The organism is Streptomyces sp. NPDC006711, from assembly GCF_042869775.1.
Taxonomy (GTDB): domain Bacteria; phylum Actinomycetota; class Actinomycetes; order Streptomycetales; family Streptomycetaceae; genus Streptomyces.
Genome location: NZ_JBIAGO010000007.1, coordinates 282,350 through 340,020, shown reverse-complemented (window position 1 = coordinate 340,020; position 57,671 = coordinate 282,350). Strand labels below are relative to the sequence as shown.

Annotated in this window: 49 protein-coding genes (2 of these 49 running past the window's edge); 30 read left to right on the top strand and 19 right to left on the bottom strand. The window is 71.8% G+C overall.

Annotated elements, in window-relative coordinates:
• The 5 genes from ACFYM2_RS17805 to ACFYM2_RS17785 form a co-directional block, all read right to left on the bottom strand.
• Positions 1 to 807 carry the 5' portion of a phytoene desaturase family protein gene (locus tag ACFYM2_RS17805; RefSeq protein WP_388837124.1) on the bottom strand. It extends 705 nt beyond the left edge of the window, so 807 of the gene's 1,512 nt are visible here — the first part of the coding sequence; it begins with the start codon at positions 805 to 807; its stop codon lies off the left edge, out of view.
• 31 nt (positions 808 to 838) lie between these two features.
• Complete coding sequence (locus ACFYM2_RS17800) at positions 839 to 1,456, bottom strand: DUF4126 domain-containing protein (protein WP_388457165.1); 618 nt, start codon at positions 1,454 to 1,456, stop codon at positions 839 to 841.
• A gap of 307 nt (positions 1,457 to 1,763) precedes the next feature.
• A complete protein-coding gene (locus ACFYM2_RS17795; RefSeq protein ID WP_350229831.1) occupies positions 1,764 to 2,372 on the bottom strand; it encodes a TetR/AcrR family transcriptional regulator in 609 nt (202 codons plus the stop codon).
• An 11-nt stretch (positions 2,373 to 2,383) separates the two neighbouring features.
• Positions 2,384 to 4,468, bottom strand: coding sequence for a YhgE/Pip family protein (locus ACFYM2_RS17790; protein WP_388837121.1), 2,085 nt, complete (start codon positions 4,466 to 4,468; stop codon positions 2,384 to 2,386).
• A complete protein-coding gene (locus ACFYM2_RS17785; protein ID WP_388837118.1) occupies positions 4,440 to 5,219 on the bottom strand; it encodes an ATP-binding cassette domain-containing protein in 780 nt (259 codons plus the stop codon). Before ACFYM2_RS17785 ends, ACFYM2_RS17790 begins: the two co-directional genes overlap by 29 nt.
• A gap of 209 nt (positions 5,220 to 5,428) precedes the next feature.
• Between ACFYM2_RS17785 and ACFYM2_RS17780 the strand changes: the two genes are divergently transcribed.
• The 3 genes from ACFYM2_RS17780 (at position 5,429) to ACFYM2_RS17770 (ending at position 7,545) form a co-directional block, all read left to right on the top strand.
• Positions 5,429 to 5,983, top strand: coding sequence for an SAV_6107 family HEPN domain-containing protein (locus ACFYM2_RS17780; protein WP_358995346.1), 555 nt, complete (start codon positions 5,429 to 5,431; stop codon positions 5,981 to 5,983).
• Positions 5,984 to 6,126: 143 nt separating this feature from the next.
• Positions 6,127 to 6,885: a methyltransferase gene (locus tag ACFYM2_RS17775; protein ID WP_388837115.1), complete on the top strand. Its 759-nt coding sequence runs from the start codon at positions 6,127 to 6,129 to the stop codon at positions 6,883 to 6,885.
• 276 nt (positions 6,886 to 7,161) lie between these two features.
• Positions 7,162 to 7,545 (top strand): DUF3040 domain-containing protein, encoded by a 384-nt coding sequence (locus ACFYM2_RS17770; protein WP_350229826.1) that lies wholly within the window; start codon positions 7,162 to 7,164, stop codon positions 7,543 to 7,545.
• 339 nt (positions 7,546 to 7,884) lie between these two features.
• Here ACFYM2_RS17770 and ACFYM2_RS17765 read toward each other — a convergent pair whose 3' ends face one another.
• The 4 genes from ACFYM2_RS17765 to ACFYM2_RS17750 form a co-directional block, all read right to left on the bottom strand.
• Positions 7,885 to 10,308: a transglutaminaseTgpA domain-containing protein gene (locus tag ACFYM2_RS17765; RefSeq protein WP_388837112.1), complete on the bottom strand. Its 2,424-nt coding sequence runs from the start codon at positions 10,306 to 10,308 to the stop codon at positions 7,885 to 7,887.
• Positions 10,305 to 11,690, bottom strand: coding sequence for a DUF58 domain-containing protein (locus ACFYM2_RS17760; RefSeq protein ID WP_358995337.1), 1,386 nt, complete (start codon positions 11,688 to 11,690; stop codon positions 10,305 to 10,307). Before ACFYM2_RS17760 ends, ACFYM2_RS17765 begins: the two co-directional genes overlap by 4 nt.
• Positions 11,690 to 12,715, bottom strand: coding sequence for an AAA family ATPase (locus ACFYM2_RS17755; protein ID WP_388837109.1), 1,026 nt, complete (start codon positions 12,713 to 12,715; stop codon positions 11,690 to 11,692). The genes ACFYM2_RS17760 and ACFYM2_RS17755 overlap by 1 nt, the downstream gene beginning before the upstream one ends.
• 231 nt (positions 12,716 to 12,946) lie before the next feature.
• Complete coding sequence (locus ACFYM2_RS17750; RefSeq protein WP_358995331.1) at positions 12,947 to 13,513, bottom strand: carbonic anhydrase; 567 nt, start codon at positions 13,511 to 13,513, stop codon at positions 12,947 to 12,949.
• A 417-nt stretch (positions 13,514 to 13,930) separates the two neighbouring features.
• On the opposite strand from ACFYM2_RS17750, the gene rsmH reads away from it, so the two are divergent.
• The 16 genes from rsmH (at position 13,931) to ACFYM2_RS17670 (ending at position 31,666) form a co-directional block, all read left to right on the top strand.
• A complete protein-coding gene (gene rsmH / locus ACFYM2_RS17745) occupies positions 13,931 to 14,881 on the top strand; it encodes a 16S rRNA (cytosine(1402)-N(4))-methyltransferase RsmH (RefSeq protein ID WP_388837106.1) in 951 nt (316 codons plus the stop codon).
• The gene (locus tag ACFYM2_RS17740; protein WP_388457180.1) at positions 14,878 to 15,387 is read left to right on the top strand and encodes a hypothetical protein; all 510 of its coding nucleotides are present in this window, start codon (positions 14,878 to 14,880) and stop codon (positions 15,385 to 15,387) included. Before rsmH ends, ACFYM2_RS17740 begins: the two co-directional genes overlap by 4 nt.
• Before the next feature lie 4 nt (positions 15,388 to 15,391).
• Positions 15,392 to 17,320, top strand: coding sequence for a peptidoglycan D,D-transpeptidase FtsI family protein (locus tag ACFYM2_RS17735; RefSeq protein ID WP_388457182.1), 1,929 nt, complete (start codon positions 15,392 to 15,394; stop codon positions 17,318 to 17,320).
• A 14-nt stretch (positions 17,321 to 17,334) separates the two neighbouring features.
• On the top strand, positions 17,335 to 19,002 hold the full coding sequence (locus ACFYM2_RS17730) for a UDP-N-acetylmuramoyl-L-alanyl-D-glutamate--2,6-diaminopimelate ligase (protein ID WP_388457184.1): 1,668 nt from the start codon (positions 17,335 to 17,337) through the stop codon (positions 19,000 to 19,002).
• 4 nt (positions 19,003 to 19,006) lie between these two features.
• On the top strand, positions 19,007 to 20,428 hold the full coding sequence (gene murF / locus ACFYM2_RS17725) for a UDP-N-acetylmuramoyl-tripeptide--D-alanyl-D-alanine ligase (RefSeq protein WP_358995316.1): 1,422 nt from the start codon (positions 19,007 to 19,009) through the stop codon (positions 20,426 to 20,428).
• Entirely contained in the window at positions 20,425 to 21,495 is a 1,071-nt protein-coding gene (gene mraY, locus ACFYM2_RS17720; protein ID WP_358995314.1) for a phospho-N-acetylmuramoyl-pentapeptide-transferase, read from the top strand. Before murF ends, mraY begins: the two co-directional genes overlap by 4 nt.
• On the top strand, positions 21,477 to 22,916 hold the full coding sequence (gene murD / locus ACFYM2_RS17715; RefSeq protein WP_350229817.1) for a UDP-N-acetylmuramoyl-L-alanine--D-glutamate ligase: 1,440 nt from the start codon (positions 21,477 to 21,479) through the stop codon (positions 22,914 to 22,916). Before mraY ends, murD begins: the two co-directional genes overlap by 19 nt.
• A 59-nt stretch (positions 22,917 to 22,975) precedes the next feature.
• Positions 22,976 to 24,361, top strand: a complete 1,386-nt coding sequence (ftsW, locus tag ACFYM2_RS17710) for a putative lipid II flippase FtsW (RefSeq protein ID WP_358995310.1) — start codon at positions 22,976 to 22,978, stop codon at positions 24,359 to 24,361.
• Positions 24,362 to 24,367: 6 nt separating this feature from the next.
• Positions 24,368 to 25,453, top strand: a complete 1,086-nt coding sequence (gene murG, locus ACFYM2_RS17705; protein WP_358995307.1) for an undecaprenyldiphospho-muramoylpentapeptide beta-N-acetylglucosaminyltransferase — start codon at positions 24,368 to 24,370, stop codon at positions 25,451 to 25,453.
• A 23-nt stretch (positions 25,454 to 25,476) separates the two neighbouring features.
• Positions 25,477 to 26,289, top strand: a complete 813-nt coding sequence (locus ACFYM2_RS17700; RefSeq protein WP_358995304.1) for an FtsQ-type POTRA domain-containing protein — start codon at positions 25,477 to 25,479, stop codon at positions 26,287 to 26,289.
• 277 nt (positions 26,290 to 26,566) lie between these two features.
• A complete protein-coding gene (gene ftsZ / locus ACFYM2_RS17695; RefSeq protein WP_350229813.1) occupies positions 26,567 to 27,772 on the top strand; it encodes a cell division protein FtsZ in 1,206 nt (401 codons plus the stop codon).
• Between the two features lie 66 nt (positions 27,773 to 27,838).
• Complete coding sequence (pgeF, locus tag ACFYM2_RS17690) at positions 27,839 to 28,546, top strand: peptidoglycan editing factor PgeF (RefSeq protein ID WP_358995300.1); 708 nt, start codon at positions 27,839 to 27,841, stop codon at positions 28,544 to 28,546.
• Positions 28,547 to 28,552: 6 nt separating this feature from the next.
• On the top strand, positions 28,553 to 29,272 hold the full coding sequence (locus tag ACFYM2_RS17685) for a YggS family pyridoxal phosphate-dependent enzyme (RefSeq protein ID WP_358995297.1): 720 nt from the start codon (positions 28,553 to 28,555) through the stop codon (positions 29,270 to 29,272).
• A gap of 140 nt (positions 29,273 to 29,412) precedes the next feature.
• Complete coding sequence (locus ACFYM2_RS17680) at positions 29,413 to 30,030, top strand: cell division protein SepF (protein WP_350229810.1); 618 nt, start codon at positions 29,413 to 29,415, stop codon at positions 30,028 to 30,030.
• A gap of 72 nt (positions 30,031 to 30,102) precedes the next feature.
• Positions 30,103 to 30,390 (top strand): YggT family protein, encoded by a 288-nt coding sequence (locus tag ACFYM2_RS17675; RefSeq protein ID WP_350229809.1) that lies wholly within the window; start codon positions 30,103 to 30,105, stop codon positions 30,388 to 30,390.
• 49 nt (positions 30,391 to 30,439) lie between these two features.
• Positions 30,440 to 31,666, top strand: a complete 1,227-nt coding sequence (locus ACFYM2_RS17670) for a DivIVA domain-containing protein (RefSeq protein WP_388837101.1) — start codon at positions 30,440 to 30,442, stop codon at positions 31,664 to 31,666.
• A 435-nt stretch (positions 31,667 to 32,101) separates the two neighbouring features.
• Here ACFYM2_RS17670 and ileS read toward each other — a convergent pair whose 3' ends face one another.
• The gene (ileS, locus tag ACFYM2_RS17665) at positions 32,102 to 35,242 is read right to left on the bottom strand and encodes an isoleucine--tRNA ligase (protein ID WP_358995290.1); all 3,141 of its coding nucleotides are present in this window, start codon (positions 35,240 to 35,242) and stop codon (positions 32,102 to 32,104) included.
• 576 nt (positions 35,243 to 35,818) lie between these two features.
• Here ileS and ACFYM2_RS17660 point away from each other — a divergent pair.
• The 5 genes from ACFYM2_RS17660 to ACFYM2_RS17640 all read left to right on the top strand — a co-directional run bounded on the left by ACFYM2_RS17660 (position 35,819) and on the right by ACFYM2_RS17640 (position 40,874).
• Positions 35,819 to 36,994: a TraR/DksA family transcriptional regulator gene (locus ACFYM2_RS17660; RefSeq protein ID WP_388457192.1), complete on the top strand. Its 1,176-nt coding sequence runs from the start codon at positions 35,819 to 35,821 to the stop codon at positions 36,992 to 36,994.
• A 63-nt stretch (positions 36,995 to 37,057) separates the two neighbouring features.
• Entirely contained in the window at positions 37,058 to 37,636 is a 579-nt protein-coding gene (gene lspA / locus ACFYM2_RS17655) for a signal peptidase II (protein ID WP_350229805.1), read from the top strand.
• 124 nt (positions 37,637 to 37,760) lie between these two features.
• On the top strand, positions 37,761 to 38,702 hold the full coding sequence (locus tag ACFYM2_RS17650) for an RluA family pseudouridine synthase (RefSeq protein ID WP_388837097.1): 942 nt from the start codon (positions 37,761 to 37,763) through the stop codon (positions 38,700 to 38,702).
• The gene (locus ACFYM2_RS17645; protein WP_388837094.1) at positions 38,699 to 39,160 is read left to right on the top strand and encodes a GNAT family N-acetyltransferase; all 462 of its coding nucleotides are present in this window, start codon (positions 38,699 to 38,701) and stop codon (positions 39,158 to 39,160) included. Before ACFYM2_RS17650 ends, ACFYM2_RS17645 begins: the two co-directional genes overlap by 4 nt.
• 127 nt (positions 39,161 to 39,287) lie before the next feature.
• A complete protein-coding gene (locus tag ACFYM2_RS17640) occupies positions 39,288 to 40,874 on the top strand; it encodes a Na+/H+ antiporter (RefSeq protein ID WP_358995276.1) in 1,587 nt (528 codons plus the stop codon).
• Positions 40,875 to 40,898: 24 nt separating this feature from the next.
• Here ACFYM2_RS17640 and ACFYM2_RS17635 read toward each other — a convergent pair whose 3' ends face one another.
• Positions 40,899 to 41,975 carry a mechanosensitive ion channel family protein gene (locus tag ACFYM2_RS17635; protein ID WP_358995273.1) on the bottom strand — a complete coding sequence of 359 codons (1,077 nt, stop codon included), beginning with the start codon at positions 41,973 to 41,975 and terminating at the stop codon, positions 40,899 to 40,901.
• 30 nt (positions 41,976 to 42,005) lie between these two features.
• Here ACFYM2_RS17635 and ACFYM2_RS17630 point away from each other — a divergent pair, with 30 nt between their 5' ends.
• The gene (locus ACFYM2_RS17630) at positions 42,006 to 42,590 is read left to right on the top strand and encodes a dienelactone hydrolase family protein (protein ID WP_358995270.1); all 585 of its coding nucleotides are present in this window, start codon (positions 42,006 to 42,008) and stop codon (positions 42,588 to 42,590) included.
• An 88-nt stretch (positions 42,591 to 42,678) separates the two neighbouring features.
• Here the strand turns inward: ACFYM2_RS17630 and ACFYM2_RS17625 are convergent, their stop codons facing one another.
• The 3 genes from ACFYM2_RS17625 to ACFYM2_RS17615 form a co-directional block, all read right to left on the bottom strand.
• On the bottom strand, positions 42,679 to 43,491 hold the full coding sequence (locus tag ACFYM2_RS17625) for a DsbA family protein (RefSeq protein WP_358995268.1): 813 nt from the start codon (positions 43,489 to 43,491) through the stop codon (positions 42,679 to 42,681).
• Between the two features lie 50 nt (positions 43,492 to 43,541).
• A complete protein-coding gene (locus ACFYM2_RS17620) occupies positions 43,542 to 44,231 on the bottom strand; it encodes a hypothetical protein (protein WP_388837149.1) in 690 nt (229 codons plus the stop codon).
• 127 nt (positions 44,232 to 44,358) lie between these two features.
• On the bottom strand, positions 44,359 to 45,687 hold the full coding sequence (locus ACFYM2_RS17615; RefSeq protein WP_388837091.1) for a DUF2252 domain-containing protein: 1,329 nt from the start codon (positions 45,685 to 45,687) through the stop codon (positions 44,359 to 44,361).
• Between the two features lie 271 nt (positions 45,688 to 45,958).
• Between ACFYM2_RS17615 and dnaE the strand changes: the two genes are divergently transcribed.
• A complete protein-coding gene (gene dnaE / locus ACFYM2_RS17610; RefSeq protein WP_358995262.1) occupies positions 45,959 to 49,504 on the top strand; it encodes a DNA polymerase III subunit alpha in 3,546 nt (1,181 codons plus the stop codon).
• Between the two features lie 82 nt (positions 49,505 to 49,586).
• Here dnaE and ACFYM2_RS17605 read toward each other — a convergent pair whose 3' ends face one another.
• Positions 49,587 to 49,766, bottom strand: a complete 180-nt coding sequence (locus tag ACFYM2_RS17605; protein WP_358995259.1) for a hypothetical protein — start codon at positions 49,764 to 49,766, stop codon at positions 49,587 to 49,589.
• 264 nt (positions 49,767 to 50,030) lie between these two features.
• On the opposite strand from ACFYM2_RS17605, the gene ACFYM2_RS17600 reads away from it, so the two are divergent.
• The 4 genes from ACFYM2_RS17600 (at position 50,031) to ACFYM2_RS17585 (ending at position 53,896) form a co-directional block, all read left to right on the top strand.
• Entirely contained in the window at positions 50,031 to 51,284 is a 1,254-nt protein-coding gene (locus ACFYM2_RS17600) for an NYN domain-containing protein (RefSeq protein ID WP_358995256.1), read from the top strand.
• A gap of 74 nt (positions 51,285 to 51,358) precedes the next feature.
• Positions 51,359 to 52,366 (top strand): ABC transporter ATP-binding protein, encoded by a 1,008-nt coding sequence (locus ACFYM2_RS17595; RefSeq protein ID WP_358995253.1) that lies wholly within the window; start codon positions 51,359 to 51,361, stop codon positions 52,364 to 52,366.
• Positions 52,363 to 53,208 (top strand): ABC transporter permease, encoded by an 846-nt coding sequence (locus ACFYM2_RS17590; protein ID WP_358995251.1) that lies wholly within the window; start codon positions 52,363 to 52,365, stop codon positions 53,206 to 53,208. Before ACFYM2_RS17595 ends, ACFYM2_RS17590 begins: the two co-directional genes overlap by 4 nt.
• 34 nt (positions 53,209 to 53,242) lie before the next feature.
• Entirely contained in the window at positions 53,243 to 53,896 is a 654-nt protein-coding gene (locus ACFYM2_RS17585) for a hypothetical protein (protein ID WP_358995248.1), read from the top strand.
• A 196-nt stretch (positions 53,897 to 54,092) separates the two neighbouring features.
• On the opposite strand, the gene ybaK is transcribed toward ACFYM2_RS17585, so the two are convergent.
• The 4 genes from ybaK to ACFYM2_RS17565 form a co-directional block, all read right to left on the bottom strand.
• The gene (gene ybaK, locus ACFYM2_RS17580) at positions 54,093 to 54,587 is read right to left on the bottom strand and encodes a Cys-tRNA(Pro) deacylase (RefSeq protein ID WP_388837088.1); all 495 of its coding nucleotides are present in this window, start codon (positions 54,585 to 54,587) and stop codon (positions 54,093 to 54,095) included.
• Positions 54,588 to 54,604: 17 nt separating this feature from the next.
• Positions 54,605 to 55,384 carry an LON peptidase substrate-binding domain-containing protein gene (locus ACFYM2_RS17575; RefSeq protein WP_359008180.1) on the bottom strand — a complete coding sequence of 260 codons (780 nt, stop codon included), beginning with the start codon at positions 55,382 to 55,384 and terminating at the stop codon, positions 54,605 to 54,607.
• A 5-nt stretch (positions 55,385 to 55,389) separates the two neighbouring features.
• The gene (locus tag ACFYM2_RS17570) at positions 55,390 to 56,463 is read right to left on the bottom strand and encodes a hypothetical protein (protein ID WP_359008178.1); all 1,074 of its coding nucleotides are present in this window, start codon (positions 56,461 to 56,463) and stop codon (positions 55,390 to 55,392) included.
• A gap of 151 nt (positions 56,464 to 56,614) precedes the next feature.
• Positions 56,615 to 57,671, bottom strand: partial view of an oxidoreductase gene (locus ACFYM2_RS17565; RefSeq protein ID WP_359008176.1) — the 3' portion only. The gene runs 548 nt beyond the window's last position; 1,057 of the gene's 1,605 nt are visible here — the last part of the coding sequence; its start codon lies off the right edge, out of view — the gene reads right to left on this strand; the stop codon is at positions 56,615 to 56,617.

Below are 57,671 nucleotides of genomic sequence, written 5' to 3'. Positions count from 1 at the left end.
CTCCACGCCCGCCGCGTGGCCGTCCTTCTCCCTGATCAGGGTCACCTCGGCGTCGAAGACGAACGTGACCTTCCGGGCCAGACAGCGCTCGTACATCGCGCGCGCCAACTCCCGCATGCCGCCGCGCACATACCAGCTGCCGAAGGCGTGCTCCATGTACGGCAGCACGGCCGCGGCGGCCGGGACCGATGCCGGATCCAGGCCGTACTCGAGGGCGTAGCTCTCCAGGAGCGCGCCGAGCCGCCCGCCGCCCAGCTCCTGGACGGCGATCTCGTGCAGGGTGGCGGCCTGGCGGGGCGGCCTGAGCAGGCGGCGCTGCTTGAGCGCGGGGTAGGGCTCGCGGGCCAGCACCTGCCAGTTGGGCCACAGAGGCTCTTCCAGGAGCGGGCGGCGCGTGCGGTCCCAGGTCTCCCTCGCGCGCCCGAGGAAGGCCCCCCACCGCTCGCCCGCGCCGGCGCCCAGGGCGTCGTCGAGGGCGGAGATCACGCCCGCGCGCGAGGCGTTGGGCAGCGAGACCTCGCTGCCGTCGGCGAACACATGGCGCGAGGCCGGGTCCACCGGGGCGAGCTCGACGCGGCTCTCCAGCGGCTCCTTGCCGGTCTTCACGAACAGGTCCCGGTAGACGGCGGGCAGCCGCAGCAGAGCGGGGCCGGTGTCGAAGACGAACCCGTCCCGCTCGAAGCGCCCCAGCGCGCCGCCGTACGTCGACGAGCGCTCGTACACCGTCACCCGGTGGCCTGCCACGGCCAGCCGGGCAGCCGCCGCCATGGCGCCCGCACCGGCGCCGATCACCGCAATCCGTGCCATGTCAGCGACTTTATCCGCCGCCACTGACACCTCACTCGGGCGGCCGCGCCACCCCGGCCGAGGCCAGCCGCTTCTCCTCCCGGCGCTGCGCCCTGCGCCGCCGAAAACGACGGATCCGGCGCCACAGCACGACCAGTATCACGACCCCGAGCACGAGCAGCGTGCCCGCGATCACGGCCGCCGCGACCGGATGGAAGAGCGCGAAGACGATGAGCCCGGCGACGCCCAGGTCCTCGGCCGTGCTCAGCGCGATGTTGCTGAACGGCTCGGGCGAGGTGTTCACCGCCATCCGCGTCCCGGCCTTGACCAGATGGCTCACCAGCGCCGTCGAACCACCCACCGCCCCGGCCGCGAGGTCGGGCAGCGAACCGTTCTGTCCGGCGAGCAGCGCGCCCACGACCGCGCCCGCGACCGGCCGGATCACCGTGTGCACGGAGTCCCAGACCGAGTCGACGTACGGGATCTTGTCCGCGACCGCCTCGCAGAGGAAGAGCACGCCCGCGACGATCAGGACATCGGGCCGCTGAAGGGCCCCGGGCACGTCGTCGGTGAGACCGGTGGCACCGAAGATGCCGAGCAGCAGGACCACCGCGTAGGCGTTGACCCCGCTCGCCCAGCCGCTGGTGAAGACGAGGGGGAGTACGGACACGCCCCAGATCGTAGCCAGTCGCGGGCCGCGCGGAATGAGGCCGTGCGCCCAGGTCTGAGTATCCGTACCTAGATGACCAGATGAGTACCCGCACGGATGGGCTTACACCTGTGGGGACGGGAGAGTGGAGGCCACGGAAGGGGCGCGGCGCGGGTACCGCCGGCACGGGGCGGCGGAACCGGCGCGGCTCCCCGGATGTGACGGGGTCGGGGGAGACCCGGGGGAACACGCGAGAAGAGCGCCGGGCCGGCGCGGTCCAGGGGGATTGGACCGCGCCGGCCCGGCGTGCTGTCGTGACGGGGTCCGGCTAGCGGCCGCCCACCCGGCCGTGCAGCAGCCGGGAGAGCGCCGCGTGGACGTCGTCCAGGGAGCGCTCGCTCTGGAAGGCCTGCCAGTCGAGCGCGGCCACCAGGACCATCCCCACCAGCGCCGCCGCCGTGAGCGGAATGTCGATCTCCTCGCTCAGCTCGCCCGCCGCCACCGCGTCCCGCAGCACCCGCTCCACCACGGCCACCGCCTCCTGGCGCACCACCAGCAGGGTGGACTGCCAGGCGCGGTTGGTGCGCCACAGCTCGGCGACGTAGAGCTGGGTGAAGGCCGGATAGCGGTGGATGAAGTCGAGACCGGCCCGGATCATCGCGTCCAGGGCCTCGATCCCGGTGCCGCCGCGCTCGGCGGTCTCGTCCGCGGCCGCCTGCAAGGAGGCGGTCAGCAGACCCACGCCATGGCGCAGCAGCTCCTCGAAGAGCTCGGTCTTGCTCTTGAAGTTGTAGTAGACCGTGCCCTTGGCGACGCCGGCCCGCTCCGCGATCTCGTCGACCGTGGTGGCCGAGAAGCCCTGCTCGGCGATGAGCGTCACGGCGGCCTCGTAGAGCTTCTGCCGGGTCGCCTGCCGTCTGGTGCTGCTGCTCTCCATGGCGTCGATTCTCACAGGCTCAGCTCGGGGTGCAGCCGGTCCAGCGTCCACACCTGCTTCTGCCGGGCCGACAGCGCGGTCAGCGCGAGGGCGCCGACGGTGAACGCCGCAAGGACCGCGCAGCCCTGCCACACCACTCCCAGGTCGCCGCCGGTGATCAGCCGGCGCAGGCCGTCCACGACGTAACTCATGGGCAGATAGGGGTGGATGGCGTTGAAGAAGGCCGGGCTGGTCTGGACGGGATAGGTGCCGCCCGCCGACGTCAGCTGGAGCATCAGGACGGCGAGCACCAGGATGCGCCCGGCCGCGCCGAACTTGGCGTTCAGCCACTGCACGATCGCCGCGAAGCAGCAGGACGTCAGCGCCAGATAGCCCAGTGTTCCGGCGGTGCGCCGCATTTCGAGCCCCAGCCCGAAGTGCAGCACCGACATCAGCGCGGCGACCTGGAGCAGGCCGATCGCCGCCACCGGCAGCCACGCGGCGAACGCGATCCGCCAGGCCGACGCGCCGGCGGCCAGGGCGCGCCGGTTGAGCGGCTGGATCAGCATGTACGCGACCATCGCGCCCACCCACAGGGAGAGCGGGATGAAGTACGGGGCGAAGCCGGTGCCGTAGTTGGGCGCCTTGTGCATCGCCTGGGAGGCCAGCTTGACCGGGTCGGCCATCACTTCGGTGCGCTGATCGCGCTGCTGCTTGTCGTAGTCGGGGATCTTGCCGACGCCGTCGTGCAGGCCGTTGGAGAGCTGGACCGAGCCGTCGGAGAGCTTGACGATGCCGCCGTCGAGCGCGCCCGCGCCCTGCTCCAGTTTGCCGACGCCCTTGTCGAGGTCGGTGGAGCCGGTCTTGGCGCGGCCGAGGCCCGTGTGGATGTCGCGCGCGCCCTTGGCGACGTCGTGCGCGCCCTTGTTGAGCTTGTTGATGTCGGCGACCTGCTTCTCCAGGTCGCCCGAGAGGTGCGGCGCCTTCGCGGTCAGGTCCCTGGCCTTGGTCTGGAGGTCTTCGAGGCTCTTGTCCAGCTTTTTGAAATCACCCCCCTGGTCCTTGACAAGATTGTTGACGTCCTCGGTAAGGGTGGCGCCGGTGGCCATCGCCTTCTTGGCGTCCTTCAGCTTCGGGCAGACCTGGCCCTCGGTGGAGGTGTCCACACAGAGCTGCTGATAGAGGGCGTCCAGGTCCTGGGAGGCCTTGCGGGTGCCGGCCGCCGCGGCGGGGGCGAGGTCGATGATGTGGGTGAGCTGGTCGCGTACCGGCTGGATCGAGTCCGCGAGGAGCTTCGCCGCGTCGCCGACCGCCTTGCCGTTGTCCTTGAGGTACGGACGTACCTGCCCGGCCACGCCGTTGACCTGGTCGGCGAGCTTCTGGGTGCCGTCGGCGACCTGCTGGGCGCCGCTCGCCAGCTTGCCCGCGCCGGTGTCGAGTTCGGAGATGCCGCCGGCCAGCTTGCCGCTGCCGTCCTTGGCGTCCTTGAGCTTGTCGGCCAGCTGCTTGGAGCCGTCCTTGGCCTTGTCGAGCCCGTCCTTGAGGTCGCCCGCGCCCTCGGCGGCCTTCTCCGTGGAGTCGTGGAGGTCGCCGAACGAGATGAAGATCTTGTCGAGGAAGGACCGCGACGCCTTGGACGAGGCGGCGGCGCGCACCTCGGAGAAGACCGAGCGGGAGATCGAGCCGACGATGTAGTTGTTGGCGTCGTTGGTCCGCACCTGGAGCGCGCCCGTCTCGGGGGAGTCCCCGGAGCTGGACGCGATCCTCTTGCTGAAGTCGGCCGGCATCGTCAGGGACAGGTAGTACGTGCCCTTCTCCAGGCCCTCGCGCGCCTGCGCGTCACTGACCTCGTGCCACTCGAAGGTCTTGCTGTCGCGCAGCTTCGCGCTGAGGTCGTCGCCCGCGTGGAGCTTCTGCCCGGCGGCGTCGGCGCCCTTGTCGTCGTTGACCAGGGCCACCGGGATCTTGTCGAGGCGGCCGTAGGGGTCCCAGAACGAGCACAGGTACAGCGCGCCGTACAGGAGCGGCAGCAGGAGCAGCGCGACCAGGGCGGCACGCGGCAGCTTCCCGCGGCCGAACCGTTTCAGCTCAAGCGCTGCCAGTCGTGGCGCACGCATCGGCCGCCCCCTTTTCGCTCGTGGCCCCGTCCTCGGCGCCGGCTTCTGTCGTCGTCACGGTGGTGTCGGCCCCGGCCGGTGCCTCGGCGCACACCGCGAGCACCGTGGTGCCGGCGTCCGCGAGGGAGCGCAGCAGCGCCCAGGCGGCGGTGCGTTCGCCGTCCGCGAGCTTCATGTCGGTGTCGTCCACCGCGAGCAGGCGGGGCCGCTGGATCAACGCGAGAGCCACCGTGAGCCGCAGCGCCTCGAGCCGTTCCAGGTCGCGTACGGCGGTGCGCTCGCGCTTGGGCAGCGCGGCGAGGTCGAACCCCGCGCCGGCGAGCGCCTGGTCGATCAGGGCCTTGGCCTCGGCCCGGCGGCGGGCGGGGGAGCGCAGGAGCGCGCGCACCGAGCCGTCGTAGCGGCGCTTGAGCATCACGCGCTCGCGCAGGTGCTCGGCGACGGTCAGGGCGGGGTCGAGTTCGCTGACCCCGGGTACCTGGGCGAGCGCGCTGATGCGCCGCACGGCGGCCATCGCGCGGGGCAGTTGGTGCTCGTCCACCCGGGCCCAGCCCTCGGCGGGCTTCATCCGGCCGGTGAGGGCGAGCAGCAGGCAGGTGCGGCCGGAGCCGGAGGGGCCGGTGACCGCGACGAGCGAGCCGGGGGCCGCGTCGACGCTCACGCCCCTGAAGACCCAGCCGCGTGGTCCCTTGAGCCCGAAGCCCTCGGCGCGTATCGCCGCGCCGCTCACTTCCGATTGCGGGCTGTCCATACTCTCCCGATTCCCCCCTGCTCTCGCGTCCCCCGGACCGGATCCCCCGGTCCACTTTTGAACTGACTGGTCAGTACAAAAGATAGCCGCACCTGCCGAATGGGGCAAAGCAGCAGGTCAGAGAGGGATTCGGGGGTAATTGTCAGTGGTGCCCCTCACCATGGGCACATACGGCCACAGCGCCGTCACTCGACGACAGGAGGTTCGTCATGGCCAGCTCCCACGCAGCAGCTGTACCCCGGCGCCGCGCAAGCAGCCCTGTCCCCTCACTGAACGGTCCCGCGGGCGGTCCCGCGAGCGATGTCCACCCCGTCCTGCGGCGGGCGGGCGCGCCGCCCGCCGCCCTCGATCTGCTCGCCCAGGCACGCGGCGGCCTGGACGAGGCGGCCCGCCTCGACGCCCCCAACGAGCGGTACGCCACGGCCCACCTGGCCGCCCTGCGCACCGCCGCCGCCGTCCTCGCCGCGCGCGGGCGCCCCGAGGCCGGCCCGCGCCAGCGCCGGCGCATCCGCAGCGCCTGGGAAGTGCTGCCGGAGATAGCGCCCGAACTGGCGGAGTGGAGCGCGCTGTTCGCCTCCGGTGCCGAGCGGCGGGCCCGCGCCGAGGCCGGCATCCAGGGCGCGGCCACCACCCGGGACGCCGACGATCTGCTGCGTGACGCGGCGATGTTCCTCCGCCTGGTCGAACGCCTGCTGGTCCTTCAGCCCGTACTGCCCCAGCCCAGGGCGCGCGAGCGGGATGCGCGGGGGGAGGGGCGAGGGTAGGGGAGCGGGGTGAGGTTCCGCCATCCCCGGCCGGGTGGCGGCTGATCAGGGGTGGGCGGGGAAGGCAATAGGGTGGACGGGGCTTCACCCTTCCCGTTCCCACGCCGCGTCCGCGGCGGCACCGCGCCGAGGAGTCAACTGCCGTGTCGGACCCCATGCGCCCCCGCGCCTCCCTTCGTACCGCCGTGGTCTGGGAGGTCTTGAAGGAAGCGCTCGACCGCCGGGTCGAGGCGACCGGACGCGAGGCGCTCGACGTCCTGGACACCGGCGGTGGCTCCGGCAACTTCGCGGTGCCGCTGGCCACGCTCGGCCACCGCGTCACCGTGGTCGACCCCAGCCCCAACGCCCTGTTCGCCCTGGAGCGCAGGGCCGCGGAGGCCGGGGTGGCCGAGCGGGTCCAGGGCGTCCAGGGCGACGTGCTCGGCCTCTTCGACGTGGTCGAGCGCGGCGGCTATGACGCGGTGCTGTGCCACGGCGTCCTGGAGTACGTCGAGGACCCGGCGGAAGGCGTGCGCAACGCGGTGGACGCGCTGCGTCCGCACGGTGCGCTCAGCCTGCTCGCGGCGGGCCTCGGCGGCGCGGTGCTCTCGCGCGCGCTCGCCGGGCACTTCACCGAGGCCCGGCACGCGCTGTCCGACCCGGCGGGGCGCTGGGGCGCGGGCGACCCGGTCCCGCACCGGTTCACGGCCGAGCAGCTGACCGCGCTCGTCGGCGACGCGGGGGCCACGGCCGGGGCGGTGCACGGGGTGCGGGTCTTCGCGGACCTGGTCCCGGGCGTCCTGGTGGACACCGAGCCCGGCGCCCTCGACGCGCTCCTCAAGCTGGAGGCCGCGGCCGCCGAGCTGCCCGCCTTCCACGCCGTCGCCACCCAGCTGCACGTACTGGGCGAGAAGCGCGGCTGAGCCGGGGCGGGCCGCCCCGGGCGGGCTGATCAGGGGCGCTGTCCCGCATGCGGTACGCCACAGGCCCCCCGATCGGCGGCTTTGCCCCGTATGATCGGGGGACACCGTCCGGCATGACGGATCGACTCTTGGGGAATTGAATCTCCACAGCCGAACCGCCGTGGCGGCCCGGGTGGCGAATTGGCGTAGAGGGCGGGTTTCACGGGGGCGATTCCCTGCCTATCCTGAAGGGGCCGCATCCGGTCGCCCCCCGCGACCGACGAGTAGGAGGACTCCGTGCCGCTCTCGGAGCACGAGCAGCGCATGCTCGAGCAGATGGAGCGAGCGCTGTACGCCGAAGATCCCAAGTTCGCGACAGCGCTTGAGGGAAGCGGGCTGCGTACGTACACCCGGCGACGGGTCTACCAGGCAGTCGCCGGCTTCCTGGTGGGTATCGCGCTCCTCATGGCAGGAATGGTCGCGCAGCAGATCTGGATCAGTGTGGTGGGGTTCCTCGTCATGCTCGGATGTGCGGTACTCGCGGTGACCGGCTGGCGCAAGGCGCCGCGGCCCGGTGAACAGGCCCGGGGTTCCGGTGCGGTGCGGCAGGCTCGGCAGCGGAGGTCCATGATGGACCGGATTGAGCAGCGGTGGCAGCGGCGCCGCGACGAGGGGCGCTAGCCCCGCCCCGTCCTGACCTGCACTGAGGGGCGGTCACCTCCGAGGAGGTGGCCGCCCCTCAGCCCTGTACGGGGTCACCCGGGTTCCCTGGGGCTCCGCCCCAGACCCCGTTCGGCCTGAACGCCCTCGTCCTCAATCGCCGGACGGGCTGGGTATGCCGACGTGGGCCAGTACCGCCAGCCTCGTCCTCAATCGCCGGACGGGCTGGGTATGTGCACATGGGCCAGCGCGGATCCCGTCAGGGGCGCGGGGAACTGCGCGCTCAGCCACGCGCGGCCCGCACCCGAAAGGGGTCCCCGGCGGGGCCGAGGGGGCGCATGCGGGCCAGCACCAGCCCTGTCAGGGGCGCGGGGAACTGCGCGATCGGGGCCAGCGGAGGGTCGGGGTCGGTCGTAGCCGGGCCGCGTGGTGGGACAGGGTCGTGCTCAGCCGGGTCCAGTGGCGCGACGCCGACCAGATCACCCGGACGGCTGAGCGCGGGGCCAGGACGGCCCGGAGGGTCCCGAGCCGGGACGCCTGTTCGCGCAGGGCCACCCGCACGCGGGTCACGTCGTCCACGAGCCCGGGGGTCGGCTGCGGATCGGGGGCGTACAGCACACGCTCGACCGCCCCCGCCGCCCGGTGGACGGACGCCGCCGCCGCGCCGTCCAGATGGCCCAGCAGAATGACCCGTACCGCCGCCTTGCGGGGCGTCAGCGAATCGTCGGGCAGGATGCCGTAGTCCCAGGCCGTGTCGGTGATCTCCTGCCAGGCCGCCAGCGTACGGGCCACGGCGTCGGCTGGGGTGCGGCCCCCGGAGCCGAGCCTGCGGGCCCGCACCCGCCCGCGCCACAGCAGCGGCAGCAGCGGCAGGACGAGCAGCGCGGCCACGCCCAGGACCGTACCGATCAGGGCCGGAGCCGAGGGCCCGCTGTCCGTGGGGCCCGCGACACCCGCCGCCGCGGTGGCACCGCAGTCCCCGAGGCGCCGCGCACCGGGCGGACAGGAGTCGGCGACGGACGGCGCCGCCGACGGCTCGGCGGAAGGGCTCCTGGCCGGCCGGGCCGGATTGCTCGGGCTGTCCGCAGGAGCCTGGCTCCGGGTGTAGTCCGGGGCGCTGCCCCGCGTGGGCGTCGGCTCGAAACGCGTCCAGCCCACGCCCTGGAAGTACAGCTCGGGCCAGGCGTGCGCGTCGCGCAGGCCCACCGACATCGTGCCGTCCGAGCGCGGTTCACCGGGAGTGAAGCCGACCGCGACCCGGGCGGGAATCCCAAGCGTGCGCGCCATCGCGGCCATCGCGAAGGAGAAGTGGACGCAGAACCCCTCCTTCTCCTTGAGGAAGTTGGCGATCGCCTCGGTACCGCTGCCCGACGCGACATGCGTGTTGTAGGTGAAGCCGCCGCTGGTGGAGAACCAGTCCTGGAGCTTGACGGCCTTCTCGTAGTTGTTGGCCGCGCCCGAGGTGACCCGCCGCGCGGTGGCGCCGACCACCGAGGGCAGCGAGTCCGGGACGCGCGTGTACTCATCGAGCAGGGCCAAGGGCGGCGTGGGCGCCTGGGCCAGCTGCGTCGCGGTCGGCCGCACCAGAAGACTGGCGACCGTGTACTGCGCGCCCCGGGTCGTCTGCTTGCGGTCGCCCACCAGGGTGCGGCCCACCGGCTCGAACCGCCAGTCGCCCTTGATCTTCACCTGGGTCGCGGGGAAGGGCATCGGCAGCCAGCTCTGCGCGTACCAGCCGGCGGCCGAGACGCTGGTCTGGACTTCGGTCGTGCCGACCGCGGAGCTCAGCCCGTCCGGCGGCGGCAACGGATCGGGCACGTCCGTGATGTGCCGCTCGGAAGACCTCCAGGACGCTCCGTCGAACTCGTCGAGCGCGACGATCCGCAGATACATCTCGTCGCTGTCCTGGGAGTTGGTGTTGTACCGCAGGACCTCGCGGTCCTCGGGCTGGTTCAGGCTGTTCTGCAACGACACCAGCGGGTTCACCGCGGAGATGGTCCCGCCGGCCCCGTCACCGCCCTGGCCGTCGCCGCCGCTGAGCAGTCCGCCGTCCAGCGCCGGCAGCATCGCCGGGATCACCAGCGCGATGCCGAGCGCGAGCGCCCCGATGCGCCGTCCCGTACGGACCGGGGCGAGCGGCGCCGTGTTCTCGAACATGCCCTGCTGGGCCCGGCCAGGCGGGCGCGCCGCGCCGCTGAAGACCCGCCCCCACCGTGCGAGCCGGTCGCGTCCCTCGGCGAGCAGGAGCAGCAGATAGCCGGCGGCCGCGAGCACGAACCAGAGCCAGCTCGCGCCGCCCCCGGAGAGCCCCGCGGCCACCGAGTACAGGGCGAGCAGCGGAAGACCCGCCGGCGCGGCGCTGCGGAACGTCACCGCGAGCGCGTCCACGCAGAGCCCGATGATCAGCACCCCGCCGACCATCATCAGCCGGATGCCCGGTGTCGCGGGAGCCGGGATCGCGTACTGCCCGACGTCCGAACTCCCTTGCTGGAGCAGGGAGTTGAGCTGGACGAAGACGTCGGGGCCCGGCAGTATCCCGCCGATCGCCTGCCGGCGGGCGAACACCACGGTCAGCGTCACCAGGGCCATGACGGCCTGGGCGAGCACGGTGAGCGGCCGGGCCAGCGGCACGCGCCGGGCCAGCGCGCCGACCGCGCTGACGATCGCCAGCAGGAAGGCGGCCTGGACGAGCCAGACGGCCGGGTCCACCAGCGGCAGCATGGAGCACGCCGAAAGGACCGTGGCCGCGTAGGCGCACAGCGCCAGCCGTCCGCGCCCGCTCATGACCATCCCCCCGCCGGGCCGGCCGCGCCACCGGGCGCCGCCTTCGCATGGGTACGTTCCTGGCCCGCCAGGCGCCACAGGTCCGCGAGCAGCGCGCCGGGCCGCACCGGGAGCGCGGTCCACCCCGCCTCGCGCAGCAGCCGCAGGCGCTCATCGACGGGTCCGTGTTCCTGGGCGCCGGGCGCCCACAGCTCGCTGTCGAGCACGAAGGCGACCGCCGCCCCGCTGCGCCGCCGCATCTTCGCCGCGATCGCCGCCTGCTCCTCGTCGAGGTCGCCGAAGAAGGCGACGAGGAGCCCTTCGTTGCCTCGGCGCAGCACGTCGTAGGCGGGCGAGAGGCCGCCGCCGTCGGAGTGGTCGACGACGGCGAGGGTGTCCATCAGCAGGCCGGCCGCCTCCGACGAGTCCTGGCCCGAGCCCGCGAAGCCGCCCGATCCCTCGCCGGGCACCGAGCTGCCGGTGTCGGTCAGGAGCCGTACGGAAAAGCCCCGTTCCAGCATGTGCGTCAGGGCGGAGGCCGCGCCCGAGACCGCCCACTCGAAGGCGCAGTCGGGGCCCGCGCCCACATGCGCGATGGCACGGGTGTCGAGCAGCACGGTGCACCGGGCCCGCTGCGGCTGCTCCTCGCGGCGCACCATCAGTTCGCCGTAGCGCGCGGTGGAGCGCCAGTGCACCCGGCGCAGGTCGTCGCCGTGCCGGTAGCCGCGCGGAATGACGTCGTCCTCGCCGGCCAGGGCGAGGGAGCGGTGCCGTCCGTCGCCGTACCCCGAGGCCTCGCCCGAAAGGCGCACCGGTGGCAGGGGTTCGGTGCGCGGGATGACGGTGAGCGTGTCGTACGCGCTGAAGGCGCGGGTCAGCTCGCACATCCCGAACGGGTCGCTGAGCCGCAGTTGCAGGGGCCCCAGCGGGTAGCGGCCGCGCAGGTCGGAGCGGACCCGGTAGGAGACCTCGCGCCTGCCGCCCGCCTCGACCCGGTCGAGCACGAAGCGCGGGCGCGGCCCGAGCACGTAGGGCACCCGGTCCTGGAGCATGAGCAGGCCGGTGGGCAGCCGCGAGACGTTGTCGATCCGCAGCTGGACGCGGGCCTCGGAGCCGGCCGGGACCCGCTCGGGATCGAGCCGGCGGCTGCCTGCCACGCGGTAGCGGGTGCGGTAGAGCACCACCGTGCAGACCAGCGGCAGCACGGCCAGCAGGAGCCCCACCCGCAGCAGGTCCTCCTGGCCCAGGACGAACGCGCAGACCGCGGCCGCGACACCGGCCGCGAGGAAGGAGCGGCCACGGGTGGTCAGGCCGGTCAGGGCCGTCAACGGGCCGCCTCCGGCCCGGTCGTCGGCGGACTCGGCGGGCACAGCGGGCTCGGCGGGGAGCGCCCCGGCCGTCATCACGGCCGCCGCGGGCCGGGCGGCTGGCGGACGTGCGGCGCTTTGCCGGGCAGCGGGCCTGCGGCCTGCGGGACGGGCGTGTGCCGCAGGATCTCCAGGACCACCTGCTCGGCGGTGCGCCGGGCCAGCTGGGCCTGCGCGGTGGGCAGCAGCCGGTGGGCGAGCACGGCCACGGCGAGCGCCTGTACGTCGTCGGGCAGCGCGTAGTCGCGGCCGCTCAGCGCGGCGGACGCCTTGGCCGCGCGCACCAGGTGGAGCGTGGCGCGGGGCGAGGCGCCGAGCCGCAGATCGGGGTGGCCGCGGGTCGCGCCGACCAGCTGCACCGCGTACCGGCGCACCGCGTCGGCGACGTGCACGCCGCGGACCGCGTCGATCAGTTTGACGATGTCGTGGGCGTGCGCCACCGGCTGGAGGTCGTCGAGCGGCGAGAGCGAGCCGTGCACGTCGAGCATCTGGAGCTCGGCCTCGGGGGTGGGGTAGCCCATCGACACGCGGGCCATGAACCGGTCGCGCTGGGCTTCGGGCAGCGGGTAGGTGCCCTCCATCTCCACCGGGTTCTGGGTGGCCACCACCATGAAGGGGCTGGGCAGTTCGTAGCTCTGCCCGTCAATGGTGACCTGCCGCTCCTCCATCGACTCCAGGAGGGCGGACTGGGTCTTGGGCGAGGCGCGGTTGATCTCGTCGCCGATCACGATCTGGGCGAAGATCGCGCCGGGTTTGAACTCGAAGTCGCGCCGCTGCTGGTCGAAGATCGACACACCGGTGATGTCGGAGGGCAGCAGGTCCGGCGTGAACTGGATGCGCCGCACCGAGCAGTCGATCGACCGTGCCAGGGTCTTGGCCAGCATGGTCTTGCCCACGCCGGGCACGTCCTCGATCAGGAGGTGGCCCTCCGCGAGCAGTACGGTCAGCGAAAGCCGTACGACCTCGGGCTTGCCCTCGATCACGCTCTCCACGGACGCGCGGACGCGCTCCGCCGTGGCGGTCAGATCGCTGAGGCTCGCTCGATCGTCATAGGTCGTCACCCGGCCCTCCTCGGCCCTTTCCTACGGGCCGACGCGCAGCGAACGGCCCGGCCCACCCCGAGATACGGACACCACGGCCGAAGGGTTCGGACCGATGTCACATCCGCATTCTTGTTGCCGTTGCCGCGCCGTGTCACTCGCCTGTGGACAACTGAGGGGGATTCATGGTGAGTTGTCCCCCTATTTACGTCCGGCCCCTCTCCGGGCCGGTCCTCATCCGCCGAAGACCGCTCAGCCGGCGGGGTCGATCTCCCGCAGCAGACCCGTGGTCACGTCGAAGACGAAGCCGCGGACGTCGTCCACGTGCAACAGGAACGGAGAGGTCCGCACCCGCCGCATCGACTGGCGTACGTCCTGGTCGGCGTCGCGGAACGACTCGACGGCCCAGGCCGGGCGCTGGCCCACCTCCACCTCCAGGTCGTGCCGGAAGTCCTCGGTGAGGGTTTCCATGCCGCAGCCCGTGTGGTGCACCAGCATGACGCTGGAGGTGCCCAGCGCGCGCTGACTGATGGTGAGGGACCGGATCACGTCGTCGGTGACCACGCCGCCCGCGTTGCGGATGGTGTGGCAGTCGCCGAGTTCGAGACCGAGGGCTGCGTGCAGGTCGAGCCGGGCGTCCATGCACGCCACGACGGCGACCCGCAGGACGGGGCGGGCGTCCATGCCGGGGTCGGTGAAGGCGGCCGCGTAGTGGCGGTTCGCCTCGACCAGACGGTCGGTCACCGAACCCCCGCTCTCGACGGTCAGGTGCGGACGCTGGGCAGGAGCCTCCGCCGGTATGTGCGCAGGAGTCGACATGTATATGACGGTAGCCGCCGTTGATCTCCCCGTCGCGTCCCGGGGCCGGAAAAAGAGCGTCAACTCGGGCATCTGTGAGGTACCCCACAGGCCTCATCGGGGCACACCCGGACGAGTGAAAAAAGTGCCCGGCGGCGCGCTGGAGGGTTGATTGACCCAAGGGACGAGTGGACTAAAGTGGCGCGAAGTGGGAGGCGTGACACACGCTCTCCCGCCTTGCGCGACCCCATTCTTCCGGGAAGCACGGCCTCCCGGACCATACGTTTACCCGCGTGCGCGGCGCACGTACGGCTCGGCCTCCTCCCGCCCTCCGGTCGGCTGACGCCTCTTTCCCGGCGCCAGCGGTCCGCCCCGTCGGCGGGGCAGCGGGGATCCGGGGCGTACGCGCGGCGGTGCCGGATCCTTGAGAGGGCGGCTTTGAGCCAGCGACACGTCCCGGTGATGCTCCAGCGATGCCTGGACATGTTGGCGCCTGCCCTGACCGAGCCGGGAGCGGTCGTCGTCGACTGCACCCTCGGCCTCGGCGGCCACAGCGAGGCCCTGCTCACCCAGTTCCCCCATGTACGCCTGATCGCCCTGGACCGCGACAAGGAGGCCCTGCGCCTGTCCGGCGAGCGTCTGGCCCCCTTCGGTGAGCGCGCCACCTTGGTGCACGCCGTCTACGACGAGCTCCCCGACGTGCTGGAACGGCTCGGTGTCCCGCGCGTCCAGGGCGTCCTGTTCGACCTCGGCGTCTCCTCGATGCAGCTCGACGAGGCCGATCGCGGCTTCGCCTACGCCCAGGACGCACCGCTGGACATGCGGATGGACCAGTCGGTGGGACTGAGCGCCGCCGAAGTGCTCAACACCTACCCGCCCGGTGAACTCGTGCGGATCCTGCGGGCGTACGGCGAGGAGAAGCAGGCCAAGCGGATCGTCTCGGCGATCGTCCGCGAGCGCGAGAAGGAACCGTTCACCAACAGCGCCCGGCTGGTGGAGCTGATCCGCGACGCGCTGCCACAGGCCGCCAAGCGCACCGGCGGCAACCCCGCCAAGCGCACCTTCCAGGCCCTGCGCATCGAGGTCAACGGCGAACTCGCCAGCGTGGAACGGGCGATCCCCGCCGCCGTCGAGGCCGTCGCGGTGGGCGGCCGGGTCGTGGTCCTCTCCTACCAGTCCCTGGAAGACCGCATCGTCAAGCAGGTGTTCGCGGCCGGCGCAGTCAACACCGCGCCGCCCGGACTCCCGGTGGTCCCCGAGCGCTACCAGCCGCGCCTGAAGCTGCTCACCCGCGGCGCCGAACTGCCCACGGAGGAGGAGGTCGCCGAGAACCGGCGCGCGGCCCCCGCCCGGCTCCGAGGGGCCCAGCGGATCAGGGAGGACGTGTGAGCAAACCGGCCAGGCAGCTGCGCGGCACCGCCGCGCGGCTCGGCAGGCTGATGCCGTCGCAGGGGGCCAACAGCGCCGCCCGCACCCCGTTCGTGCTCCTCGTCGTCGCGCTGCTCGGCGGCGGCCTCATCACGCTCCTGGTGCTCAACTCGGCACTGAACGAAGGCTCGTTCAAGCTCAGCGAGTACCGCAGGCAGACCACCGACCTCACCGACGAACAGCAGGCGCTCCAGCGCGACGTGGACGACCTCTCGGCCCCCGACGCGCTCGCCCGCCGGGCCGGCGACCTCGGCATGGTCCCCGGCGGCAGCCCCGTCTTCCTGGGCCCCGACGGCACCGTCAAGGGCGTCCCCGCCCCGGCCGGTGACCCCTCGGCCGCCGAAGCGGCCGAACCGTCCCCGCTGCCCGTGGCGCAGAACCAGGCCACCGCGCGCCGGCCCCGCCGCCCCCCTCCGGCCGCGCGCCCCCGCAAGCCCGCCACGCCCTCCCCGACCCCCGGCAGGTGACGCAGTGAGCCCCAAGGAACCCCCGCGCCGCCGGGTGCCCGCGCCGGCCCGCCCCCACCCCCGCCCGCGGCCGGTGGCCCGCAGGCCGGCCGCCAAGAAGTTCAAGCCGTCCAGCCACCGCCCCCGGCTCCGTCTGGTCAGCCTCGGGCTCACCCTGGTCATGCTCGCCTTCGTCGTGCGTCTGCTCCAGGTCCAGGCCGTCGACGCCAGCGCGTACGCCGCCAAGGCCGACAAGAACCGCTACGCCAGCTACGCGCTGCCCGCCGAGCGCGGCCAGATCACCGACCGGGCCGGTATCGCGCTCGCCACCAGCGTCGACGCCTACGACATCACCGCCGACCCCACCCTCTTCACCCCCGAGGCCACCCGGATCCCCGACGCCCCCGAGCAGGCGGCCGCGCTGCTCGCGCCGCTGGTCGGCAAGGGCCAGGCCGAGCTCGCCAAGAAGCTCAGGACGCCGAAGACCCGCTATGTGGTGCTCGCCCGCAGGCAGACCCCGCAGGTCTGGAACCAGATCAAGGACCTGAAGAAGGTCTTCACCGAGAAGGCGGCCACCGACCGCGCCAAGGGCGGCCCCGGCGCCAACGTGCTGGCCGGCGTGCTCAACGAGTCCAGCACCAAGCGGGTGTACCCCAACGGCGACCTGGCCGCCGGGATACTGGGGTACGTCAACGCCGACGGCAAGGGCGGCGGCGGCCTCGAATCGTCCCTCAACAAGGAGCTGGCCGGCACCGACGGCAAGATCTCCTACGCCCAGTCCGGCGGCCGCCGGGTGCCCACGGCCGGCACCCACGAGACCCCCGCCGTGCCCGGCTCCGACGTCGAGCTGACCATCGACCGGGACATCCAGTGGATGGCCCAGAAGGCGATCTCCGACCAGGTCGCCGAGTCCCACGCCGACCGCGGGTACGTCATAGTGCAGCGCTCCGACACCGGCGAGGTCCTGGCCATGGCGAACGCGCCCGGCTTCGACCCGAACAACATCAGCCAGGCGAGCGCGGCCTCCCTCGGCAACGCGGCGCTCCAGGACGCCTTCGAGCCCGGCTCCACCGCCAAGGTCATGTCCATGGCCGCCGTCCTGGAGGAGGGCGTCGCCACGCCCGAGACCCATGTCGTGGTGCCCAACCGGCTCCAGCGCGGCGACCGGCTCTTCAAGGACGACGTCGACCACCCCACCTGGAACCTGACGCTCAACGGCGTCCTCGCCAAGTCCAGCAACATCGGCACCATCCTCGCCGTCGAACAGCTGGGCAAGACCGACGCGCAGGCCGACAACGTCCTCTACTCCTACCTGCGCAAGTTCGGCATCGGCTCGCCCAGCGGCCTCGGTTTTCCCGGCGAGACCCCGGGCATCCTGGCCCCGGCGAGCAAGTGGTCCAGCTCGCAGCAGTACACGGTCCGTTTCGGCCAGGGCCTCTCGCTCAACGCGATGCAGGCGGCGTCGGTGTACTCGACCATCGCCAACGGCGGCGTACGCGTGGAGCCCACCCTGGTGCGCGGCACGAAGGGGCCCGACGGGCGGTTCACGCCGGCGCCCGCGCCCAAGCAGACCCGGGTCGTCAGCGAGAAGACCGCCAACACGCTGGCCCAGATGCTCGAATCGGTCGTCGGCGACGCCGAGGGCACCGGAACCAAGGCCGCCATCCCCGGCTACCGGGTCGCGGGCAAGACCGGCACCGCCAACCGGGTCGACCCCAAGACCGGCACCTACAAGGGCTACACCGCCTCCTTCGCGGGCTTCGCCCCCGCCGACAACCCCAAAATCACCGTCTACTGCGCCATCCAGAACCCCACCAAGGGCAGCTACTTCGGCGGCCAGATCTGCGGACCCATCTACAAGCAGGTCATGGAGTTCGCCCTCAAGACCCTCCAGATCCCGCCGAGCGGAGCACAGGCGCCCAACCTGCCCGTCACCTTCGGCGGCAACGACTGAATCCGGAAGCCTCAGTGACAACCATCACCCAGGGCCCTGGGAACCAGGACGGGACCCAGGACGCCGTGCCCCCCTCTTTTGGCGACCCGGCCCATGCGCCCGGTACGCTCACCGCCGTGCCACACGCTGATCAGTACCGAACCGCCCCGAAGGACGTCCCCGCGCAGCACCCGGGAGCGCCCCGACCGGAACAGGCCCGCCCGACCCCGCTCGGCGCGCTGGCCGAGCGCCTGGGGACGAGCGACCCCGGACCGGGGGAGGTCACCGGCATCACGCACGACTCCCGGGCGGTACGCCCCGGAGACCTCTACGCCGCGCTGCCGGGCGCCAACACCCACGGCGCCGACTTCGCGGCCCAGGCCGCGAGCCTGGGCGCCGTCGCCATCCTCACCGACCCGGCCGGCCGCGACCGCGCCGCGGCGACGGGCCTGCCGGTCCTGGTCGCCGGCGACCCGCGCGGCCGGATGGGCGAGCTCGCCGCCGAGATCTACGGCCACCCCGGCCGCGACCTGCTCCAGCTCGGCATCACCGGGACCTCGGGCAAGACCACGACCGCCTACCTCGTCGAGGGCGGCCTGCGCGGCGCCGGGCACGCCACGGGCCTGATCGGCACGGTCGAGATGCGCATCGGCGACGAGCGCATCAAGTCCGAGCGCACCACCCCCGAGGCCACCGACCTCCAGGCGCTGTTCGCGGTCATGCGCGAGCGCGGCGTGGACTCGGTCGCCATGGAGGTCTCCAGCCACGCGCTGGTGCTGGGCCGGGTCGACGGCTGCGTCTTCGACGTCGCCGTCTTCAACAACCTCAGCCCTGAGCACATGGAATTCCACTCCGACATGGAGGACTACTTCCAGGCCAAGGCGCGGCTGTTCACCCCCCAGCGGGCCAAGCGGGGCGTCGTCAACTTCGACGACGGCTACGGACGCAGGCTCGTGAAGGAGGCGGGCATCGACATCACCACGTTCTCCGCCGAGGGCCACCCCGACGCCGACTGGCGGGCCGAGGACGTCCGCGTCCGCCAGGACAGCAGCACCTTCACGGTCGTCGCTCCCGGCGGGCAGCGGATTTCGGCCACCGCCCCGCTGCCGGGCCCCTTCAACGTGGCGAACACCCTCGCCGCCATCGTCACGCTCGCCGTCGCGGGCCTCGACCCGCAGACGGCCGCCGACGGCGTGGCCGCCGTACCGGGCGTGCCCGGCCGCCTGGAGCGCGTCGACGCGGGCCAGCCCTACCTCGCCGTCGTCGACTACGCCCACAAGACGGACGCCGTCGAATCGGTCCTGCGCTCGCTGCGCAAGGTCACCGAGGGCAAGCTGCACATCGTGCTCGGCTGCGGCGGCGACCGCGACACGACCAAGCGGGCCCCGATGGGCGCGGCCGCCGCGCGCCTGGCCGACACCGCCGTGCTGACCTCCGACAACCCCCGCTCCGAGGACCCCCTCGCGATCCTCGCCGCGATGCTGGCGGGCGCCGCGGAGGTGCCCGCCCACGAGCGCGGCGAGGTCCAGGTCTTCGAGGACCGCGCCGCCGCCATCGCCTCGGCCGTGGCCCGCGCCGAACCCGGCGACACCGTGCTCGTCGCGGGCAAGGGCCATGAACAGGGCCAGGACATCCACGGAGTGGTACGCCCCTTCGACGACCGCCTGGTGCTCCGCGCCGCCATCCAGAAAAGTCAGGGATGAAGCTGTGATCGCCCTCTCCCTCGCCGAGATCGCCGCAATCGTCGGCGGGCAGCCCCACGACATACCGGATCCGTCCCTCACGGTCACCGGCCCCGTCGTCATCGACTCCCGCCAGGTGGCGGCCGGTTCGCTCTTCGTGGCCTTCGCGGGTGACAACGTCGACGGCCACGACTACGCGCGGCGCGCCACCGACGCGGGCGCGGTCGCGGTCCTCGCGGCCCGTCCCGTCGGCGTGCCCGCGATCGTCGTCGACGACGTACAGGCCGCGCTCGGCGCGCTCGCCCGCGCCGTCGTGGAGCGCCTGGGCACCGAAGTCGTCGCGCTCACCGGCTCGTCGGGCAAGACGTCCACCAAGGACCTGATCGCGCAGGTGCTCCAGCGCCACGCGCCGACGGTGTTCACGCCGGGCTCCCTCAACAACGAGATCGGTCTGCCCCTGACCGCGCTCACCGCCACGGCCGAAACCAGGCACCTGGTCCTGGAGATGGGCGCGCGCGGTATCGGCCACATCCGCTACCTCACGAGTCTGACGCCGCCGAGCATCGGCCTGGTCCTGAACGTCGGGAGCGCCCACATCGGCGAGTTCGGCGGCAAGGAGCAGATCGCCCTGGCCAAGGGCGAGTTGGTGGAGTCGCTGCCCGCGTCGGGCTGCGCCGTCCTGAACGCGGACGATCCGCTGGTACGGGCCATGGCGTCCCGCACCAAGGCGCGGGTGCTGCTCTTCGGCGAGGCCGCGGACGCCGACGTACGGGCCGAGAATGTCCGGCTCACAGCCACCGGACAGCCTTCCTTCAGGCTTCAGGCACCCTCCGGGTGCGGTGATGTGACGTTGCGCCTGTACGGTGAGCACCACGTGTCGAACGCGCTCGCCGCGGCCGCCGTCGCCCATGAGCTGGGCATGTCCGCAGACGAGATCGCCCGCGCGCTCTCCGAGGCGGGCACCCTCTCCCGCTGGCGTATGGAGGTCACCGAGCGTCCGGACGGTGTGACGATCGTCAACGACGCCTACAACGCGAACCCCGAGTCCATGCGAGCCGCCCTGCGCGCGCTCGTGGCGATGGGCCAGGCCGCACGGGCCGAGGGGGGAAGGACGTGGGCGGTGCTCGGTCCGATGGCCGAGCTGGGTGACGAGTCGCTCGCCGAGCACGACGCGGTCGGACGGCTCGCCGTCCGGCTCAACGTCAGCAAGCTCGTGGCGGTCGGGGGCCGGGAGGCGTCCTGGCTGCGACTGGGCGCATACAACGAGGGTTCGTGGGGTGAGGAGTCGGTGCACGTGTCCGACGCGCAGGCGGCCGTCGACCTGTTGCGCAGTGAACTGCGGCCGGGAGACGTCGTGCTGGTGAAGGCGTCCAGGTCGGTCGGCCTGGAACGGGTGGCCCTCGCGCTGCTCGATGGCGCCGCCGAGGGTGAGGTCGCCGCCCGATGAGGCAGATCCTCTTCGCCGGAGCCATCGGTCTCTTCCTGACTCTGGTCGGCACCCCGCTGCTCATCAAGCTGCTCGCCCGCAAGGGCTACGGCCAGTTCATCCGTGACGACGGCCCGCGCGGCCACGCCGGGAAGAAGGGCACACCCACCATGGGTGGCATCGCCTTCATCCTGGCCACGCTGATCGCGTACGCGCTGACCAAGGTGATCACCGGTGAGCCGCCGTCGTTCTCGGGCATGCTGGTGCTCTTCCTGACCGCCGGCATGGGCATGGTCGGCTTCCTCGACGACTACATCAAGATCGTCAAGCAGCGTTCGCTCGGCCTGCGGGCCAAGGCGAAGATGGCCGGCCAGCTGATCGTCGGCATCGCCTTCGCGGTGCTCGCCCTCCAGTTCGCCGACCACCGGGGCAACACCCCCGCCTCCACCAAGCTGTCGTTCATCAACGACTTCGGCTGGTCGGTGGGCCCGGTCATCTTCGTGGTCTGGGCGCTGTTCATGATCCTGGCCATGTCGAACGGCGTGAACCTGACGGACGGTCTGGACGGCCTGGCCACCGGCGCCTCCGTGATGGTCTTCGGCGCGTACACCTTCATCGGCCTGTGGCAGTTCCAGGAGTCCTGCGCCAACGCGCTGACCCTGACCAACCCCAACGCCTGCTTCGAGGTGCGCGATCCGCTCGACCTCGCGGTCGTCGCCTCCGCCCTGATGGGCTCCTGCTTCGGCTTCCTGTGGTGGAACACCTCGCCCGCCAAGATCTTCATGGGCGACACCGGCTCGCTCGCCCTCGGCGGGGCGCTCGCGGGCCTGGCGATCTGCTCCCGCACGGAGTTCCTGATCGCGCTGCTCGGCGGCCTGTTCGTGCTGATCACGATGTCCGTGGTCATCCAGGTCGGCTCGTTCAAGATGACCGGCAAGCGCGTGTTCCGCATGGCGCCGCTCCAGCACCACTTCGAACTCAAGGGGTGGTCCGAAGTCCTTGTCGTGGTCCGGTTCTGGATCATCCAGGGCATGTGCGTGATCGTGGGACTCGGACTCTTCTACGCGGGATGGGCAGCCGACAAGTGAGCACCACCTGGCAGGGCAAGCGGGTGACGGTCGCCGGCCTCGGCGTCTCCGGGATGCCGGTGGCCCGGGTCCTCAGCGGACTCGGCGCGATCGTCACCGCCGTCAACGAGGGCGCCGACCAGCGCTCGCGCGACCAGGCCGCGGAGTTGGAGGCGCAGGGCATCACCGTGCGTCTCGGCGACGGGGACACCCTGCCGGAGGGCACCGAACTCGTCGTCACCACGCCCGGCTGGCGGCCCGACAAGCCGCTGTTCGCCGCGGCCGCCGAGGCGGGCGTGCCGGTGTGGGGAGACGTGGAGCTGGCCTGGCGCCTGCGCGACCTGGACGGCCGCACACCGGCCCCCTGGCTCGCGGTCACCGGCACCAACGGCAAGACCACCACCACCCGGATGCTGGCCTCGATCCTGGAGGCGGCCGGGCTGCGCACCGCCGCCGTCGGCAACATCGGCGTCTCACTGCTTGACGTGGTCCTCGGCGAGCAGGAGTACGACGTGCTGGCCGTCGAGCTCTCCAGCTACCAGCTGCACTGGGCGCCCTCGCTGCGCGCCCACTCGGCCGCCGTGCTCAACCTGGCGCCCGACCACCTCGACTGGCACGGCTCCATGGAGGCGTACGCCGCCGACAAGGGCCGTATCTACGAGGGCAACACGGTGGCCTGCGTCTACAACGCCGAGGACAAGGCCACCGAACACCTGGTGCGCGAGGCCGACGTGGAGGAGGGCTGCCGCGCGATCGGCTTCACCCTCGCCACCCCCGGCCCCTCCCAGCTCGGCGTGGTCGACGGCATCCTGGTCGACCGGGCCTTCGTGCACAACCGGCAGAAGAACGCCCAGGAGCTCGCCGAGGTCGCCGACGTCAACCCGCCGGCCCCGCACAACATCGCCAACGCGCTGGCGGCGGCGGCCCTCGCGCGCGCCTTCGGCGTCGAACCCAAGGCGGTACGCGACGGCCTGCGCGCCTTCCGTCCCGACGCGCACCGCATCGAGCACGTCGCCGACGTCGCCGAGGTCGCCTACATCGACGACTCCAAGGCCACCAACACCCATGCCGCCGAGGCCTCCTTGGCCTCCTACGACCCGATCGTGTGGATCGCCGGGGGACTGGCCAAGGGTGCCTCCTTCGACGAGCTGGTCCAGCGCTCGGCCAAGCGGCTGCGCGGTGTCGTCCTGATCGGCGCCGAGCGCCACCTGATCGCCGAAGCCCTGGCGCGACACGCGCCCGAGGTCCCGGTGGTCGACCTCGGCCGGACCGACACTGGGGCGATGTCGGCGGCGGTGCGCGAGGCGGCGGCGCTCGCCCGGCCCGGGGACACCGTCCTGTTGGCCCCGGCCTGCGCCTCGATGGACATGTTCGCGAACTACAACAAGCGCGGCGAGGCCTTCGCGGAAGCGGTCGCCGAGCTCACCGCAGGGCGCGCCTAGCCGGACCACCCGTTCCACGGACCGGCCGGCGCCGGGCACGACCGGAGGGGACAGCACACATGGCGGCCGATGTTCTTGGCGGCTTCGAGGAGGGCGCGGGCGCGCGCGGGCTGCCCGCCCGCGCCGGGCTCCTCCTGCGCAGCCGCACCGCGAACCCCGTGCGCAGGCCGGCCGCCCGCAAAGGCGCCGGCGCTCCCCGGCGCCCGGGCCCCCGAGGCCCCAGGCGCCTCGTGGAGCAGGCCAGGAGGGCCTGGGACCGGCCCCTGACGGCGTACTACCTGATCCTCGGCAGCGCCCTGCTCATCACCGTGCTCGGCCTCGTCATGGTCTACTCCGCGTCCATGATCAAGGCGCTCGAACTGTCGCTGCCGGGCTCGTACTTCTTCCGCAAGCAGTTCCTCGCCGCCCTCATCGGCGGCGCCCTGATGATCGCCGCGGCCCGGATGCCCGCCAAGCTCCACCGGGCGCTGGCCTATCCGATACTGGCCGGCACGGTCTTCCTGCTGATCCTGGTGCAGGTGCCCGGGATAGGGAAATCGGTCAACGGCAACCAGAACTGGATCTATCTGGGCGGCCCCTTCCAGCTCCAGCCCAGCGAGTTCGCCAAGCTCGCGCTGCTCCTGTGGGGCGCCGACCTGCTCTCGCGCAAGCAGGACAAGCGGCTGCTCACCGAGTGGAAGCACATGCTGGTGCCGCTGGTCCCGGTCACCTTCCTGCTGCTCGGACTGATCATGCTCGGCGGTGACATGGGCACCACGATCATCCTGACCGCGATCCTGTTCGGGCTGCTGTGGCTGGCCGGCGCCCCCACCCGCCTCTTCGCCGGCGTGCTGGCCGTCGCGGGCACGCTCGCCGCCCTGTTCATCAAGATCAGCCCGCACCGGATGGGCCGGCTCAACTGCATCGGCGCCACCGACCCGGGGCCGCAGGACCAGTGCTGGCAGGCGGTGCACGGAATCTACGCGCTCGCCTCGGGCGGCTGGTTCGGATCGGGCCTCGGGGCAAGTGTGGAGAAATGGGGCCAACTCCCCGAGCCCCACACCGACTTCATCTTCGCCGTCACCGGTGAGGAACTGGGTCTGGCGGGGACGCTGTCGGTCGTCGCCCTCTTCGCGGCTCTAGGCTATGCGGGTATCCGCGTGGCCGGACGCACGGAGGACCCCTTCGTGAGGTACGCCGCGGGAGGTGTGACCACCTGGATCGTGGCCCAGGCCGTGATCAACATCGGTGCGGTGCTCGGCCTGCTGCCGATCGCCGGTGTCCCGCTCCCGCTGTTCTCCTACGGAGGGTCCGCGCTGCTGCCGACCATGTTCGCCGTGGGGCTGCTGATCGCGTTCGCGCGGGACGACCCCGCGGCGCGGGCGGCGCTTGCCATGCGGCAGCCTCGGGTGAGTTGGAAGTCGATGAGACGGCGCGTCAAGAAGCGTCCGTCCGGAGAGCGGTGAATTTCGGTGCATGTCGTACTCGCCGGTGGGGGGACCGCCGGCCACATCGAGCCCGCGCTCGCCCTCGCGGATGCCCTGCGCAGGCAGGACCCCACCGTGGGGATCACGGCACTGGGCACGGAGAAGGGTCTGGAGACCCGGCTCGTGCCCGAACGCGGCTATGAGCTCGCGCTCATCCCGGCCGTCCCGCTGCCCCGCAGGCCCACCCCCGAACTGATCACCGTCCCCGGACGGCTGCGCGGCACCATCAAGGCCGCCGAGCAGATCCTGGAGCGCACCAAGGCCGACTGCGTGGTCGGCTTCGGCGGCTACGTGGCGCTGCCCGGCTACCTGGCGGCCAAGCGGCTCGGGGTGCCGATCGTGGTCCACGAGGCCAACGCGCGGCCGGGCCTTGCCAACAAGATCGGCTCGCGGTACGCGGCAGGGGTGGCCGTCGCGACCCCGGACAGCAAGTTGCGCAACTCCCGCTACATCGGCATCCCGCTGCGCTACTCGATCGCCACCCTCGACCGCGCCCGGGTCCGCCCCGAGGCGCGCGCCGCGTTCGGCCTCGACCCCGGCCTGCCGACGCTGCTCGTCTCGGGCGGCTCCCAGGGCGCCCGGCGCCTGAACGAGGTCATCCAGCAGGTCGCCCCGGTGCTCCAGCGCTCCGGCATCCAGATCCTGCACGCGGTCGGCCCGAAGAACGAACTGCCGCGTGTCGAGCACATGCCCGGGATGCCGCCCTACGTCCCGGTACCGTACGTGGACCGGATGGACCTCGCGTACGCCGCGGCCGACATGATGCTCTGCCGCGCGGGCGCGATGACCGTCGCCGAACTCTCCGCCGTCGGGCTGCCCGCCGCCTACGTACCGTTGCCCATCGGCAACGGCGAACAGCGGCTGAACGCCCAGCCGGTGGTCAAGGCCGGCGGCGGCCTCCTGGTCGACGACGCCGAACTCACGCCCGAGTGGGTGCAGGGAAACGTCCTGCCGGTGCTCGCCGACCCGCACCGGCTGTACGAGATGTCGCGCTCCGCCGCCGAGTTCGGGCGGCGCGACGCGGACCAGCTCCTCGTGCAGATGGTGTACGAGGCCATCGCGGGACGTTGACCAACTGACGGAAGGCAGGGACCGTGGCCGGAGGGACGACCGCTCAGCGCGGTGGCGGACCGAGCGCGAAGGCGAAGCCGGCGAAGTCCAGCCGGCCCGGCCCCCGTCCCCGGCGCGGCGGTCGGCTCCGGCTGCCCCGCCGGCGCGGACTGCTCGTGCTCACCGTCGTCCTCCTCCTGTCCGGAGCGGGACTGGTCTGGGTCCTGTACGGATCGAGCTGGCTGCGCGTGGAGCAGGTGAAGACCACCGGTACCCGGGTTCTGACGCCCAGTGAGGTCGAAACGGTCGCCGCGGTACCGGTCGGCTCGCCGCTGATCTCCGTCGACACGGGCGCGATCGAGGCGCGATTGCGGCAGAAGCTGCCGCGCGTCGACACCGTCGAGGTCACCCGGTCATGGCCGCACACCATCGCTCTCCATGTGAGCGAACGCCGCCCCGTCCTGGTCATGAAGAAGGGGGCGAAGTTCGACGAAGTGGACGCGAAAGGTGTGCGTTTCGCCACGGTCGCGCAGCCCCCCGCGGGCATCGCCCAGCTCGAACTGACGGTCTCGCAGTCCCCGAGCGTGCGCCGTTTCGGCACCGACCGGCTCGTCCTGGAAGCCGTGCGCGTCACGGGTGAACTCCCGCCCGACGTCGCCAAGGAGACCCGCTCGGTGCGCGTTTCCTCCTACGATTCCGTCACCCTTGAGCTGACCGGCGGCCGGAGCGTTCTGTGGGGAAGTGAGGAGGAGGGTGAGCTGAAGGGACGTACCCTCAGTGCGTTGATGAAAGCCCGCCCCAAGTCGGTCCACTTCGATGTGAGCGCCCCCACCGCCCCGGCGGTATCAGGTAGTTGACGGACATATGCGCTGGCCAGCACCCTGGTTGGTCAGCGACACGGGTGATCACATAGGGTGAAAAGAAAAACGGGAGGTTCGGCGTGTTCGTTGAACGTGCGCCACTTGTCGACTTAGTGTCCTGTTCGGAAGAGTCCAGCGAACAGACACACTGGTAACCCTAAACTTCAGCGTTAGGGTTCGGGTCGGCGATACGGACCGCCCCAATCGGCATTCGTCGTCGCCTCGCGCCACCCGCGAAGTGACGACCCGTAACTCGAGGCGAGAGGCCTTCGACGTGGCAGCACCGCAGAACTACCTCGCAGTCATCAAGGTCATCGGTGTCGGCGGCGGTGGTGTCAATGCCATCAACCGAATGATCGAGGTCGGTCTCAAGGGCGTCGAGTTCATCGCGATCAACACGGACGCGCAAGCACTGTTGATGAGCGACGCCGACGTCAAGCTCGACGTCGGCCGTGAACTCACCCGCGGCCTCGGGGCCGGAGCCAACCCGGCCGTCGGACGCAAGGCGGCAGAGGACCACCGTGAGGAGATCGAGGAGGTCCTGAAGGGGGCCGACATGGTCTTCGTCACCGCCGGCGAGGGCGGCGGCACCGGCACCGGCGGCGCGCCCGTCGTCGCCAACATCGCCCGCTCGCTGGGCGCCCTGACGATCGGTGTGGTCACCCGCCCGTTCACCTTCGAGGGCCGGCGCCGGGCGAACCAGGCGGAGGACGGCATCGCCGAGCTCCGCGAAGAGGTCGACACCCTCATCGTCATCCCCAACGACCGGCTGCTGTCCATCTCGGACCGCCAGGTCAGCGTGCTCGACGCGTTCAAGTCCGCCGACCAGGTGCTGCTCAGCGGTGTCCAGGGCATCACGGACCTGATCACCACGCCGGGCCTCATCAACCTCGACTTCGCCGACGTCAAGTCCGTGATGTCGGAAGCCGGTTCGGCCCTCATGGGCATCGGCTCGGCCCGTGGCGACGACCGCGCGGTGGCCGCCGCCGAGATGGCGATCTCCTCGCCGCTCCTCGAAGCCTCCATCGACGGCGCCCGCGGTGTGCTGCTCTCCATCTCCGGCGGCTCCGACCTCGGCCTGTTCGAGATCAACGAGGCGGCCCAGCTGGTCAGCGAGGCCGCCCACCCCGAGGCCAACATCATCTTCGGCGCGGTCATCGACGACGCGCTCGGCGACGAGGTACGGGTCACCGTCATCGCGGCCGGCTTCGACGGCGGACAGCCCCCGGCCCGCCGGGACACCGTCCTCGGCGCCGCCTCCACCAAGCGCGACGAGCCCGCGCCCGCGCGGCCGTCCGAGGTGTCCCGCCCGCTCGGCGGCCTCGGCGCGGTGCCCACCCGCGAGGAGCCCCCGGCCCCGGTCGCCCCGGTCGAGCCCGCCCCGGTCAACGAGGCCCCTGCGCCCTCCGCCATCCCGACGGCCCGTCCCTACCCGGACAGCCAGGCCGAGGAACTGGACGTGCCGGACTTCCTCAAGTGAGCGCGCTCGCGTGAGCGAAGCGGCCTTTCGAAGCGATCCCTTGAAGTGATACGAGAGCAGGGCACTGTGAGCGGCGCGCACTTCGCCTTCACCGACCGGTGGGGCGGGGTGAGCGCCGTTCCGTACGAAGAGCTCAACCTCGGCGGTGCCGTCGGCGACGACCCCGCGTCGGTGCGGACCAACCGGGGGCTCGCCGCCAGGAGGCTCGGGCTCGACCCGGGCCGGGTGGTCTGGATGAACCAGGTCCACGGGCGCGAGGTCGCGGTGGTCGACGGCCCCTTCGGTCCCGGCGATCCGGCCGCCGTCGACGCGGTGGTGACGAGCCGTCGCGCGACCCCGCTCGCGGTGCTGACCGCGGACTGCGTGCCGGTCCTGCTCGCGGACCCGGTGGCCGGGGTCACGGGCGCCGCCCACGCGGGGCGGCCCGGAATGGTGGCGGGCGTGGTGCCCGCCGCGGTCGAGGCGATGGTCTCGCTCGGCGCCGACCCGGCCAGGATCGTGGCCCGCACCGGGCCCGCCGTCTGCGGACGCTGTTACGAAGTGCCCGAGCCGATGCGGGCCGAGGTCGCCGCCGTCGAGCCGGCCGCCTGGTCCCGGACCAGTTGGGGCACGCCGGCCGTGGACGTCACCGCCGCGGTGCACGCGCAGCTCGCCGCCCTCGGCGTCACCGACCGGCAGGCCTCTTCCGTCTGCACCCTCGAATCGCCCGACCACTTCTCCTACCGCCGCGACCGCGCCACCGGCCGGCTCGCCGGATATGTCTGGCTGGACTGACGACTCATGACGGATCGCAAGAGCGAACTCGCCCGGAACCTGGCGCAGGTGGAGGAACGTATCGCCTCCGCGTGCGCCTCGGCCGGGCGCGAGCGCGGGGAGGTGACCCTCATCGTGGTCACCAAGACCTACCCGGCGAGCGATGTGCGCCTGCTGCACGAACTCGGAGTGCGCGAGGTCGCCGAGAACCGCGACCAGGACGCCGCCCCCAAGGCCGAGGCCTGTGCCGATCTGGATCTGACCTGGCACTTCGTGGGTCAGTTGCAGACCAACAAGGTTCGTTCTGTGGCCAGTTATGCCGATATGGTGCAGTCGGTCGACCGGGGCAAGCTGGTCGGTTCGCTCTCCACCGCGGCCGTCCGGGCCGGACGTGAGCTCGGCTGCCTCATCCAGGTCGCCCTCGACGCGGAGTCCGGTGAGCGCGGTGCGCGCGGGGGCGTCGCCCCGGACGCCGTCGGGGAGTTGGCGGACCTCGTCGCCGGGGCGCCCGGGCTCAGGCTCGACGGTCTGATGACGGTGGCGCCGCTGGCCGGAGCGTACGCCGGACGGCAACGGGCCGCCTTCGAGCGGCTGATGGAATTCTCATCCCGCCTGCGCGCGGACCATCCGGCTGCGAACATGGTGTCAGCAGGGATGAGTGCGGACCTCGAAGAGGCCGTCGCGGCCGGAGCGACACATGTACGCGTCGGAACGGCGGTACTCGGAGACCGACCCCGGCTCGGGTAACGTCGCCAAGCAAGTCGGACCACAGCAGAAAATATGGTCATTCCCACTCTTCGGTGGGCAGACCGCGTGGATCGTGGGCCCTTGATGACGCTGCCACTCGGCGACAGGAGCGATCCACCACAGAGCGGAGGAATCTGAGCATGGCCGGCGCGATGCGCAAGATGGCGGTCTACCTCGGCCTCGTGGAGGACGATGGGTACGACGGCCGGGGGTTCGACCCCGACGACGATTTCGAACCCGAGCCCGAACCGGAGCGCGACCGTCGGCGGCATCAGCCCCCGCACCAGGTTCCGCTCCAGGACGAACGGGACGAACCGGTACGTGCGACTCAGCCTCCAGCGCCGAGAGAGCCGGTTCAACTATCGGTAGAAAGCGGACGACCGGCGCGAATCGCACCCGTGGCGTCCATCACACCTGAACGCCCGAGCCTGGAGAAGAACGCACCGGTGATCATGCCCAAGGTCGTGTCCGAGCGGGAGCCGTACCGCATCACCACGCTGCACCCGCGGACCTACAACGAGGCCCGTACCATCGGGGAACACTTCCGCGAGGGCACCCCGGTGATCATGAATCTCACCGAGATGGACGACACCGACGCGAAGCGACTTGTCGACTTTGCCGCCGGTCTCGTCTTCGGCCTGCACGGCAGCATTGAACGCGTGACGCAGAAGGTGTTCCTGCTGTCTCCTGCTAACGTCGATGTCACGGCGGAGGACAAGGCCCGCATCGCAGAGGGCGGATTCTTCAACCAGAGCTGAGAACACGACACCGGGAACGAACCGGCCGACACCAGGCCGGAGCTTTGATGCAAGGGGAGAGGGAAGCGCGAGATGGGCGTCGCACTACAGGTGATCTACATCGCGCTGATGTGCTTCTCCGCCGTGCTGATCTTCCGGCTCGTCATGGACTACGTCTTCCAGTTCGCCCGTTCATGGCAACCCGGTAAGGCGATGGTGGTCGTTCTTGAGGCCACCTACACTGTCACCGATCCACCGCTCAAGCTTCTGCGGCGGTTCATTCCGCCGTTGCGTCTCGGGGGCGTGGCACTCGACCTGTCCTTCTTCGTTCTGATGATCATCGTCTTCCTCCTGATCAACATCGTGAAGGTCAGGTTGTGAACGATTCGGTCCTGCCGACTGCCGACGACTACGTAGAGGTGAAGAAGAGATGCCGCTGACCCCCGAGGACGTGCGGAACAAGCAGTTCACGACGGTCCGCCTCCGAGAAGGCTATGACGAGGACGAGGTTGACGCCTTCCTCGACGAAGTCGAGTCAGAGCTGACCCGACTGCTCCGTGAGAACGAGGATCTGCGCGCCAAGCTGGCCGCCGCCACCCGCGCCGCCGCGCAGAACCAGCAGCAGCAGGGCATGCGCAAGCCGGAGCAGCAGCAGGACGGCCGAGGCCAGGGTGCCCCCGTTCCCGCCGCCATATCAGGTCCGCCGCAGGTGCAGCAGCAGCCGCAGATGGGTCCGCCCCAGCTGCCCAGCGGCGCGCCGCAGCTGCCCGCGGGTCCCGGTGGCCACGGCCCGCAGGGCCAGCACGGCCAGCACGGCCAGGGCCCCATGGGTCAGGGTCCGATGGGCCAGGGCCCCATGGGCCAGGGTCCGATGGGTCAGAACCAGATGGGCCAGAACCAGATGGGTCAGAACCAGATGGGCCAGAACCAGCTGGGTCAGGGCCCCATGGGTCAGAACCAGCTCGGCCAGGGCCCCATGGGCCAGCAGATGGGCGGCCCCATGGGCCACGGTCCCCAGATGGGGCAGCAGGCGCAGGCTCCCGGTGGCGACAGCGCCGCCCGTGTGCTCTCGCTCGCGCAGCAGACCGCCGACCAGGCGATCGCGGAGGCCCGTTCCGAGGCCAACAAGATCGTCGGCGAGGCCCGGTCCCGCGCTGAGGGCCTGGAGCGCGACGCCCGTGCCAAGGCGGACGCCCTGGAGCGGGACGCGCAGGAAAAGCACCGTGTCGCGATGGGCTCCCTCGAGTCCGCCCGCGCCACCCTCGAGCGCAAGGTCGAGGACCTGCGGGGCTTCGAGCGCGAGTACCGTACGCGTCTGAAGTCCTACCTGGAGTCGCAGCTGCGCCAGCTGGAGACGCAGGCCGACGACTCGCTCGCGCCGCCGCGCACCCCGGCGACGGCCTCGCTGCCGCCGGCTCCGCAGATGAGCGGGTCCATGGCGTCGGCCAGTGCCGGTTCCATGGGGCACCAGATGGGTGGCCAGCCGTCCATGGGCGGCCAGCAGTCCATGCCGAGCGGCCCGTCCTACGGCGGTCAGCAGCAGATGACGCCGGCGATGACCCAGCCGATGGCGCCGGTGCGGCCGCAGGGGCCCTCGCCGATGCAGCAGGCTCCCTCGCCGATGCGTGGCTTCCTGATCGACGAGGACGACAACTGACGGGCGCTACGCGCGTGCGTCGCGCGTAGCCGTCGGCAGGCTGCGGGGCCGGTACCGGGATTGTTCCCGGTACCGGCCCTTTGCCGTGCCGGTCCCGCTGTGACACTGCGCGGCTCCGCCGCAGGGCCTCCGGCGGAGAGCCCATCGTCTGCGGACCGTGCTCGCTTCTCGCGCAGTTCCCCGCGCCCCTGACGGGGTCGGTGCTGGCCCACACCGGCAACCTCAGCCCGAGGCCGTTCAGGCGCGAACGGGGTTGGGGCGGAGCCACAGGTCTTGTACCTCAGCCGTTCACAACCCCCGGCGGGTTTCGGGAAGGGGTGGGGTGGGGCCAGTCCCCGGGGTCTGGGGCGGAGCCCCAGGGGGTCCCGGGGCCGCGCAGACGAAAGCGGCCCGCCCCCCCCGGCCGGGGAAGGGCGGGCCGCTCGGGGCGCCGGGTTACACCTTGCGGAGGTGGAACGTCAGCGACAGCGGCTCGTCCGTGAAGGCGGGGCCGTACGTCCCGTCGGGCTCCCCGGCCGCGTAGTCCGTCGCCAGGACCTCGTCCGCGATCAGTGCCGCGTGGGCGGTCAGCGCGGAGGAGACCTCCGGGTCGGTGGACTTCCAGCGCACCGTGATCCGGTCCGCCACGTCGAGCCCGCTGTTCTTGCGCGCCTCCTGGATCAGCCGGATCGCGTCCCGGGCCAGGCCCGCCAGCCGCAGCTCCGGGGTGATCTCCAGGTCGAGGGCGACCGTGGCGCCGGAGTCGGACGCCACCGACCAGCCCTCACGCGGCGTCTCGGTGATGATGACCTCGTCGGGGGCGAGCGCCACCGACTCGCCGTTCACCTCGACCGACGCCGTGCCCGTGTCCCGCAGCGACGCGGAGAGCGCCGCCGCGTCGGCCGCGGCGACGGCCTTGGCCACGTCCTGCACGCCCTTGCCGAACCGCTTGCCAAGGGCCCGGAAGTTGGCCTTGGCCGTGGTGTCGACGAGCGAGCCGCCCACCTCGGACAGCGAGGCCAGCGACGACACGTTCAGCTCCTCCGTGATCTGCGCGTGCAGCTCGGGGGAGAGGGCGTCGAAGCCCGCCACCGCGACCAGGGCCCGCGACAGCGGCTGGCGCGTCTTGACGCCGGACTCCGCGCGGGTGGCGCGGCCCAGCTCCACAAGACGGCGCACGAGCGCCATCTGCCGCGAGAGCTCCGGGTCGATCGCCGAGGTGTCCGCCTCCGGCCAGGTCGCGAGGTGGATGGACTCCGGCGCGCCCGGGGTCACCGGGACCACCATGTCCTGCCAGACCCGCTCGGTGATGAACGGCGTCAGCGGCGCCATCAGACGCGTGACGGTCTCGACCACGTCGTGCAGGGTGCGCAGCGCGGCCTTGTCGCCCTGCCAGAAGCGGCGGCGCGAGCGGCGTACGTACCAGTTGGAGAGGTCGTCGACGAAGGAGGACAGCGCCTTGCCCGCGCGCTGGGTGTCGTACGCCTCAAGGGCCGAAGTGACCTGCTCCACAAGCGAGTTGAGCTCGCTCAGCAGCCAGCGGTCCAGGACCGTGCGGTCGGCCGGGGCCGGGTCCGCCGCGCTCGGCGCCCAGTTGCACGTACGGGCGTACAGCGCCTGGAAGGCGACCGTGTTCCAGTACGTCAGGAGCGTCTTGCGCACCACTTCCTGGATGGTGCCGTGGCCGACCCGGCGCGCGGCCCACGGGGAGCCGCCGGCCGCCATGAACCAGCGCACCGCGTCCGCCCCGTGCTGGTCCATCAGCGGGATCGGGTCCAGGGTGTTGCCCAGGTGCTTGGACATCTTGCGGCCGTCCTCGGCGAGGATGTGGCCCAGGCACACCACGTTCTCGTAACTGGACTTGTCGAAGACCAGGGTGCCGACCGCCATCAGCGTGTAGAACCAGCCACGGGTCTGGTCGATGGCCTCGGAGATGAACTGCGCCGGGTAGCGGGACTCGAACAGCTCCTTGTTCTGGTGCGGGTAGCCGTACTGCGCGAACGGCATAGAACCCGAGTCGTACCAGGCGTCGATGACCTCGGGCACGCGCACCGCTTCGAGCGCGCAGCCCTCGGCGGTGCAGGTGAACGTGACCTCGTCGATGTAGGGGCGGTGCGGGTCGAGCGAGGACTGGTCGGTGCCGGTCAGCTCGGTCAGCTCCGCGCGCGAGCCGACGCACGTGAGGTGGTTGTCCTCGCAGCGCCAGATGGGCAGCGGCGTGCCCCAGTAGCGGTTGCGGGAGAGCGCCCAGTCGATGTTGTTCTTCAGCCAGTCCCCGAAGCGGCCCTCCTTGACCGACTCGGGGAACCAGTTGGTCTTCTCGTTCTCCCGCAGCATCGCGTCCTTGACGGCGGTGGTGCGGATGTACCAGGACGGCTGCGCGTAGTACAGCAGCGCCGTGTGGCAGCGCCAGCAGTGCGGGTAGCTGTGCTCGTAGGGCACGTGGCGGAAGAGGAGGCCGCGCTCGTTCAGGTCCTCCGTCAGCTTCTCGTCGGCCTTCTTGAAGAAGACGCCGCCGACCAGCGGAACGTCCTGCTCGAAGGTGCCGTCGGGGCGGACCGGGTTCACGACCGGGAGCCCGTACGCCTTGCAGACCGCGAGGTCGTCGGCGCCGAAGGCGGGGGACTGGTGGACCAGACCCGTACCGTCCTCCGTCGTGACGTACTCGGCGTTGACGACGTAGTGCGCGGGCGCGGGGAACTCCACCAGCTCGAACGGGCGCTGGTAGGTCCAGCGCTCCATCTCGGCGCCGGTGAAGCGCTCGCCGGTGACCTCCCAGCCCTCGCCGAGGGCCTTGGCGAGCAGCGGCTCGGCGACGACCAGCTGCTCCTCGCCGTTGCTCGCCACGACGTAGGTGACCTCGGGGTGGGCCGCGACCGCCGTGTTGGACACCAGCGTCCACGGCGTCGTCGTCCACACCAGGAGGGCCGCCCGGCCCGCGAGCGGGCCGCCGGTGAGCGGGAAGCGGACGAAGACCGAGGGGTCCACGACCGTCTCGTAGCCCTGCGCCAGCTCGTGGTCGGAGAGGCCGGTGCCGCAGCGCGGGCACCAGGGGGCGACACGGTGGTCCTGGACGAGCAGGCCCTTGTTGAAGATCTCCTTCAGGGACCACCACACGGACTCGACGTACTGCGGGTCCATGGTGCGGTAGGCGTCGTCCAGGTCGACCCAGTAGCCCATGCGGGTCGTCAGGTCGGCGAAGGCGTCGGTGTGGCGGGTCACGGACTCGCGGCACTTGGCGTTGAACTCGGCGATGCCGTACGCCTCGATGTCCTTCTTGCCGGTGAAGCCGAGCTCCTTCTCGACCGCCAGCTCGACGGGCAGGCCGTGGCAGTCCCAGCCGGCCTTGCGGGCCACGTGGTAGCCCCGCATCGTGCGAAAGCGCGGGAAGACATCCTTGAAGACGCGGGCCTCGATGTGGTGGGCGCCCGGCATGCCGTTGGCGGTGGGCGGGCCCTCGTAGAAGACCCACTCCGGGCGGCCCTCGGACTGTTCGAGGCTCTTGGCGAAGACCTTGGACTGCTCCCAGAAGTCGAGCACGGCGTGCTCCAGGGCGGGCAGGTCTACCTGGGCGGGCACCTGGCGGTACTGCGACATCCGTTCATCCTCCGGCGGATCGTCGTGCGGCTCCGTCGAAGGGACGAGAGCGGGCCCACGTGGGGCGCTCCCGCGGTACCACCCTCCTTGGCGGTGTGCAGGAACACCGCCCCCTCATTGGGTCGCGAAGCCGGTTCTACTGGACTCCCCGCCGCATGCCGCGTGCGCGGAGTCGTTCTTCCGGCGGCTCGGGGGTGATCTTCACCGCGCGCTCACCTCCGGGCTCACACCGTCCCCGGATCGCTCTTGGCTGCGTACGCCGCTACTCGTCCCGTCCACGCCTCTCGCTGGGCCCAGTGTACGGGGCCGCGAGCGGGGAGGCTCACAGGTTTTCAGCGGGGCCGCGCGGCGGCGGCGCGTGACCCGAATGGCCATACGCCCGTCCACGAGCTCCCGCTCCGCCCGTCCGGCGGATTACCGGGCCGGGAGCTGGGCACAACCGATGAGGGTTCGCCGCGCCGCCGGGTCCGGGGCGGGGCGAACCGGCGGCGTGCCCCGTTGCCGCGGGCCTGGAGTCGATTTATCGTCCCAGCACGATTCGCGAGCAAGATCACAATATGTGAAGGGGCCGCGGCCATGGTGGCGAAGAAGACCGCCGTAGAGACCACAACGGCGTCCGGGCAAGCCAGTGCCACACGTGCTGCCGCAGGTGCCCCCACGGGCTCGGCGGACCAGACGGACCAGGACGACAACGGTAAGAAGAGCGCCGTCGGCAAGGAGAGCGTCGCCGGTAAGAAGGCGACGGCGAAGAAGAGCGGCGCGGCCAAGAAGACGGCCCGGGTCAGGAACGCGGGGGTCGTCACGGAGGCGGACGCCCACGAGCCGGCGCCGCCCGCCAAGAAGACGGCCGCCACCAGGAACACGGCGGTCGCGACCGAGCCACACGCGAAGGGGCACGGCGCGAAGGGGCACGAGGAGAAGGGGCAGGACGCGCAGGCACACGACGCCGGCCCGCACGACGCGGCCGCGCACGACGCGGACGTGCACGACGCCGGCCCGCACGGTGCGGGAAAGCGCGCGGCCGCCAAAAGGCCCGCTGCCAAGAAGGCCGCTGCCAAGAAGCCCGCTGCCAAGAAGGCCACCGGAAAGAAGGCCGCCGCCAAGAAGTCCGGGCCGGGCGAGGCAACCGGGACGGCGCGGGCCGCGTCCGACAAGGCGACCGGCAAGTCGGCGCCGGCGAAGTCGGCCGGGACGGGTGCGAGGAAGGCCGCGACCGCGGCCGAGGGGGCGGCTTCGGCCGCGGAAGAGACGGGAGCCAACAAGGTGGTTGCGAAGAAGAGTGCGGCCGGTACCGCGGCCGGTACCGCCGAGGCGTCGGCCGTACCGGCGGCCCGCGCCGTCGCCACGGCCGCCCCTGGCGAGCTTCCGGTCCGGCCGGGGGAGGACCCCTGGACGCCGGAGGAGGTCGCCGAGGCCCGCGAGGAGCTGTCGGGCGAGGTGCGGCGGCTGCGCGACGAGATCGAGGCGTCCCAGGCCGCGCTGGCGGGCCTGATGCGCGACTCGGGCGACGGGGCCGGCGACGACGACGCCGACACCGGCACCAAGAACATCACCCGCGAGCACGAGATGGCGCTCGCCGCCCGGGCCCGCGAGACCCTGGAGCAGTCCGAGCACGCCCTGGAACGGCTCGACGCCGGCACCTACGGGTACTGCGAGGTCTGCGGCAAGCCGATCGGCAAGGCCCGCATGCAGGCGTTCCCGCGCGCCACCCTGTGCGTGGAGGACAAGCAGAAGCAGGAACGGCGGGGCTGATCCCGCACACAGGTGTGCCGTACTCTCGTGCTCAGTCAGGCACCTAGCGGTTGAGGGACTCACGTGGCAGAGGCGGAGCGCGTCATCGGTACGCCGAATGTGCAAGGGGAAGGCGAAGGGGCCGACGGCCAGGAGGCCCCTTCCGAGCGGCCGAAGGGCAAGCGGAAGATCGCCGTGCTGTTCGTGGTGGCGGTCGTCGCCTACCTCCTCGACCTCGGCAGCAAGACGCTCGTGGTGGCCAAGCTGGAAAACCACGAGCCGATCAGCATCGTCGGCGATCTGCTGCAACTGAACGCGATCAGGAACGCGGGCGCCGCGTTCGGGATCGGCGAGGCGTTCACGGTGATCTTCACGATCATCGCGGCGGGCGTGGTCGTGGTGATCTCGCGCCTCGCGCGCAAGCTCTACAGCCTGCCCTGGGCGATCGCCCTCGGTCTGCTGCTCGGCGGCGCGCTCGGCAACCTCACCGACCGGATCTTCCGCTCGCCCGGCGTGTTCAAGGGCGAGGTCGTCGACTTCATCGCCCCCAAGGACTTCGCCGTCTTCAATCTGGCGGACTCGGCGATCGTCTGCGGCGGCATCCTGATCGTGATCCTCTCCTTCCGGGGCCTGGACCCGGACGGCACCGTCCACAAGGACTGAGCCCGCCCGGAGCCTCCCCGGAGCCCGCCCGCCGCCTCGCCGCACCGCTCCCAAGCAGCCTGCTCGGCGCCCGCCCACCGGACGCGCGGCGGGCGCTGTCGGCGCGGCAAGGCATACTCGACGGGTGAGTACGATTCCCGAGATCCGCACCCTGCCCGTTCCCGACGGCCTCGAAGGCGAGCGCCTCGACGCCGCCATCTCCCGCATGTTCGGGTTTTCCCGTACCAAGGCGGCCGAGCTCGCGGCGGCGGGGAAGGTGCAGATCGACGGCGCCGTGGTCGGCAAGTCCGAGCGGGTGCACGGCGGGGCGTGGCTGGAGGTCGAGATGCCGGGGGCCGCCGCCCCGGTGCAGATCGTCGCCGAGCCCGTCGAGGGCATGGAGATCGTCCACGACGACGACGACATCGTCGTGATCATGAAGCCGGTCGGCGTCGCGGCCCACCCGAGCCCCGGCTGGACCGGCACCACCGTCATCGGCGGTCTCGCCGCCGCCGGATACCGCATCTCGACCTCCGGCGCCGCCGAGCGCCAGGGCATCGTGCACCGCCTGGACGTCGGCACCTCGGGCCTGATGGTCGTGGCGAAGTCCGAGCGGGCCTACACCTCGCTCAAGGCGCAGTTCCGCGAGCGGGTCGTCGACAAGCGCTACCACGCCCTGGTCCAGGGCCACCCGGACCCGATGAGCGGCACCATCGACGCCCCGATCGGGCGCCACCCCAACCACGACTACAAGTGGGCCGTGACCGCCGAGGGCAAGCCGTCCGTCACGCACTACGACCTGATCGAGGCCTTCCGCGCCGCCTCCCTGCTCGACATCAAGCTGGAGACGGGCCGCACCCACCAGATCCGGGTGCACATGTCGGCCCACCGCCACCCCTGCGTCGGCGACCTCACCTACGGCGCGGACCCCACGATCGCCAAGCGCCTCAAGCTGACCCGCCAGTGGCTGCACGCGGTCAGGCTCGGCTTCGAGCACCCCTCGGACGGCCAGTGGGTCGAGTTCGAGAGCGTCTACCCGGCGGATCTGCAGCACGCCCTGGACACGATCCGCGCCGAGAGCGAATGACCGCCTTCACCGTCCGCCGGGCCCAGGGTCCGGCCGACGTGGAGGCCTGTTACGCGGTGCGCAGGGCGGTCTTCGTCGTCGAGCAGCGCGTCCCCGAGGACGTGGAGTACGACGCCTACGACGCGATCGCGCTGCACGTCCTGGCCGTCGGCCCGGGCGGCCCGCTCGGCACCGGGCGGCTCCTGTACGGTCCCGGGGCGCGGGCCAGGACCGGCGGCCTCGGCGTCGGCTCGCTCGGCCGCCTCGCCGTCACCCGGGAGGCGCGCGGCCTCGGCGTCGGCGCCGCCCTGGTGCGCGCCCTGGAGGACGCCGCAGTGGAGTGCGGCCTGAGCGCGGTGGATTTGCACGCGCAGACGCACGCGCTCGGCTTCTACGAACGGCTCGGCTACGAGGCGTACGGCGAGGAGTTCCCCGACGCGGACATCCCGCACCGGGCGATGCGGCGGGCGCTTCCTTAAGTCGGAGGATGGCCGCCGCCCCGCGCTCCCCTTTGGGTCCCGATGGGCGGTTCGGCCCGGTTGCGTGGCACGCTTGAGGTCTTGATCGTCAAGGCCGCCCAGGCCCGCACCGCCCGGAGGGGACCCCGTGGACCAGCTCGCCCTGCTGCTCGTGCTCCTTCTCGGCGCGGTGGTGACGGTCCCGCTGGGTGAGCGCCTAGGGCTGCCGGCGCCCGTGCTCATGACGCTCGGCGGCATCGTCATGGCGCTGCTGCCGTTCGTGCCGAACGTGACCATCGAGCCGGAGTTCATCCTGCCGCTGGTGCTGCCACCGCTGCTGTACGCGTCCGTGCAGCGCACCTCCTGGCGGCAGTTCACCGCGAACGTCCGGCCGATCTTCCTGCTCGCCGTCGCCCTCGTCTTCGTCACCACGGCCGCCGTCGCCGCCGTCGCCAACTCCATCGTGCCGGGCCTGCCGATCGCCGCGGCGGTCGCGCTCGGCGCGCTCGTCGCCCCGCCCGACCCCGTCGCCGCGACGGCCGTGGCCGGCTCGCTGGGGCTGCCGCGCCGCCTCGTGTCGATCCTGGAGGGCGAGGGCCTGTTCAACGACGTGACCGCGATCGTGCTCTACCACGTGGCCATCACGGCGGCCGTGACCGGCAGCTTCTCCTGGGCGTCGGCGGCGGGCAAGCTCGTGCTCTCCGCCGTGGTCGCCGTCGTCGTGGGTCTCGCGCTCGGCTGGCTCGCCCACAAGCTGATGGGTCTGCTCGGCGACCCCACGCTCCAGATCGGCCTCACCCTCCTGGTCCCGTTCATCGGCTACGTCCTGGCCGAGGAGTTCGGCGGCTCCGGGGTCCTCGCGGTGCTGACCGTGGCGCTGTTCCTCGCCGAGCACACAATGGACGCCGACGACGTGCAGGGCAGGCTGGCCGGCGCCACGTTCTGGGAGATCGTCGACACCCTGGTGACCGGCGTCGCCTTCGGCCTGATCGGGCTCGAACTGCACAACGTGTTCGGCACCGCCACCGGCCGCCAGGCGCACATGTTCGGCTGGGCGGCGGCCGTGGTGGGCGTCGTCGTGGGCGTACGGCTGCTGTGGCTGCTCCCGGCGACCTGGCTCGCCAAGCGGCTGCACGACAAACGCGACTACGACGAGGAGATCCCCACGTCCTGGCGCGAGACCATCGTCATGTGGTGGGCCGGCATGCGGGGCGTGGCCTCGGTCGCCCTCGCGCTCGCCATCCCGCTCAGGACCGACGCGGGCGCGCCCTTCCCCGGCCGTGACGAGATCATCTTCATCGCCTTCGCCGTGATCATGACGACCCTCGTCTTCCAGGGCCTCACCCTGCCCTGGCTGGTCAGGCGGCTGGGCGTACGGGCCGACACGGACGCCGAGCGAGTCCTGGAACGGGACCTCGCGATCCGGGCCGCGAAGGCCGCGAAACGGCGTCTGAAGGAGATCCAGGACGTCGAGGAGCTGCCCGAGGAGGTCATGGAGCAGCTGCACCGGCGCGCCTACGACGTCGGCGCGCGGATCAGCCCCGACATGGTCGACGAAGAACGCCGCTCCGCGTACGCGAAGCGGGTGGAGCGGATCAGGGCCGTGCAGCGCATCCAGCGCGAGATGATGTCGGCGGCCCGCCACGAGGTGCTGTCCGCGCGCAGCGAGCCGGGCGCCGACCCGGAGATCGTGGACCGGGTGCTGCGGCAGCTGGACGTCCGCAGCCTGCGGTGAACGGGCCGCCCCCGAAGCCGCTCCCTAGCGCCGCCGGTCCTCGATCGCCGGGCTGGGCAGGGGAGTTGAGGGCCGGTCCTGGGTGGTGATCCTCGGCAGCGCGTACGGGTGCTCCTCGTACAGCCACGCCACCAGCTGTTCGCGGACGGTGACCCGTACCGTCCAGATGTCGTCCGCGTCCTTGGCCGTGACGACCGCGCGGACCTGGATCGTGGACGGCGTCGTGTCGGTGACCGCGAGCGAGAAGTCCCGGCCGTCCCAGGCCGGGCACTCCTTGAGGATCACGGCGAGCCGTTCGCGCATCAGGGGGATCGGGGCCGAGTGGTCCAGGTGGAAGAAGACGGTGCCGGTCATCTGCACGCCGCCGCGCGACCAGTTCTGGAACGGCTTGCTGGTGAAGTAGGACACCGGCATGGTCAGGCGGCGCTCGTCCCAGGTGCGCACCGCGAGGTAGGTCAGCGTGATCTCCTCGACGACGCCCCACTCGCCCTCGACCACCACCGTGTCGCCGAGCCGCACCACGTCGCCGAAGGCGATCTGGAGCCCGGCGAAGAGGTTGCCGAGGGTGGACTGGGCGGCCACACCGGCAACGACACCCACGATGCCCGCCGAGGCCAGCAGGGACGCGCCCGCCGCCCGCATCGCGGGGAAGGTGAGCAGCATCGCCGCGATCGCCACCACCATGACGATGGCGCTCACCACGCGCTGGATGAGCGTGACCTGCGTGCGGACCCGGCGGACCCGGGCGGGGTCACGCGTGGAGGCGGCGTAGCGGGTGTAGGAGGACTCCACGACGGCCGTCGCGATCCGCACCACGAGCCAGGAACTCGTACCGATCAGAACCAGCGTGAGGAACCGGCCGAGACCCGCGTCGTGTTCCTGCACGGGACGCCACTTGATCTCGTCGTAGGTCCCGCGCAGGATCGCGGTGAGCATGACGAGGTTCAGCGGTATGCGGCATCGGCGCAGCAGACCCCACAGCGGGGTCTCGCGGTCCCGGGCGTCGGCCCGGCGCAGCAGTCGGTCGGCCAGCCAGCCCCCGGCCAGCGCGAGCACGACCGAGCCGCCGATGACGATCAACGGACGCAGTACGTTCTCCATGCCCTCGACCGTAACTGGCACGATGGGCTCATGAACATCATGCTTTTCCATTCGGTCTACGGCCTGCGTCCCGCCGTGCGGGAGGCGGCCGAGCGGCTGCGGGCCGCGGGGCACGAGGTGCACGTCCCCGACCTGTACGACGGCCGGACCGCCGAGAGCGCCGAGGAGGGCAGGCAGGTCAAGGACGAGATCGGCACGGACGAGCTGCTGAAGCGGGCCATCGCGGCCGCCGCCCCGCACTCCGAGCGAGGGCTCGTGTACGCGGGCTTCTCACTCGGCGGCTCCATCGCGCAGAACCTGGCGCTCGGGGACGAGAAGGCCCGGGGGCTGCTGCTGTTGCACGGCACGTCCGACATGGCCGAGAACACATCCGTGGACGAGCTGCCCGTCCAGCTGCACGTGGCCGACCCCGATCCGTTCGAATCGGCGGACTGGCTCAACGCCTGGTACTTGCAGATGCGGCGGGCCGGCGCGGACGTGGAGATCTACCGCTACCCGGGCGCGGGCCACCTCTTCACCGACCCCGGCCTCGCGGACTACGACGAGGCCGCCGCCGAGGAGACCTGGCACACCGCGCTCGGCTTCCTCGACAGCCTCGCCGGCCCCGGCGCGTAGCCCCGGGCCCCGAACGGGCGGTAGGGACCCGCTGGTCCCCACCGCCCGTCGCGCGCGGCCCCGATTCCAGGGCGGCCCGGTCAGCCGGTCAGCCCTTGAGGGCCTTGTCGATGGCCGAGCTGTAGGTCGCGGCGTCCATCGGGGCGTTGTCCGACGCGCCGTCGGTGATCTTCTTGCCGTCCATCTTCAGCGTGGGCGTGCCCTGGACGCCGCTGCTGTTGAACTTGTCCGACATGGTCAGCGCCCACTTGTCGTAGGTGCCGTCCGTCACGGCCTTCTGGAAGGCCGCGTTGCCCTTGAGCGCGGGCACGGTGTCCGCGATCTTGATCAGGTAGTCGCGGTCCTTGAACTTGTCGTCGGTCTCCTCGGGGTGGTACTTCGCCGAGTAGAGCGCCGACTTGTAGTCCAAGAACGCGTCGGGGCTGACGTTCAGGGCGGCGCCGAGCGCGCTCAGGGCGGTCTTGGAGCCCGTGCCGGGGCTGCCGTTGTCGATGAACGTGGCGCCGATGAACTGGATCTTGTACTTGCCGGCGTCGACGTCCTTGCGGATCGTCGGGCCGACGATCTGCTCGAACTGCGAGCAGATCGGGCAGCGCGGGTCCTCGTACATTTCGAGGGTCTTCTTCGCGTCCGCCTTGCCGATGACGACGGTCGTGCCGTCCTTGCCCGAGGTGTTGGCGGGCTTGACCAGCGACCTGTCCTTGGCGGCCTCCCACGCGGAGGGCTTCATGGCCTCCTTGATGAGGTAGGCACCGCCGCCCACGACGGCGAGGACGGCGACGACGGACACGCCCACGATGATCTGGCGGCGGGTCTTGGCCTTCTTCGCCTCGCGCTCGCGCTCCGCTCGCAGCCGCTCGCGGGCGGCGGCCTTGTTGGCCTGGCTGTTGCGGGAACTCATGATCTTTTCTCCGGATGGCAGGTGGGGAAGGGTAGGGGCTGCTGCGGTGCTCAGACGAGGCCGAGCACGCGCGGCGGCGGTCCCCTTCGGGCCACCGAGTGCACCAGGAAACGGGTGCGGGAGGGTCCGGGCCGGTGGTACGCGGGGCGCGCGAGGGGGCAAGCGCCGTCGAAGGCGGCGCGCACCACGGCGGCCGCGACCAGCAGCGGCCGGAACGCGTGGTGGCCGACCGCGCGCAGCAGCCGGGCGAGCCCCGCCTCGCCCCGGCGCAGCCACAGGGCGGCGAGCAGCCCGACGGACACATGGGCCGCGAGCAGCAGCCAGGGCACGGCCGGGCCCGGGTGGGTCAGCAGCGCGGCCGCGTTCGCCGGGGCGGGCACCGCGCCCAGCGCCCCGCCGCCCAAAGCCCCGCCCCCGCACAGCACGTCGACGCCGACCGCGCGCAGCGCACCCGCGACGGGGCCGCCCGAGGGTCCGTAACAGACGTGCTGGCCGGTGGTGAAGAGGGTGTCGGCGGCCAGTTCGAGCGGGACGAGCGCGCCCGCGATCGCCCAGAAACCGCGCTCGCGCCCGGCCAGCGCGTAGGCGATGACGAAGACGGCGCACCCCGCGCCGGTCACCAGGAAGAGCGGCAGCGGGACGCGCGAGAGCAGCACATGGGACGCGGAGGACAGCGTCACGACGAGCGCTGTGAAAAGCGCCGCGCGTGCCGCTCTGAGCCGCGTCCCTGATATGTCCATCGCGGGTGAGTGTGCCATGCCGGGCCGTATGCCGTACCTAAGAGTTCGGTGAGACCCGTGGGGCCGGTCCGTGCCCGGCCCTCGCGGGCCCGGCCGCCCCGCCCCTCGAAGCGCTCGGCGCGGCCGCCTACAGGCCCGGGATCCGGCCGTTGCGGAACAGGTCGACGAAGATCCGGTGGTCCGCCCTGGCCCGCGCCCCGTAGGCGTGCGCGAACTCCACGAGCAGATCGCCGAAGCCCTCCTCGTCGGCGGCGATCGCCGCGTCGATGGCCCGCTCGGTGGAGAACGGCACGAGCTCGGAGTGGCCGCTCTCGTCGTCGGCGGCGGCGTGCATGGTGGCGGTGGCCCGCCCCAGGTCGGCGACGACCGCCGCGATCTCGTCGGGGTCGTCGATGTCGGACCAGTCCAGATCCACCGCGTAGGGCGAGACCTCGGCGACCAGCTGGCCCGCGCCGTCCAGCTCGGTCCAGCCCAGCCACGGGTCGGCGGCGGCCTGGAGCGCGCGCTGCGAGATCACCGTGCGGTGCCCCTCGTGCTGGAAGTAGCCGCGCACCGCCGGGTCCGTGACGTGCCGGGAGACCGCCGGGGTCTGAGCCTGCTTGATGTAGATCACCACATCGTTCTCCAGGGCGTCGCTGTGCCCTTCGAGCAGGATGTTGTACGAGGGAAGGCCCGCCGAGCCGATCCCGATGCCGCGCCGCCCCACGACGTCCTTGACGCGGTAGGAGTCCGGGCGCACCAGACTCTCCTCGGGCAGCGTCTCCAGATAGCCGTCGAAGGCCGCGAGCACCTTGTAGCGGGTCGCCGCGTCCAGCTCGATCGAGCCGTCGTCCTCGGTGAAGCGGCGCTCGTGGTCGCGGATCTCGGTCATCGAGTCGAGCAGCGCGAACCGGGTGCGGGCGCGGGCGTCGCGCAGCGCGCCGAGCAGGGGGCCCTCGGCCGTGTCCAGCGTGAAGGGCGGGACCTCGTCCTCCTTCGCGCCCGAGGCCAGCGCGCGGATCCGCTCGCGGTAGGCGGTGGCGCAGGTGCGCACCAGGGCGGTGATCTGCTCGTCGCTGAACGCCTTGGTGCAGCCGATCAGCGCCAGCGAGGCCGCCAGGCGCTTCAGGTCCCAGGTGAAGGGGCCCACGTACGCCTCGTCGAAGTCGTTGACGTTGAAGATCAGCCGGCCGTTGGCGTCCATGTACGTGCCGAAGTTCTCGGCGTGCAGGTCGCCGTGGATCCAGACCCGGCCGGTGCGCTCGTCCAGGTAGGGGCCGCCGTGCCGCTCCTTTTCCAGGTCGGAGTAGAACAGGCAGGCGGTGCCCCGGTAGAAGGCGAACGCGGAGGCCGCCATCTTGCGGAACTTGACCCGGAAGGCGGCCGGGTCGGCGGCCAGGAGTCGGCCGAACGCGGTCTCGAAAACGGCGAGTATCTCTTCGCCGCGCGCCTGCGCGCTGGGCTGCGGGACCGACATCGCTGGGTGCCTCCTGGTGCGTACTGCCTTGATCACGGTCAACACGATCGGGACGGGATGTGCCCCTTCCAACGCGCGACCGTACCCCCAAGTGCCCGCGCCGCGCGGCCGGCCGCAGGTCCGCTCGACCGATCCGCGCCGCCGCTCCCGGCCGGCCGGCCTCGCAGGGGTCGCGCGCCGCACTTCCCCCTCGGCTGTCGGTGCGGCGACGTAGACTCCGAGGCTGTCCCCCCGCTTCGCGAACCCCCCTTTGCCGTTGGAGGCCCCAACCGTGACTGGCACGTCCAAGACACCGTTCACGCACCTTCACGTCCACACCCAGTACTCGCTGCTGGACGGTGCCGCGCGGCTCAAGGACATGTTCGAGGCCTGCAACGAGATGGGCATGACGCACATCGCCATGTCCGACCACGGCAACCTCCACGGGGCGTACGACTTCTTCCATTCGGCGAAGAAGGCGGGCGTCACGCCGATCATCGGCATCGAGGCGTACGTGGCCCCCGAGTCGCGGCGCAACAAGCGCAAGATCCAGTGGGGCCAGCCGCACCAGAAGCGCGACGACGTGTCCGGTTCGGGTGGTTACACGCACAAAACGATCTGGGCGGCGAACAAGACCGGTCTGCACAACCTCTTCCGGCTCTCCTCCGACGCCTACGCCGAGGGCTGGCTCCAGAAGTGGCCCCGGATGGACAAGGAGACCATCTCGCAGTGGTCCGAGGGGCTGATCGCCTCCACCGGCTGCCCCTCCGGCGAGGTCCAGACCCGGCTCAGGCTCGGCCAGTTCGACGAGGCGCTGCGGGCGGCCTCCGACTACAAGGACATCTTCGGCGAGGGCCGGTACTTCCTGGAGCTGATGGACCACGGCATCGAGATCGAGCGCCGGGTCCGCGACGGCCTGTTGGAGATCGGCAAGAAGCTGGGCATCCCCCCGCTGGTCACCAACGACTCGCACTACACCTACGCCCACGAGGCGACCGCGCACGACGCGCTGCTGTGCATCCAGACCGGCAAGAACCTCTCCGACCCCGACCGCTTCCGCTTCGACGGCACGGGCTACTACCTCAAGTCCACCGACGAGATGTACGCCATCGACTCCTCGGACGCCTGGCAGCAGGGGTGCGCCAACACCCTGCTCGTCGCCGAGCAGATCGACACGAGCGGCATGTTCGAGGCGAAGAACCTCATGCCGAAGTTCGAGATCCCGGACGGCTACACCGAGGTCACCTGGTTCCAGGAGGAAGTCCGGGTCGGCATGGAGCGCCGCTATCCGCAAGGTGTGCCCGAGGACCGCCAGAAGCAGGCGGAGTACGAGATGGACATCATCATCCAGATGGGGTTCCCGGGATACTTCCTGGTCGTCGCGGACTTCATCATGTGGGCCAAGAACAACGGCATCGCGGTGGGCCCCGGCCGCGGTTCGGCGGCCGGTTCGATCGTCGCGTACGCGATGGGCATCACCGACCTCGACCCCATCACCCACGGCCTGATCTTCGAGCGGTTCCTCAACCCCGAGCGCGTCTCCATGCCCGATGTCGACATCGACTTCGACGAGCGCAGGCGCGTCGAGGTGATCAGGTATGTGACGGAGAAGTACGGCTCCGACAAGGTCGCCATGATCGGCACCTACGGAAAGATCAAGGCGAAGAACGCCATCAAGGACTCCGCGCGGGTGCTGGGCTACCCGTACGCGATGGGCGACCGCCTCACCAAGGCGATGCCCGCCGACGTCCTCGGCAAGGGCATCGACCTCTCCGGCATCACCGACCCCAAGCACCCGCGCTACAGCGAGGCCGGCGAGATCCGGGGGATGTACGAGAACGAGCCGGACGTCAAGAAGGTCATCGACACCGCCAAGGGCGTCGAGGGCCTGGTCCGGCAGATGGGTGTGCACGCGGCCGGCGTGATCATGTCCAGCGAGCCCATCGTCGACCACGCGCCGATCTGGGTGCGGCACACCGACGGCGTGACCATCACGCAGTGGGACTACCCGCAGTGCGAATCGCTCGGCCTGCTGAAGATGGACTTCCTCGGCCTGCGCAACCTCACCATCATGGACGACGCCGTCAAGATGGTGAAGGCCAACAAGGGCATCGACCTGGAGATGCTGTCGCTCCCGCTCGATGACCCCAAGACCTTCGAACTGCTCTGCCGGGGCGACACGCTCGGCGTCTTCCAGTTCGACGGCGGCCCGATGCGCTCGCTGCTTCGCCAGATGCAGCCCGACAACTTCGAGGACATTTCCGCCGTCTCGGCCCTGTACCGGCCGGGCCCGATGGGCATGAACTCGCACACGAACTACGCCGAGCGCAAGAACGGCCGCCAGGAGATCACCCCGATCCACCCGGAGCTGGAGGAACCGCTCAAGGAGACGCTGGGCCTGACCTACGGCCTCATCGTCTACCAGGAGCAGGTCCAGAAGGCCGCCCAGATCGTGGCCGGCTACTCGCTGGGCGAGGCCGACATCCTGCGCCGCGTGATGGGCAAGAAGAAGCCCGAGGAGCTGGCGAAGAACTTCGTCCTCTTCCAGGCCGGCGCCCGCAAGAACGGCTACTCCGACGCGGCGATCCAGGCCCTGTGGGACGTGCTGGTGCCGTTCGCCGGCTACGCGTTCAACAAGGCGCACTCCTCGGCGTACGGCCTGGTCACCTACTGGACCGCGTACCTGAAGGCGAACTACCCCGCCGAGTACATGGCGGCGCTGCTCACCTCGGTCAAGGACGACAAGGACAAGTCGGCCGTCTACCTCAACGAGTGCCGGCGCATGGGCATCAAGGTGCTCCCGCCGAACGTGAACGAGTCGGTGCACAACTTCGCCGCCCAGGGCGACGACGTGATCCTCTTCGGCCTGGAGGCCGTCCGCAACGTCGGCACCAACGTGGTGGAGTCGATCATCCGCTCACGCAAGACCAAGGGGAAGTTCAGCTCCTTCCCCGACTACCTCGACAAGGTCGAGGTGGTCGCCTGCAACAAGCGCACCACGGAATCGCTCATCAAGGCGGGCGCCTTCGACACGATGGGCCACACCCGCAAGGGCCTCACCGCCCAGTTCGAGCCCATGATCGACAACGTGGTGCAGGTCAAGCGCAAGGAGGCCGAGGGCCAGTTCGACCTCTTCGGCGGGATGGACGAGGGCGCCGACGAGCCGGGCTTCGGGCTCGACGTCGAGTTCGGCGACGTGGAGTGGGAGAAGTCCTACCTGCTGGCCCAGGAGCGCGAAATGCTCGGCCTGTACGTCTCCGACCACCCGCTCTTCGGCCTGGAGCACGTCCTGTCCGACAAGGCGGACGCGGGCATCGGCCAGCTCACCGGCGGGGACTACTCCGACGGCTCGATCGTCACCATCGGCGGCATCATCTCCGGCCTCCAGCGCAAGATGACCAAGCAGGGCAACGCGTGGGCGATCGCCACCGTGGAGGACCTGGCCGGCTCCATCGAGTGCATGTTCTTCCCCGCGACCTACCAGCTGGTCTCGACCCAGCTCGTCGAGGACGCGGTGGTGTTCGTCAAGGGCCGCCTGGACAAGCGCGAGGACATCCCGCGTCTGGTCGCCATGGAGCTGATGGTTCCCGACCTCTCGTCGGCGGGCACCAACGCCCCCGTGGTCCTGACCATCCCCACCGTCAAGGTCACCCCGCCGATGGTCAGCAGGCTCGGCGAGATCCTGGGCCACCACAAGGGCAACACCGAGGTGCGGATCAAGCTCCAGGGCCCGCGCTCCACGACGGTGCTGCGCCTCGACCGGCACCGGGTCCAGCCCGATCCGGCCCTCTTCGGTGATCTGAAGGTGCTGCTCGGCCCGTCCTGCCTGGCCGGCTGAGCCGACGGCCGTCCTGCGGACGAGAAGCGGACGAGAAAGGGACGCACCCCAACGGGTGCGTCCCTTTCTCATGAGAGGACGCTCAGTTGTGACCGAAGCGGCGCTGGTGCTTACGGGCAACATCCGCCGGGCTGCCCTGGCCCTGCGACTGCGGCATGGCCTGGGTTTCGAAGGCGGTCGACTTCGCCTGCTCCTGGCCGCGCTCGGCGGCGCCGGAACGGTCCTGCTGACTGCCCGACTTGCGGTTCTTGTTCTTGGCCATGGTGCTGCCTCCTGTGGGGGAACTCGGGGCCAGGGCCGCTGTCAGACTCACACAGATGGACAAACGACGCATTTCGGATCATTACCGTGCGTGAGGGGGAGCGGCGCCCCAATCCGCCACGCCGATGATCGAGTTCCGGTGCTCAACCCTCGCGCGGTCGGGCAGACTCGAAGGAAACCCCGAAGTCCGCTCGGTGATCTTCCGCACCCCGCTCCCGCTGTCTTTTTTCTTCGGCTTTTCCGTTCCCGAAAGAGGGTGGAACGCATGGACCGCTGCGTCGTCCTGGTGGATGCCGGTTACCTGCTCGGTGCCGCCGCGAGTCTGCTCGCCGGAGAACCGGCCCGTTCCCGCATCACCGTCGACCATGCCGCCCTGATCCAGGGGCTCCGCGAGCGCGCCGAGGCCGACACCCAGCAGCCGCTCCTGCGCATCTACTGGTTCGACGGCGCCCCCGACCGGGTCCCCCAGCCCGAACACCGCCGCCTGCGGGTGATGTCCCGGGTGACGGTGCGCCTGGGCGCCCTGACCCGCAGCGACGGGCGCTGGGCGCAGAAGGGCGTCGACGCCGCCATGCACGCCGAGCTGACCGAACTCGCCCGCAACCGCGCCTGCTCCGACGTGGTCCTGGTGACCGGCGACGGCGATCTGCTGCCCGGCCTGATGTCCGCCAAGGAACACGGCGTCGCCGTGCACCTGTGGGCCGTGCAGGCCGCCGACGGCGACTACAACCAGTCCGAGGACCTGGTCGCCGAGGCCGACGAGCGCCGGGTGCTCGACCGCGCCTGGATCACCCGGGCCGTACGCGCCAGAGACCTCACCGGCATCTGCGCCCCCGCCCCCGCGCCCCGCCCCGAGATCGCCGCCATCCTCTCCGCGCCCCTGCCCGAGTCGGCGCTCGCCGCCTCCGCCGAGCGGGCCGCCGAAGCCGCCCAGGCCGCCGCAGGCCGGGGCGCCCCGGCCCCCGCCGAGGCCGTCGGCGAGAACGGCGCCGCCGCGCCCGCCCCGGCCGGCGCCAAGGGCGTACCCACGCCCAAGGACCTGGCGTCCCTGCGCGCTCCCGGCGCCGCCGCCACCGCGCCCGCCCCGCCCGCCTCCGCGACCCTGCGCTGGTCCTCCGACAAGGGCTGGGTGGAGCGCCCGGGCTCCGCGCTCGGCGAGTCCCCCGAGACCGCGTCGCTGCCCACGCTCGCGCAGCTCACCAGCGCCGAACAGCGCTGGGCGGACCGCGAGGAAGACATCACCACCGTCGGCGGCGACCCCTACGAAGTGGGCCAGGTCTTCGCCCGGCGCTGGATGGAACGGCTCCCCGAGCCCACGCACGTACAGAAACTGTCCACGATGTACCCGCGCATCCCGCACCGCATCGACGGTGAACTCCTGCGCTACGCCGCTCGGTTCGGCCTCCTCGCGCACAAGGACGACCAGATCGACGAGCACGACCGGTACGCGATCCGGGCCGGGTTCTGGCGCGAGATCGACGTGCGGGCGGCCGCCGAGCACCAGCCGGCCGGCGAGTAGCCCCGCGCGCCCCATGCCGCGCCAAGGCGCCCCCGGGGCGGGACGGCTCGCTGGACCCCTTAGGCTCGTTCCCCGTGAGTACCGGCACAGCAGCGGCACGGGCCGGCACCGCCTTCGCGGTGCGGGGCCTGGTCAAGACGTACCCCGCGACGCGGGGCGGACGCGGTGCGCCCGGTACGCCCGAGGTCCGGGCCACCGACCGCGTCAGCCTTGAGGTGCGCCGCGGCGAGATCTTCGGGCTGCTCGGCCCCAACGGCGCCGGCAAGTCCACCCTCGTACGCCAGCTGACCGGGCTCATGCGGCCCGACGCCGGGACGGTCGACGTGCTCGGGCACGACCTGGTCCGCCACCCCGAACGGGCGGCGCGCCTCATCGCCCACCTCGGCCAGGAATCCACCGCGCTGGACGAGCTGACCGTCTCGCTCGCCGCCGAGACCACCGGCCGCCTGCGCGGTCTCACCCTGCGCGAGGCCCGGGCCGAACGCGACGCCGTACTGGCCGAACTCGGCCTTGACGACATCGCCGCCCGCCCGCTCAAGAAGCTCTCCGGCGGCCAGCGGCGCCTGGCGTGCTTCGCCACCGCCCTCGTCGGCGAGCGCCCCCTGCTGGTCCTTGACGAGCCCACCACCGGCATGGACCCGGTGGCCCGGCGCGCCGTGTGGGCCGCCGTCGACCGCCGCCGGGCCGAGCGCGGGGCGAGCGTGGTGCTCGTCACCCACAACGTCATCGAGGCCGAGACCGTGCTCGACCGGGTCGCCGTGATGGAACGCGGCAGGGTCATCGCCTGCGACACCCCCGCCGGGCTCAAGGCCCGAGTCGCCGACGAGGTGCGGGTCGAGCTCGTGTGGCGCGACCGCGCCCCCGTAGAGGTCCCCGAGGTCGCGGCGCTGCGCGCCGAGGCCCAGGAGTCCGGCCGGCGCTGGACGCTGCGGCTGAGCCCCGAGCGGGCCCGCGCCGCGGTCGCCACCGTCACCGGCGGTCCCGCCTTCGCCGCCCTCGACGACTTCACCCTGGCCACGCCGAGCCTCGAAGACGTCTACCTCGCCCTCGGCGGCCGCACGGAAGGGCTGGTGAAGGCGTGAGCGCCATTCCCCTGGAGAGCACCGTCGAGACGGCCGGCGGCCGGGCCCCGGCGAGCGGGACCGCCGAGCGCCCCGGCGCCACCGACGCCGCCCCGCTCGCTCCCCGCGCCCGCCTCGGCCCCGCCCTCGCCGCCGTCTACCGCGCCCAGCTCTCGCGGGCCAGGGTCGCCCGCATCCCGCTGCTCTTCGTCGCGACGTTCCAGTCCGTCGGCATCATGATCCTGATGCGCGGCGTGGTGGACGGCGGCGACGAGGCCCGCGCGGTGGTCGCCGGCTCCAGCGTCCTGGTCGTCGCCTTCGTCGCGCTCAACCTCCTCGCCCAGTACTTCGGCCGCCTGCGGGCCGACGGCGGCCTCGACCACTACGCGACGCTGCCCGTGCCCCCCGCGTCCGTGGTCCTCGGCACGGCCGCCGCCTACGCCTCCTTCACCGTGCCCGGCACCGCCGTCACGGCCGTCTTCGGCTGCCTCCTGTTCGGGCTTCCGCTCGGGCACCTGTGGATCCTGGCCGCGGTGATCCCGCTCTGTGGCGCCGCCCTTTCCGGGCTCGGAGCGGCCCTCGGGCTGCTCGCGCCCCGCCAGGAACTCGCCACCCTCTTCGGCCAGTTGGGGATGTCGGCGGCGCTGCTGCTCGGCGTGCTCCCGGCCGGCCGGATGCCCGCGCCCATCGCCTGGGCCCGCGATCTGCTGCCCTCCACCTACGGCGTGGAGGCCTTCGCGCGAAGCTTCGACGCGCGCCCCGACTGGGCCCTGGTCGGGCTCGACCTCGGCGTCTGCGCGGCCGTGGGTGTCGTCTCGCTGGCCGTGGCGGCGTGGGCCTACCGCCGGGCGGCGGTCCGGTGAGGCAGCGCACAGACACGCCTGGCACGATGGCAGGGTGACCGCGCCTTTGACACCGCCCCATCAGCAGCCCCCGGGCAACGACCCGTGGCAGGCCCCCGCCGGGGGCGCCCGCCCCGAAACCGCCGGCGCGGCGTCCGCCGTGAAGAAGGACGTACGGGACGCGGTGCTCGTCGCCCTCGCGGTGACGGTGGCCGGGGTGGCGCTCGGGCTGCTGTGGCTGTGGCTGGCCCCCCGGGTGCCGCTCGTCGCCGACGACAAGGCCGTCTTCCTCAAGGACACCGAGGGGGAGGAGGCGATCGGCGGGGACGGAACGTTCATCCTGCTCGCGCTCGGACTCGGCGTCCTGAGCGCCGCCGCGGTCTTCCTCTTCCGCCGCAAGGGCGGCATCGCCCTGGTCGCCGGGCTCGCGGTCGGCAGTCTGCTCGGCTCGGTCCTCGCCTGGCGCCTCGGCATCTGGCTCGGTCCGAGCCAGGACGTGGTCGCGGCGGCGAAGGCGGCCGGCAAGGGCGTGACCTTCGACGCCCCGCTCAAACTCGACGCCAAGGGCGCCCTGCTCGCCTGGCCGATCGCCGCCATGGCCGTCCATCTGGGCCTCACGGCCCTGTTCGGGCCCCGCGACCCCGAGCCGGCCTGGCAGGTGCCGCCGCTGGACACGGGCGGCCAAGGACCCGGCGCCGCCGGCCTCTGAGACGCCCGGCCGCCCGGGTGCGGGGTCCGGCCTAGGGGGTGTCTGGTGGACCATGGCCGGGGGCGCGGCGTCTGGCACGGCACCTCGCGGCGTTGCCGAATCGCCCCGATAGCTCCGCTATCGAGACGCTCCGGCGCCTTGCGATGCACCGCACCAGACGCCGCGCCCTGACCGACCCTGATCCACCAGACACCCCCTAGGAGCGTCCGATCGGGGCGAGCAGCGCTCCCGTGAGGGCCGCCAGATCCGCCGGGGCCAGCTCGACCTCCAGGCCGCGCCGGCCCGCCGACACGCAGATCGTGGCGTGCGCGGACGCCGAGTCGTCCAGGACCGTACGCAGCTTCTTGCGCTGCCCGAGCGGGGAGATCCCGCCGCGCACATAGCCGGTGGTGCGCTCGGCGGCCGCCGGGTCGGCCATCGTCGCGCGCTTGCCGCCGACCGCCGAGGCCAGCGCTTTGAGGTCGAGCGATCCGGCCACCGGGACCACCGCCACCGTCAGCTCGCCGTCCACGTCGGCCACCAGCGTCTTGAACACCCGCTCAGCGCCCACCCCGAGCGCCCGCGCGGCCTCCTCGCCGTAGGAGGGCGACGCCGGGTCGTGGGCGTAGGCGTGGACGGTGAACGCGGTGCCCGCCTTCGTCAGGGCCACCGTGGCGGGGGTGCCCCCGCTCTGCTGCTTCTTCTTGGCCAACGCGGCGCTCCTTCCGGTCAGTTGGGGCTGGTCGGGGTCCGCGTCAGATCCACCGCGGGCAGCGAGGGCAGATGGCGGATGACCGCGGTCTCCGCGCGCAGCAGGTGCAGTTCCTCGCGCAGCCGGGTCGCGGTGTCGGGCGCCTGGAGCAGCCGCTGCTTGGCGGGGACGTCCAGGACGGCGGCGGCCGCGACCAGATAGGACACCACCGAGGGCTCGTCCGGCAGGTCGGCGGTGCCGGCGAGCGAGCGCTCGCGGGCCCCCGCGAGCCGCTTCTGGTAGGAGCGGAACGCGCGCAGCACGCCCTCGGCGAGCGCGCCCGCCTCCTCGCCCGGTTCTTCCGCCAGCTCCTCGTACTCGGCCGTCAGATAGGGCCCGCTCGCGTCGACCGACAGGATGCGGATCCGGGTCGTGCCGGTGGCCAGCACCTCGAAGCTGCCGTCCGGGCGCTCACGGATGGTGGCCGCGTCCGCGACGCAGCCCACCCGGTGGAAGGCCTGGACGGGATCGGCGCCGAAACCGGCCGCCGCGCCCTTCTCGGGCCGCGCGGTCTGGTCGGGAAGGCCGGGCGCGGTCGGCGCGACCTCCCGGCCGTCCCTGATCGCCACGACGGCGAAGCGGCGCGGCTCGTCGCCGGCCCCGCCCGGGGAGCCGGGCGAGCCGGCGGCGTCGGTGCCGGTCTTCAGCAGATCGCGCATCATGGCGCGATAACGCTCCTCGAACACGTTCAGCGGCAGGACGAGGCCGGGGAACAGGACCGAGTTGAGCGGGAAGAGGGGGAGGCGTGCGGTGGTCACAACGCTCAAGCGTAATGGCCGCCGGACCGGGCGCGTCCGGGCTTTTGGCGCTCCCGCCCCCAGGACGGCCCCGCGGCGGCCTCCGCCCGAACGAACTCGCGCAGTTCCAGGAACTGGCCGAGCGGATCCGCGGCCAGATGCAGCCACGGGAAAGAGGTCGCGTACGGGCCGATGCGCCGGAACTCCTCCAGGGCCCGGGGCCAGCGCCCGCGCACGACGAGGACGTAGGCCAGCAGGTTGCGCACCTCCGCCGGCCAGGGGTCGCCCGCCTCGTACGCGCCGGACAGCTCGATGCCGAGATCGGCCGCCGCGTCGATCCGCTCGTGGGGGATGCTGGGGCCGCCCCCGCCCACCAGGTACGCGAACGCGGCGCGGGCCGGGAGCGCGCGGATCAGGGAGCCCGGCAGGGAGTCCTCGGCGGCCCGCTCGGCGAAGTCGAAGCACTCGCGGTGCGAGCCGTACCACTGGGCCGAGAGGTACTGGAGGGCGGCCACATGGCAGCCGTAGTGGTGCGAGGAGCGCCGGATGGCCTCGCCCCACAGTTCCTCGAAGACGGTGTGCGAGGCGTGCGTGCCGCGCGCGTGGTCCAGCGCGATCCGCCAGGGCACCGGGTCGGCCGGGTCGCCGTCGGCCGCCGAGTGGATCAGCGGCGCCACGTCCCGCAGCCGCTCGGCGCGCGCCGGTGAGCCCCAGGCCCGTACGATCGCCAGCTCCGCCTTCACCAGGAGCGCGTCCGGGTCGCGCGGCGCGTCGGCGAGCCAGCCCGCCAGCCACTCGGGCCGGCTCACCGCGAAGGCCGCGAGCCGCACGGTGTAGCGGTCGCGGTTCTCCCACTCGGCCCGCTCGCGGGTGGCGGCCAGGAGCGCCGCCGCCGTCTCGTACTCGCCGAGCGCGGCCGAGACCAGCGCGGGCGCGAGCCGGTCGTCGGGGGCGTCGAGCAGCACGTCCCGGCTGTCGGGCAGCCCGGCGGCCGGCGCCGGCGCCCCGCCCGGCTCGAACGGAACCGGGAGCCCGGGCAGATGCCTGGCCCGCCGTGCGGTGCGGAGCAGCGCGGATACGAATGTCATGGTGCGGACCATTGAAATCCGCAGGTGAGGGTGGCGCCAGGGGCCCGCTGTGAAGCTTTCGTAGCGGTGGTGAGGGTTGTACGGCCCGGGGTCAAGGCCCGGCAAATTCGCCCGCCCGCGCCTTCTTCGCGGCCGGCGGGCCCGAGTCCCGCCCGGGCCCGCCTCAGCGCCTGCGCAGCAGCCGGGAGGCGCCCGCTGCCACGGTGGTGGCCAGGATCCAGCCGAGCAGGATCAGCAGGGCCGCCGCCCACTGCCAGACGCCCGACAGCTTCCAGTAGCCGTCCTGGCCCAGATTGACCACCGGTATCAGGAGGTCGAGGGCGTAGAGCGCCGCGTTCCAGTCGGGGTGCTCGTCGGCTTTGATGGGCCGGGGGTCGTAGTGCGAGAACGCGAGGGTGCCGGCCGCCCACAGGACGGCCATCCACAGTGCGGCCCGGCCCGGCCGGTAGCCGTACGCCACCGTCAGATCCTGGAGCACACCCCAGGCCTTCCCGGCCAGCGGCAGCGTCTCGCGGCGCCTGCGCTGTTTGGCGAGCAGCACCTCGCGGGCGTCCGCGTCCTCGCCGCTGGCGCGCAGCACGCCCGCGAGCCGTTCGTAGGGCTCGGGCCCGTACTCGGGGGTCGCCGCCGTGACCCAGTCCAGGCGCTGGGCCAGCGTGAAGGTGCCGATCGGGATCAGATTCTCGTAGGCGAAGCCGTTCATCGTCAGGTGGCCCGGGCCCGGCCAGCTGTCCGCCATGTCGACCAGGTTGACCACCCGCGCCCCGGACAGCACCACCTTGCCGCGCTGACAGCGCTGCCCGGTGAAGCGCAGCTCCGGCGTCTGGATGCGGCGCAGCGACAGCTCCTGCGTCTCGCTGAGCAGGACCCGGGCCTGCGCGAGGTCCACCGCGTCCCCGAACCGGCCGTCGTCAAGACGCAGACCGCCCCGGCATTCGAACGGCTGGATAAGGGTCCCCCGTACGGGCGTGTTGGTGTAGTTCGTCCCGTACGGCGGTGTGGTGGCGGCCTGGTTTCCGCTCGGGTAGACGGACGCCGAGGTCAGATACAGGGTGCGCTCGACGGTCAGCTGCGGCGCGTTCAGGGCCCGCCGTCCGTCCGGGTTGACCAGCCGGCTGCCGCGCAGGCTCAGCGTCACGCCGATCTTCGCGGCGCGCAGGCTCACCTCGCCGTAGGACTCGATCAGATCGGCCTGGAGGTCCTGGGCGACCATCAGGCCG

What these genes read in the sequence shown, in the direction of transcription:
- ACFYM2_RS17795 (WP_350229831.1), bottom strand. Translation starts at nt 2,372, where the DNA reads ATGGAGAGCAGCAGCACCAGACGGCAGGCGACCCGGCAGAAGCTCTAC.
- ACFYM2_RS17790 (WP_388837121.1), bottom strand. Translation starts at nt 4,468, where the DNA reads ATGCGTGCGCCACGACTGGCAGCGCTTGAGCTGAAACGGTTCGGCCGC.
- ACFYM2_RS17785 (WP_388837118.1), bottom strand. Translation starts at nt 5,219, where the DNA reads ATGGACAGCCCGCAATCGGAAGTGAGCGGCGCGGCGATACGCGCCGAG.
- ACFYM2_RS17780 (WP_358995346.1), top strand. Translation starts at nt 5,429, where the DNA reads ATGGCCAGCTCCCACGCAGCAGCTGTACCCCGGCGCCGCGCAAGCAGC.
- ACFYM2_RS17765 (WP_388837112.1), bottom strand. Translation starts at nt 10,308, where the DNA reads ATGAGCGGGCGCGGACGGCTGGCGCTGTGCGCCTACGCGGCCACGGTC.
- ACFYM2_RS17760 (WP_358995337.1), bottom strand. Translation starts at nt 11,690, where the DNA reads ATGACGGCCGGGGCGCTCCCCGCCGAGCCCGCTGTGCCCGCCGAGTCC.
- ACFYM2_RS17750 (WP_358995331.1), bottom strand. Translation starts at nt 13,513, where the DNA reads ATGTCGACTCCTGCGCACATACCGGCGGAGGCTCCTGCCCAGCGTCCG.
- mraY (WP_358995314.1), top strand. Translation starts at nt 20,425, where the DNA reads ATGAGGCAGATCCTCTTCGCCGGAGCCATCGGTCTCTTCCTGACTCTG.
- murD (WP_350229817.1), top strand. Translation starts at nt 21,477, where the DNA reads ATGGGCAGCCGACAAGTGAGCACCACCTGGCAGGGCAAGCGGGTGACG.
- ftsW (WP_358995310.1), top strand. Translation starts at nt 22,976, where the DNA reads ATGGCGGCCGATGTTCTTGGCGGCTTCGAGGAGGGCGCGGGCGCGCGC.
- ACFYM2_RS17685 (WP_358995297.1), top strand. Translation starts at nt 28,553, where the DNA reads ATGACGGATCGCAAGAGCGAACTCGCCCGGAACCTGGCGCAGGTGGAG.
- ACFYM2_RS17680 (WP_350229810.1), top strand. Translation starts at nt 29,413, where the DNA reads ATGGCCGGCGCGATGCGCAAGATGGCGGTCTACCTCGGCCTCGTGGAG.
- ACFYM2_RS17675 (WP_350229809.1), top strand. Translation starts at nt 30,103, where the DNA reads ATGGGCGTCGCACTACAGGTGATCTACATCGCGCTGATGTGCTTCTCC.
- ACFYM2_RS17670 (WP_388837101.1), top strand. Translation starts at nt 30,440, where the DNA reads ATGCCGCTGACCCCCGAGGACGTGCGGAACAAGCAGTTCACGACGGTC.
- ileS (WP_358995290.1), bottom strand. Translation starts at nt 35,242, where the DNA reads ATGTCGCAGTACCGCCAGGTGCCCGCCCAGGTAGACCTGCCCGCCCTG.
- ACFYM2_RS17660 (WP_388457192.1), top strand. Translation starts at nt 35,819, where the DNA reads ATGGTGGCGAAGAAGACCGCCGTAGAGACCACAACGGCGTCCGGGCAA.
- ACFYM2_RS17645 (WP_388837094.1), top strand. Translation starts at nt 38,699, where the DNA reads ATGACCGCCTTCACCGTCCGCCGGGCCCAGGGTCCGGCCGACGTGGAG.
- ACFYM2_RS17635 (WP_358995273.1), bottom strand. Translation starts at nt 41,975, where the DNA reads ATGGAGAACGTACTGCGTCCGTTGATCGTCATCGGCGGCTCGGTCGTG.
- ACFYM2_RS17630 (WP_358995270.1), top strand. Translation starts at nt 42,006, where the DNA reads ATGAACATCATGCTTTTCCATTCGGTCTACGGCCTGCGTCCCGCCGTG.
- ACFYM2_RS17625 (WP_358995268.1), bottom strand. Translation starts at nt 43,491, where the DNA reads ATGAGTTCCCGCAACAGCCAGGCCAACAAGGCCGCCGCCCGCGAGCGG.
- ACFYM2_RS17620 (WP_388837149.1), bottom strand. Translation starts at nt 44,231, where the DNA reads ATGGACATATCAGGGACGCGGCTCAGAGCGGCACGCGCGGCGCTTTTC.
- ACFYM2_RS17615 (WP_388837091.1), bottom strand. Translation starts at nt 45,687, where the DNA reads ATGTCGGTCCCGCAGCCCAGCGCGCAGGCGCGCGGCGAAGAGATACTC.
- ACFYM2_RS17605 (WP_358995259.1), bottom strand. Translation starts at nt 49,766, where the DNA reads ATGGCCAAGAACAAGAACCGCAAGTCGGGCAGTCAGCAGGACCGTTCC.
- ACFYM2_RS17600 (WP_358995256.1), top strand. Translation starts at nt 50,031, where the DNA reads ATGGACCGCTGCGTCGTCCTGGTGGATGCCGGTTACCTGCTCGGTGCC.
- ACFYM2_RS17570 (WP_359008178.1), bottom strand. Translation starts at nt 56,463, where the DNA reads ATGGTCCGCACCATGACATTCGTATCCGCGCTGCTCCGCACCGCACGG.